Annotated in this window: 46 protein-coding genes (2 of these 46 cut by a window edge); 7 read left to right on the top strand and 39 right to left on the bottom strand. The window is 55.3% G+C overall.

The window, feature by feature from the left end:
• The 25 genes from hisD to dinB form a co-directional block, all read right to left on the bottom strand.
• A protein-coding gene (hisD, locus tag ACN08Y_RS09005) for a histidinol dehydrogenase (protein ID WP_419112458.1) crosses the window boundary here: on the bottom strand, nt 1–159 show its beginning. 1,218 nt of this gene lie to the left of the window's left edge; the window shows 159 of its 1,377 coding nt (coding positions 1–159); it begins with the start codon at nt 157–159; its stop codon lies off the left edge, out of view.
• A gap of 171 nt (nt 160–330) precedes the next feature.
• Nucleotides 331–1,128: an Abi family protein gene (locus tag ACN08Y_RS09010; protein WP_419112459.1), complete on the bottom strand. Its 798-nt coding sequence runs from the start codon at nt 1,126–1,128 to the stop codon at nt 331–333.
• Nucleotides 1,129–1,322: 194 nt separating this feature from the next.
• Nucleotides 1,323–4,865 carry a DNA polymerase III subunit alpha gene (gene dnaE, locus ACN08Y_RS09015; protein ID WP_419112460.1) on the bottom strand — a complete coding sequence of 1,181 codons (3,543 nt, stop codon included), beginning with the start codon at nt 4,863–4,865 and terminating at the stop codon, nt 1,323–1,325.
• A gap of 51 nt (nt 4,866–4,916) precedes the next feature.
• Nucleotides 4,917–5,885 carry an RluA family pseudouridine synthase gene (locus ACN08Y_RS09020; RefSeq protein WP_419112461.1) on the bottom strand — a complete coding sequence of 323 codons (969 nt, stop codon included), beginning with the start codon at nt 5,883–5,885 and terminating at the stop codon, nt 4,917–4,919.
• Nucleotide 5,886: 1 nt separating this feature from the next.
• Complete coding sequence (lspA, locus tag ACN08Y_RS09025; protein ID WP_419112462.1) at nt 5,887–6,459, bottom strand: signal peptidase II; 573 nt, start codon at nt 6,457–6,459, stop codon at nt 5,887–5,889.
• A gap of 148 nt (nt 6,460–6,607) precedes the next feature.
• Nucleotides 6,608–7,318, bottom strand: coding sequence for a DivIVA domain-containing protein (locus ACN08Y_RS09030; RefSeq protein WP_419112463.1), 711 nt, complete (start codon nt 7,316–7,318; stop codon nt 6,608–6,610).
• A gap of 361 nt (nt 7,319–7,679) precedes the next feature.
• Nucleotides 7,680–7,979 carry a YggT family protein gene (locus ACN08Y_RS09035; protein ID WP_419100064.1) on the bottom strand — a complete coding sequence of 100 codons (300 nt, stop codon included), beginning with the start codon at nt 7,977–7,979 and terminating at the stop codon, nt 7,680–7,682.
• 14 nt (nt 7,980–7,993) lie between these two features.
• The gene (locus ACN08Y_RS09040; RefSeq protein ID WP_419100063.1) at nt 7,994–8,677 is read right to left on the bottom strand and encodes a cell division protein SepF; all 684 of its coding nucleotides are present in this window, start codon (nt 8,675–8,677) and stop codon (nt 7,994–7,996) included.
• A gap of 141 nt (nt 8,678–8,818) precedes the next feature.
• Complete coding sequence (locus ACN08Y_RS09045; protein WP_419112464.1) at nt 8,819–9,631, bottom strand: YggS family pyridoxal phosphate enzyme; 813 nt, start codon at nt 9,629–9,631, stop codon at nt 8,819–8,821.
• Nucleotides 9,632–9,656: 25 nt separating this feature from the next.
• Nucleotides 9,657–10,457, bottom strand: coding sequence for a polyphenol oxidase family protein (locus ACN08Y_RS09050; RefSeq protein ID WP_419112465.1), 801 nt, complete (start codon nt 10,455–10,457; stop codon nt 9,657–9,659).
• Between the two features lie 111 nt (nt 10,458–10,568).
• Nucleotides 10,569–11,777 (bottom strand): cell division protein FtsZ, encoded by a 1,209-nt coding sequence (gene ftsZ / locus ACN08Y_RS09055; protein ID WP_419100060.1) that lies wholly within the window; start codon nt 11,775–11,777, stop codon nt 10,569–10,571.
• A 192-nt stretch (nt 11,778–11,969) separates the two neighbouring features.
• Entirely contained in the window at nt 11,970–12,917 is a 948-nt protein-coding gene (locus ACN08Y_RS09060; protein WP_419112466.1) for a cell division protein FtsQ/DivIB, read from the bottom strand.
• A complete protein-coding gene (gene murC, locus ACN08Y_RS09065; RefSeq protein ID WP_419112467.1) occupies nt 12,917–14,407 on the bottom strand; it encodes a UDP-N-acetylmuramate--L-alanine ligase in 1,491 nt (496 codons plus the stop codon). Before murC ends, ACN08Y_RS09060 begins: the two co-directional genes overlap by 1 nt.
• A complete protein-coding gene (murG, locus tag ACN08Y_RS09070) occupies nt 14,404–15,501 on the bottom strand; it encodes an undecaprenyldiphospho-muramoylpentapeptide beta-N-acetylglucosaminyltransferase (RefSeq protein WP_419112468.1) in 1,098 nt (365 codons plus the stop codon). Before murG ends, murC begins: the two co-directional genes overlap by 4 nt.
• A gap of 100 nt (nt 15,502–15,601) precedes the next feature.
• On the bottom strand, nt 15,602–17,452 hold the full coding sequence (locus ACN08Y_RS09075) for an FtsW/RodA/SpoVE family cell cycle protein (protein ID WP_419112469.1): 1,851 nt from the start codon (nt 17,450–17,452) through the stop codon (nt 15,602–15,604).
• A gap of 96 nt (nt 17,453–17,548) precedes the next feature.
• Nucleotides 17,549–19,084, bottom strand: coding sequence for a UDP-N-acetylmuramoyl-L-alanine--D-glutamate ligase (gene murD, locus ACN08Y_RS09080; protein WP_419104245.1), 1,536 nt, complete (start codon nt 19,082–19,084; stop codon nt 17,549–17,551).
• Entirely contained in the window at nt 19,084–20,202 is a 1,119-nt protein-coding gene (gene mraY / locus ACN08Y_RS09085) for a phospho-N-acetylmuramoyl-pentapeptide-transferase (RefSeq protein WP_419112470.1), read from the bottom strand. The genes murD and mraY overlap by 1 nt, the downstream gene beginning before the upstream one ends.
• A 21-nt stretch (nt 20,203–20,223) precedes the next feature.
• On the bottom strand, nt 20,224–21,819 hold the full coding sequence (locus ACN08Y_RS09090; RefSeq protein ID WP_419112471.1) for a UDP-N-acetylmuramoyl-tripeptide--D-alanyl-D-alanine ligase: 1,596 nt from the start codon (nt 21,817–21,819) through the stop codon (nt 20,224–20,226).
• A 14-nt stretch (nt 21,820–21,833) separates the two neighbouring features.
• Nucleotides 21,834–23,528 carry a UDP-N-acetylmuramoyl-L-alanyl-D-glutamate--2,6-diaminopimelate ligase gene (locus tag ACN08Y_RS09095; RefSeq protein ID WP_419112472.1) on the bottom strand — a complete coding sequence of 565 codons (1,695 nt, stop codon included), beginning with the start codon at nt 23,526–23,528 and terminating at the stop codon, nt 21,834–21,836.
• An 82-nt stretch (nt 23,529–23,610) separates the two neighbouring features.
• Entirely contained in the window at nt 23,611–25,482 is a 1,872-nt protein-coding gene (locus ACN08Y_RS09100; RefSeq protein ID WP_419112473.1) for a peptidoglycan D,D-transpeptidase FtsI family protein, read from the bottom strand.
• An 87-nt stretch (nt 25,483–25,569) separates the two neighbouring features.
• On the bottom strand, nt 25,570–26,226 hold the full coding sequence (locus tag ACN08Y_RS09105; protein WP_419112474.1) for a hypothetical protein: 657 nt from the start codon (nt 26,224–26,226) through the stop codon (nt 25,570–25,572).
• Nucleotides 26,223–27,218 (bottom strand): 16S rRNA (cytosine(1402)-N(4))-methyltransferase RsmH, encoded by a 996-nt coding sequence (gene rsmH / locus ACN08Y_RS09110; RefSeq protein WP_419104240.1) that lies wholly within the window; start codon nt 27,216–27,218, stop codon nt 26,223–26,225. Before rsmH ends, ACN08Y_RS09105 begins: the two co-directional genes overlap by 4 nt.
• A 48-nt stretch (nt 27,219–27,266) precedes the next feature.
• Nucleotides 27,267–27,701 (bottom strand): division/cell wall cluster transcriptional repressor MraZ, encoded by a 435-nt coding sequence (gene mraZ, locus ACN08Y_RS09115; RefSeq protein WP_419100048.1) that lies wholly within the window; start codon nt 27,699–27,701, stop codon nt 27,267–27,269.
• 294 nt (nt 27,702–27,995) lie between these two features.
• Nucleotides 27,996–28,388, bottom strand: coding sequence for a DUF3040 domain-containing protein (locus tag ACN08Y_RS09120; protein WP_419112475.1), 393 nt, complete (start codon nt 28,386–28,388; stop codon nt 27,996–27,998).
• A 144-nt stretch (nt 28,389–28,532) separates the two neighbouring features.
• Nucleotides 28,533–29,744, bottom strand: coding sequence for a DNA polymerase IV (dinB, locus tag ACN08Y_RS09125; RefSeq protein WP_419110702.1), 1,212 nt, complete (start codon nt 29,742–29,744; stop codon nt 28,533–28,535).
• A gap of 186 nt (nt 29,745–29,930) precedes the next feature.
• Between dinB and ACN08Y_RS09130 the strand changes: the two genes are divergently transcribed.
• The gene (locus ACN08Y_RS09130) at nt 29,931–31,043 is read left to right on the top strand and encodes a polyprenyl synthetase family protein (RefSeq protein ID WP_419112476.1); all 1,113 of its coding nucleotides are present in this window, start codon (nt 29,931–29,933) and stop codon (nt 31,041–31,043) included.
• Between the two features lie 65 nt (nt 31,044–31,108).
• On the opposite strand, the gene ACN08Y_RS09135 is transcribed toward ACN08Y_RS09130, so the two are convergent.
• Nucleotides 31,109–31,450, bottom strand: a complete 342-nt coding sequence (locus ACN08Y_RS09135; RefSeq protein WP_419100121.1) for an Rv2175c family DNA-binding protein — start codon at nt 31,448–31,450, stop codon at nt 31,109–31,111.
• A gap of 136 nt (nt 31,451–31,586) precedes the next feature.
• On the opposite strand from ACN08Y_RS09135, the gene ACN08Y_RS09140 reads away from it, so the two are divergent.
• The gene (locus ACN08Y_RS09140; RefSeq protein ID WP_419112477.1) at nt 31,587–33,152 is read left to right on the top strand and encodes a serine/threonine protein kinase; all 1,566 of its coding nucleotides are present in this window, start codon (nt 31,587–31,589) and stop codon (nt 33,150–33,152) included.
• Nucleotides 33,153–33,260: 108 nt separating this feature from the next.
• Here the strand turns inward: ACN08Y_RS09140 and ACN08Y_RS09145 are convergent, their stop codons facing one another.
• Both ACN08Y_RS09145 and ACN08Y_RS09150 read right to left on the bottom strand, forming a co-directional pair.
• Complete coding sequence (locus ACN08Y_RS09145) at nt 33,261–34,619, bottom strand: class II 3-deoxy-7-phosphoheptulonate synthase (protein ID WP_419104235.1); 1,359 nt, start codon at nt 34,617–34,619, stop codon at nt 33,261–33,263.
• 165 nt (nt 34,620–34,784) lie between these two features.
• Nucleotides 34,785–35,531, bottom strand: a complete 747-nt coding sequence (locus ACN08Y_RS09150; RefSeq protein ID WP_419112479.1) for a lysophospholipid acyltransferase family protein — start codon at nt 35,529–35,531, stop codon at nt 34,785–34,787.
• A gap of 312 nt (nt 35,532–35,843) precedes the next feature.
• Here ACN08Y_RS09150 and ACN08Y_RS09155 point away from each other — a divergent pair, with 312 nt between their 5' ends.
• On the top strand, nt 35,844–37,928 hold the full coding sequence (locus ACN08Y_RS09155) for an AMP-dependent synthetase/ligase (RefSeq protein WP_419100041.1): 2,085 nt from the start codon (nt 35,844–35,846) through the stop codon (nt 37,926–37,928).
• A 151-nt stretch (nt 37,929–38,079) separates the two neighbouring features.
• On the opposite strand, the gene ACN08Y_RS09160 is transcribed toward ACN08Y_RS09155, so the two are convergent.
• From ACN08Y_RS09160 to ACN08Y_RS09175, 4 genes are all read right to left on the bottom strand, one after another.
• Nucleotides 38,080–39,489 carry a mycothione reductase gene (locus tag ACN08Y_RS09160; protein ID WP_419112509.1) on the bottom strand — a complete coding sequence of 470 codons (1,410 nt, stop codon included), beginning with the start codon at nt 39,487–39,489 and terminating at the stop codon, nt 38,080–38,082.
• Nucleotides 39,490–39,619: 130 nt separating this feature from the next.
• Nucleotides 39,620–39,826, bottom strand: coding sequence for a hypothetical protein (locus ACN08Y_RS09165; protein WP_419100040.1), 207 nt, complete (start codon nt 39,824–39,826; stop codon nt 39,620–39,622).
• A gap of 24 nt (nt 39,827–39,850) precedes the next feature.
• The gene (locus ACN08Y_RS09170) at nt 39,851–40,249 is read right to left on the bottom strand and encodes a hypothetical protein (protein WP_419100039.1); all 399 of its coding nucleotides are present in this window, start codon (nt 40,247–40,249) and stop codon (nt 39,851–39,853) included.
• A 319-nt stretch (nt 40,250–40,568) separates the two neighbouring features.
• Nucleotides 40,569–44,018, bottom strand: a complete 3,450-nt coding sequence (locus tag ACN08Y_RS09175; RefSeq protein WP_419112480.1) for a pyruvate carboxylase — start codon at nt 44,016–44,018, stop codon at nt 40,569–40,571.
• A gap of 287 nt (nt 44,019–44,305) precedes the next feature.
• Between ACN08Y_RS09175 and ACN08Y_RS09180 the strand changes: the two genes are divergently transcribed.
• A complete protein-coding gene (locus tag ACN08Y_RS09180; RefSeq protein WP_419112481.1) occupies nt 44,306–45,124 on the top strand; it encodes a ParA family protein in 819 nt (272 codons plus the stop codon).
• Nucleotides 45,125–45,214: 90 nt separating this feature from the next.
• Here ACN08Y_RS09180 and ACN08Y_RS09185 read toward each other — a convergent pair whose 3' ends face one another.
• The 5 genes from ACN08Y_RS09185 to ACN08Y_RS09205 form a co-directional block, all read right to left on the bottom strand.
• A complete protein-coding gene (locus tag ACN08Y_RS09185) occupies nt 45,215–45,775 on the bottom strand; it encodes a MerR family transcriptional regulator (RefSeq protein ID WP_419100119.1) in 561 nt (186 codons plus the stop codon).
• Nucleotides 45,776–46,036: 261 nt separating this feature from the next.
• Nucleotides 46,037–46,771 carry a MerR family transcriptional regulator gene (locus ACN08Y_RS09190; protein ID WP_419112482.1) on the bottom strand — a complete coding sequence of 245 codons (735 nt, stop codon included), beginning with the start codon at nt 46,769–46,771 and terminating at the stop codon, nt 46,037–46,039.
• Complete coding sequence (locus tag ACN08Y_RS09195; RefSeq protein ID WP_419112483.1) at nt 46,771–47,211, bottom strand: FHA domain-containing protein; 441 nt, start codon at nt 47,209–47,211, stop codon at nt 46,771–46,773. Before ACN08Y_RS09195 ends, ACN08Y_RS09190 begins: the two co-directional genes overlap by 1 nt.
• A gap of 284 nt (nt 47,212–47,495) precedes the next feature.
• Entirely contained in the window at nt 47,496–47,888 is a 393-nt protein-coding gene (gene gcvH / locus ACN08Y_RS09200; RefSeq protein ID WP_419112484.1) for a glycine cleavage system protein GcvH, read from the bottom strand.
• A 216-nt stretch (nt 47,889–48,104) separates the two neighbouring features.
• A complete protein-coding gene (locus tag ACN08Y_RS09205) occupies nt 48,105–51,590 on the bottom strand; it encodes a bifunctional proline dehydrogenase/L-glutamate gamma-semialdehyde dehydrogenase (RefSeq protein ID WP_419112485.1) in 3,486 nt (1,161 codons plus the stop codon).
• A gap of 177 nt (nt 51,591–51,767) precedes the next feature.
• Here ACN08Y_RS09205 and ACN08Y_RS09210 point away from each other — a divergent pair, with 177 nt between their 5' ends.
• Entirely contained in the window at nt 51,768–52,670 is a 903-nt protein-coding gene (locus ACN08Y_RS09210; RefSeq protein ID WP_419112486.1) for a LysR family transcriptional regulator, read from the top strand.
• A 55-nt stretch (nt 52,671–52,725) separates the two neighbouring features.
• Here the strand turns inward: ACN08Y_RS09210 and ACN08Y_RS09215 are convergent, their stop codons facing one another.
• Entirely contained in the window at nt 52,726–53,589 is an 864-nt protein-coding gene (locus ACN08Y_RS09215) for a DUF6318 family protein (RefSeq protein ID WP_419112487.1), read from the bottom strand.
• A gap of 193 nt (nt 53,590–53,782) precedes the next feature.
• Nucleotides 53,783–55,030: an ATP-binding protein gene (locus ACN08Y_RS09220; protein ID WP_419112488.1), complete on the bottom strand. Its 1,248-nt coding sequence runs from the start codon at nt 55,028–55,030 to the stop codon at nt 53,783–53,785.
• Nucleotides 55,031–55,265: 235 nt separating this feature from the next.
• Here ACN08Y_RS09220 and ACN08Y_RS09225 point away from each other — a divergent pair, with 235 nt between their 5' ends.
• Nucleotides 55,266–57,257, top strand: coding sequence for a type I restriction-modification system subunit M (locus ACN08Y_RS09225; protein ID WP_419112489.1), 1,992 nt, complete (start codon nt 55,266–55,268; stop codon nt 57,255–57,257).
• Nucleotides 57,257–57,671, top strand: partial view of a restriction endonuclease subunit S gene (locus tag ACN08Y_RS09230; RefSeq protein ID WP_419112490.1) — the beginning only. The gene runs 773 nt beyond the window's last position; the window shows 415 of its 1,188 coding nt (coding positions 1–415); the start codon lies at nt 57,257–57,259; its stop codon lies beyond the right edge, outside the window. The genes ACN08Y_RS09225 and ACN08Y_RS09230 overlap by 1 nt, the downstream gene beginning before the upstream one ends.

The following is a 57,671-nucleotide window of genomic DNA, read 5'->3' on the forward strand; positions in this document are numbered from 1 at the left end:
CTGGACGGTGGTGAGCGCGTTACCAAGGTATTCGTTAGTCTGGCGGGGAACAAGGCGCCGTAGTTCTGCGTAGCTGTGGGGTGTCCCGCGCAGGTCAATGGTGCGCAGGGTGGGGGCGGGTGTTTCCCCTGAATTCTGGGTATTCTCTGATGTGCTCACAACCCCCATTTTAAGCCACCCGTCAAGCATAGAGGCATCTGTGACGCGGGCAAGCCCCTATGAAGTTTCTGTCTACCGCAATCCCCTTCAAATGCTGATAGATAATGCCCAGATTTTCTGGGCTTTCAAACCCACCACACCTGTTTTCTCTCAAAAATAAATACTCTTAAGCTATCGGTGATTACGGGGAGAAAGAGGTCGGGTATAGCCAGCCCACAAGGAAGGAACACCACAAAATTCCTGATGAAGCTCATTTAGAACAGGTTTACCCAGATCGCAACGCAGGTAGATATCATCCAGTGATGCGACGATATCGGCAATAGATCGGGGATCAAACTGCCCTACCAGCCGTTTTGCCCTACCCCTCACGTTGTTAGGGGTAGCACCAGCATCAATTACAGAGTGATTCCAGAGCCTACTATGGTGTGCACAACGATTTCGCAGATAGACCAGTGCCTTCACTCGGGAAGAAAAGCCCCTTTGAGCAAGACCAATCTCTGATGCAAGCCTCGCATGGAGGTTACCATTTGCACCTCGCTCGATTATTTTAGACAAAGTTCCAAAAGAAAAAGCTTGTACAGCTGACCAGATAGGAAGAGTTGAATACATCTCCCCTGTGGAAGATTGTTCTTCCTTGTATCGAAGAATATAGGGTTCTCGACTCCTACTGATATCCCTTAGACAAGATTCCACGACTCGGTCGCAAGTAGCCAAATAAAAGCTATCTTCCAGGTAGTTTCCATATGGCGAGTACTCTTCAGCTATCACTTTCGCAACTTTTGTTCGTAACATAAGTTCTACCGCAGTCAGTTGCCTGCTGAGCCGATAACGTATAGCTGCATCGGCTTGATAGATGTCTAGGATAGTTTCGAAAGAGGTTCCTTCGCTGAAGCTATCGTTGCCATCATGGGGTGCTTCCTGAAAATAGCGTGCATAGCCTGAAAACCGATAGTAGCTATCGGTTGCCAACAGTTGCCTGCAAGTGGTCTCATCCTCGATTATCAGGCCACGACTTTTGAGTAGTTCAAGCTGTTCTTGGATAGATAGGCTAGGCTTCAGGGTTTTTGCTCCAGATTGTTAAAAGGCCCCTCCCATTTGAGCATCCAAGAGAGGCTTGGGAGGGGGGCTATTACCTAAAGGCTACCACAGCAGTTATGGCTTACCTAGGCATCCAAGCAAGTTGGGCCTAGCAGTACCTTGAGGTCCCCGAAGAGCGCAGGGTTGGGGTTCACGCGCACATCGGCCCCCAGCCGCATCAAGACCCGTTTGGTGCGGGTATTAATCGCAATGCGCACCTCAGATTCACCCCTATGGTTGCGCAGGATATCGCGCAACTGCCCCAGGGTTTCCTCGGTGGCCTTGTACTCAGGAATCACAATGGTAACCGGTCCGCTAGCACCGTCAGCTGAAATCTCAGGGATGTGGAGCTCCTGCGCACTCAAGGTAACTGTCCCATCATCACGGCGTTGCAGACGGCCCTTAATGGTGCAGATAAGATCCTCCGCCAAAATACCGGCAATCGGTTCGTAGGCACGGCCAAAGAACATGACCTCAATCGAACCGGTACGGTCTTCAAGTTCCAGACGGGCGTAGGGGTTACCGGAGTTCTTGGCAATACGCCGGGAAACACTGGTAACCATACCCGCAATGGTCACGATAGCCCCATCCGGCTTTACAGAATCCTCAGATAGCAAGCCCTGAACGGTTGAATCTGAAAGCGCATCCAGTGCATCCTCCAGCCCGCGCAGGGGGTGATCAGAAACGTATAGGCCCAGCATTTCGCGCTCAAAGTTGAGCTTATCGCGTTTCTCCCACTCGGGAACATCAGGAATCTGGACGGTCAGCTCGCTGGCCGGGTCATCGTCGTCCAGGCCCAGGCCACCGAAGAGGTCAAACTGACCTGCGGCCTCCTGACGCTTGACCGAGACGGTAGCGTCAATGGCCTCTTCGTGAATCATGGACAGCGGCCGGCGATCATGCCCCAGCGAGTCAAAGGCACCGGCTTTAATCAGGGAGTCCACGGTGCGCTTATTGCAAACCACCATGGGAACCTTGGACAGGAAGTCATTAAAGTTCTCGTAGCGGCCCTTTTCCTCACGCGCTTGGACCATGGCCGAAACTACGTTCGCACCTACGTTACGAATTGCGCCCATACCAAAACGAATATCATCACCCACAGGTGTGAAGTTCAGGGCAGACTCATTAACATCCGGCGGTAGGACCGTAATCTTCATGTGTCGGCACTCATTGAGATAGACCGCCAGCTTGTCCTTATCGTCGCCAACGCTGGTCAGCAGAGCCGCCATGTATTCCTGCGGATAATGGGCCTTCAAATAGGCAGTCCAGTAGGACACCAAACCGTAAGCCGCAGTATGCGCCTTATTAAAGGCATAATCAGAGAAGGGAAGCAGAATGTCCCACAGGGCCTTGACCGCTCCCTCAGAGTACCCGTTATCGAGCATGCCCTGATGGAAGGTAGCGTACTGCTTATCCAGTTCTTCCTTCTTCTTCTTACCCATAGCACGGCGCAGAATATCCGCCTCACCCAGCGAGTAGTTAGCCACCTTCTGGGCAATGGCCATGACCTGTTCCTGGTAGACAATCAGACCGTAGGTGGTGTCAAGAATCTCTGCCAGAGGCTCTTCCAGCTCTGGGTGAATAGGGGTGACTTCCTGCACACCGTTCTTACGCAGAGCATAGTTAGTGTGCGAGTTGGCACCCATAGGGCCCGGGCGGTACAGCGCCAAAACCGCCGAAATATGCTCAAAGTGATCGGGCTGCATGAGCTTGAGAAGCTGGCGCATAGGGCCACCATCTAACTGGAACACGCCCAGAGTATCGCCACGAGCCAGCAGCTTGTAGGACTCCACATCGTCAAGTTCAAGGGTTTCCAGGTCAAGATCAAGGTCACGGTTGAGTTTAATGTTCTCGATAGCATCAGAAATGATAGTTAGGTTACGCAGACCCAAGAAGTCCATCTTGATGAGCCCCAGGCCCTCGCAGGTGGGGTAATCAAACTGGGTAATTACCTGGCCGTCCTGTTCGCGGCGCATAATCGGGATAACGTCTATCAGGTTGTGGCTGGACATAATAACGCCCGCCGCGTGCACTCCCCACTGGCGTTTAAGCCCCTCAAGACCCTTAGCGGTCTCAAAGACCTTGGAGGCATCAGGGTCGTTCTCAATCAGGTCACGCAGTTCCTGGGCATCGTTATAGCGCTTATCGTCGGGGTTATAGACGTTGGCAAGCGCAATATTCTTACCCATCACATCATCGGGCATGGCCTTGGTGAGGCGCTCGCCGGTGGAGAAGGGGTAGCCCAACACACGGGATGAGTCTTTGAGGGCCTGCTTGGCCTTGATAGTACCGTAGGTGACAATCATAGCCACCTTATCTTCGCCGTACTTCTCGGTCACATAGTGAATCACTTCAGAACGGCGGCGATCATCGAAGTCCACGTCGAAGTCGGGCATGGAGACGCGGTCGGGGTTGAGGAAGCGTTCAAAAATCAGATCGTGTTCCAGCGGATTCAGGTCGGTAATACGCATAGCGTAAGCCACCATGGAACCAGCACCGGAACCACGCCCCGGCCCCACGCGGATACCTTGAGACTTAGCCCAGTTAATAAAGTCAGCAACCACCAGGAAGTAGCCGGGGAAGCCCATCTGGGTAATAATCCCGACCTCGTACTCGGCCTGCTTGCGCACCTCATCGGGGATACCCTTGGGGAAGCGGTAGTGCAGGCCTCGCTCTACCTCTTTGACGAACCAGGACTCCTCGTTTTCCCCCTCGGGAACGGGGAAGTTGGGCATGTAGTTAGCCTTGGTGTTGAACTCAACGTGGCAGCGTTCTGCGATTTCCATGGTGTTATCGCAGGCTTCGGGGAAGTCACGGAAAAGTTCACGCATCTCAGCCGGGGATTTAAGGTAAAAGTTATCGGCGTCGAATTTAAATCGTTTGGGGTCCTGCAGGGTCGAGCCGGACTGCACACAGAGCAGAGCGGCATGGGCTTTAGCGTCCTCTGCGTGGGTGTAGTGCAGGTCGTTGGTGGCAACCAAAGGCAGCTTGAGTTCTTTGGCCAGCTTAATGAGATCGGACATCACGTTCTTCTCAATATCGAGACCGTGGTCCATAATCTCGCAGTAGAAGTTCTCCTTACCGAAGATATCCCTAAAGTCGCTGGCTGCCTGGATCGCTTCCTTGTACTGGCCAAGGCGCAGACGGGTCTGAATCTCGCCGGAGGGGCAGCCGGTGGTTGCAATCAGGCCCTTACCGTAGGTCTGGAGTAGCTCCCGGTCCATACGGGGCTTGTAGAGCTGTCCTTCAAGCGATGCCAGCGAAGAAGCGCGGAACATGTTGTGCATGCCCTCGGTGGTCTCTGCCCACATGGTCATGTGCGTATACGCACCGCCACCGGAGACATCGTCACGACCGGAGTTCTCGTCGCCCCATTTGACGCGGGTCCGGTCCTGGCGGGCGGTGCCGGGAGTCAGATAGGCCTCAACACCGATGATGGGTTTAATCCCGGCCTGGTTGGCCTTGTTCCAAAAGTCGAAAGCACCGAAGAGGAAACCGTGGTCAGTTGTTGCTAGGGAACCCATACCCAGTTGTTTGGAATGCTCGAAGAGATCGGTGAGTCGGGCCGCACCATCGAGCATGGAATACTCGGTATGCACGTGGAGGTGGGTGAAGTCTGTGCTAGCCAAAGCGCTTTTTCCTTACGAGATAGAGTCTCAGGGAGGGATGAGGGATCGGTGTTAGGGGCGGTCAGAGCCAAAGTTGCCCTGACGCAGGGCATCCAATGCGTAAGCGAGGTCTTGCGGGTAGGGGCTCTCAAATTCCACCCTTTCCCCGCTCGTGGGGTGGGTAAAGCCCAGGCGGTGAGCGTGAAGCCACTGGCGGGTAAGCCCCAGGTGGGCGCTCAAAGCGGGGTCAGCTCCGTAGGTGAGGTCACCGGCGCATGGGTGGCGCAGTGCCGAAAAGTGCACACGGATCTGGTGGGTGCGGCCTGTCTCCAGGTGTACCTCAGCTAAGGACGCCGGCCCAAAGGCCTCCACTACCTCGTAGTGAGTCACCGCAGGTTTTCCATCTTCGTTGACGGCAAATTTCCATTCGCTCCCGGGGTGACGGCCAATAGGCGCATCTATTGTGCCTTTGAGCGGATCGGGGAGGCCCTGAACCAAGGTGTGATAGACCTTGGTAACGGTCCGTTCCTTGAAAGCCTTCTTAAGTTCAGAGTAGGCACGCTCATTCTTGGTGACCACCATAAGGCCGGAGGTGCCCACGTCCAGGCGGTGCACAATCCCCTGGCGCTCAGCCGCACCGCTGGTGGCAATCTCAACACCTGCGTGCTTAAGTGCACCAAGGACGGTGGGGCCGTGCCAGCCCATGGAGGGGTGGGCAGCAACACCGGTAGGTTTATCAACCACCACGATGTCATCATCCTGGTAAATCAGGCTCAGTCCTTCCACATGCTCCGGTTCAATTTCAGTTAGGTCACGAGGGGGCGTACCGGCAACAGTGATTGTTGCGCCTGCGGCGACCTTGGAAGATGCTTTAGTTTTGATGCTGCGGCCTTTACTGTCGGTGAGAGTTACTTGGCCATTTTTGAGCCAGTTACTCACTGTGGCCCGGGAATAACCGCTGAGTGTGGCTAGCAAAGAGTCCAGGCGCAGGCCAGCCTGTTCAGCACTGACAATACATTCGATGTTTACAAGCTCACTCATTCTAGGCTTCTTCTTTCTTCCCCTGTACGGTGGTTGCACTGATTTCACGCTGTCCATCGAGCCGGTACCCCAAGAAGGTTAGAAGAACGATGCAGGCCATGGACATGCAGATGGCTGCATCCGCGATATTGAAAATAGCGAAATTGGGCACTGAAATATAGTCGACGACATGCCCCCTACCGAAACCCGGTTCCCGGAAGAGACGGTCGTGGAGGTTACCCACTATGCCCCCCGCTAAGATAGCCAGCAGGATTGTCCAGACAAGAGCACGGGACCTCACAATCAGGACGGAAGTGACGATAGCTCCCACCGTTGATATCACCGTAAAAATCCAGGTGGAGTTCTCCCCCATAGAGAAAGCAGCACCAGAATTTAGGTAGAAGCGCCACCAGAGCAAGCCATCAATCACAGTGATGCTTTCACCGGGCAGCATGGTGCTTTCGACGATATGTTTAACCCACTGGTCAGCGCCGTACACCACAGCAAACAGAAACCAGACAAGAACAGCTTTAGCTACACCAGAGACTGCTCGAACGGGAACCAGTCTTGTATTTTCTTTGAGTGATTGCGCCACTACTGCCTCTCTGCCACCTTGAATGAAACTGCCTTCTTAGCTTATCGTGTTCCCACCATAACCAAGGACAGCACGAATTGTTTTAAACATGACAGGCGGCACCTCACTAAAGTGAGGTAGCCGCCTGTCTGTGAAAGGCTAGGCCTTTCTACTGCTGGTTATTGCTAAAGACTCCGCGCTGGCCGAGGTTATTGTTCCCGCCACCTTGCGAAGGGGTGGGCTGGGCTGCAACGGATGCCTCGGACTTAGGTTCAAGTGCGGGAGTTTCTTCCAGGTTGGCAAGTTGCTTGCTCAGGTAGTCACGCAGTGTTGTGCGGTACTGGTTCTCAAAGGAACGCAGCTTGGCAACGGATACCTCAAGTTCCCCCTTGGCCTTCTCAAGGTTGCCAAGTACAAGGTTTGATTTGTCCTGAGCTGCAGTAACGAGCTGGGTTGCCTCTTCGCGCCCCTCGTTGATGAGGCGGTCACGTTCACGCTTGCCCTCAAATACGTAGTCGTCGTGTACCTTCTGAGCCATAGCCAGCAGGCCGGTAGCACTGCTGGGCGATGCAGAGTGCTCTGCGGGGCTGGCAGCAGCGGGTTCAGCAAGGGCAGCAGCGGGAGCAGGAGTTGCTTTAGTCTCAACAACGGGCTCGGGTTCAGCTGCAAGAGGTGCACTTACCTGCTGGGTAGGAGCAAGCGAAACCTTAGCCTCAGCTTCTTCAAGCTGACGCTTCAGGCTGGCGTTTTCGGCGTTCAGTCGACGGAGCTCGATAACGATCTCGTCTAGGAAATCGTCAACCTCTTCTGGGTTGTAGCCTTCCTTAAACTTTGTCGGCTGAAAGCGCTTATTAATAACTTCCTCAGGCGTAAGTGCCACGGTCGTTCACCTCTATTTTCTAATCTTTTGCTTCGCCCGTAGTGTCCCCGGTGCGCAGGTTCGTATGCTGATATCAAGCTTTTAGGTGATAGCTAGCAGGCTAGCTCATCTTGAGCGCTGTGAAACTTTTTAAAGTTGCTTGGCGCTAACTTAACGAAGCTCGAACTTTCAGAGCGCTGAAAGCTCGGGTAGACCCCTATTTACTACAAGATAAAACTACCTGGCAAATGTAAAAGTCGCAACATTTGTAGCGGGTATTACCTTTATCTGGCCTACAAAGTAGCCGTTTTGCTGGACATTTCTAGGTCTTTGCTCTGGTCTTATATTGAGCTTCACGCAACTAGCTGTCTGACTAGTGGTTTTAAGAAAAGCTTGCTGTCAAAGAGATCAGAAGCTGGTAACCAATAAACAGGGCCATCAACAGAATCATAAAGCCAAGATCCAGGGAAAATGATCCAAGGTTCAGGGGCTTGATGTAGCGCCGGGCCAGGTTCATGGGTGGATCTGTTACTGAGTAGACCAATGATGCCAAAATCAAAGCTAAGCCGCGCGGTCGCCAGTATCTCGCAAACATCTGCACCCAGTCAAAGACTAACCGCACCATAAAGAGCACGATCAGAAGGTAGACCAGGACTGCTAGGACAGCAAAAATGTAACCCATGTAAGGTCTCTTGACTAAATCTGGTTAAAGGGAGTGGCTTCGTCGCTGTCTAGCGCAACAGGTACCTCAACACCTTCAGCGCCCAGAACCTCAAGGTTGGCTGGGGTCAGCAGAAAAACTTTGTCAGTCACACGCTCGATGTGGCCGTTGAGTGCAAAAGCAAGACCTGCTGAAAAGTCGATTAGACGCTTAGCGTCGTTATCCCCCATATCGGTCACGTTCATGATGACCGGAATGTTTTCGCGGAAAGACTCCCCAATAATCTTTGCATCGTTGTAGGACCGAGGGTGAATCGTGGTAATGCGGCTCAATTCTTCACTGCTTTCTTGGTTGGGTAGGGCTACTGCTGTTTGGCCGGAGTGGGAGGATTGAATAGGAAGAGGCTCCCAGGAGTTCCCCTCTTCGCTGGAAAGATCTTCGGGATTTTTTGAGTCAACATAGCCTGCCCGGTCACTTTGGTACCGCGAATTCTCCGGGGAGATTCCCCGCAGAACGTCACGTTCAGCTGTTTCTGCATAGACAGTCTCAGCGGGGCGATCCGACTCGTAGGCATACTGTTCGTATCGGTCATCAGCCTCAAAAACGGTTTCTTCATAGACCGTTTCGGGGTGACGGTGGGCTTGATCGGCCCTGTCGTCATCGTGCTCAACTTGACCCAAGCCTAAATAGGCCATGGCCTGATGTAGTGTGCGAGCCATCTATGCCCTCCCTCTGAACGGCTACATATACCGCTCTCTGCGGTATTTTTGCCTATGTTCCAACAACCTTTTACAGTACCAAAAACTCCGCCTTATTTCGTGCAGGCCAGCCACAGCATTGCCTTCCTATTCGCGGTGAAATTAGGCACTTGGCCGGGACCCCATAATTTGCGATCCCACACGAACTATAGTTGCCCCCCAGTATATAGCCGCCTCCAAATCTTGACTCATACCTGCTGAAATCTCAGTTGCTTCGGGGTGTCGCTCCTGTAGTTTTTGGGCATAGCCGTAGAGCCGTTCAAAGGCTGCATAGGGGTCCTGCCCAAGAGGGGCCACCGCCATCAAGCCACCCAGAGTCAGCCCCGGCGAGTTGCTGATAAGCTCAGCCAGCGACTCAATATGGTCAGGAGCCGCACCGCCCCGATACCCCTGGGCAGCCTGCCCAGCAGTGACAAGACCCGACTCTTCAAGACTTACCTGGATCAGACAGCGCAGGCCACCATGCTTCATGCCTGCGGGCGCTTGACATTCCCCCGCTTCATACCGTGCTAAGCGATTACCGTATGCCTTGGACAAGGCTGTCACAAGCTGTGCTCGGTCTACTGATTGAACCTCCGTAACATACTGTACCGCTGACTTGGCTTTGTTGGTTTGGAGCTGCCCGATAAAAGACCAGTTCAACGGATCCGCGGAGCCAGTATAGGTAGCCAGCTCCTGTGCCTTAGCGGCGGCCTCCTGGTCCCGGTTCTCCCCAACGCGCCGCACTCCCACATCATAGAGTGCCGCCACATCTGAGGCCGGGAAGAACTTTGTGACCACTACCAGCTCAGGAAGTGGGTCAGAGCTCACCCTGGCCCCACCGGCCTGTGCGGCGGCCTGCTCAATAGTTGCCCGGACGCTAGCTAACCTCCCGGCAAGATCAGATGCTCGCTCCGCGCCGTACACCAATCCCATCTCGATACTCCCGATTCCTTGAACTCTAATTCTTCTCAATCCAGACTAGCCCAGCAATGCGCCCGGCAGGCTCACCGTTTAGGGTGTGCCCTCGGTGCGAGAAAACGTCATGGTTTTCAAAGGTACAGGCCCCGAGCTGGCTAGAAACAGCCCCCTCCCCTAAGAGCTTGACAAGGATAGCGCCTGCTCCAGCAGGCAAGTCCAAAGCAGGTGTCCCCCAGCTGGTCAGAGACTCCACCTCGGGCAATAAGTTAGCTGACTCATCACGCATCTGCTGGGGCACTTCGTAACATTTTCCGCAGATTGAGGGGCCCAGCCAGGCCCTTAAACCCACGGCACCTCGAGCTTTGAGGTCATCAACCTCACGCTGAATTACCCCGTCCAGCAGCCCCCTTCGCCCAGCATGGGCTACACCAATGATGGGGCTACCGCTGCGACTATCTTCACCGACAAAAACTATGGGAATACAGTCAGCAACCATGATAGCCAAGGGAACCCCCTGGCTAGAGCTTGCAGCATCCGCCACCGGAGCCAGCTCCAGGAGCTGGTCAGGCTCAGAACCCTTAGACTCGACCCTTGGCCTCGAATCAGCATCGAAGATATCTGTACCGTGCACCTGGTTGAGGTAGATAAAGCCCTGCTCCCTCGCCCCGCCGAGTAGTTCACTTTCCAACTCCCGCCTATTCTCCAGAACTTCTTCAAGGTTCTCCCCCACATGTAGGCCTAAGTTACCGGCCCCTATCGCTGTAAAGCCGATGTGGACCCTCGATCCATCTGAGGTGTGTGCAAGGTGTTCAGAAAATAACCGCGCAGAGGTTTGAGTCATGACTGTCCTTTGTTCACTGACCATCTTTTAAATGCAAAGGAGGGTGAAAGCTGTTTCCAGCTTTCACCCTCACATCTCTTAGTCCTGCACTAAGCTACCGGCTACCGGAGCTTACTTGAGGAAGTCGGGCACATCGAGGGTGTCACGACGAGTTGCCTGAGTATCTTCAACAACGGGGGGAAGATCAACGTCAAAACCTGCGTTGGTGGGGATATCCGCACCGCTGCCGTTCCATGCGTTAGGAGCAGGTGCAGCACCAAAGCCATTGCCGGGAGCCACTGGAGCAGCTGAAGCGTTGCCGAAGCTCTGCTGGGTGCGAGCGGCCTGGGTGTTAGCTGCGCTGTTGTTGTTGGAATTGGTCTCGGGGTTTACCGAATCAAAACCTGCAGCAATAACGGTCACGCGAGCTTCATCGCCCAAGGCATCATCGATAACGGCACCGAAAATGATGTTTGCATCGGGGTGGGCAACCTCCTGAACCAGGCGTGCGGCTTCGTTGATTTCAAAGAGACCCAGGTCAGAACCACCCTGAATCGACAGTAGAACGCCATGCGCACCGTCGATAGAAGCCTCCAGTAGCGGGGAGGCAATAGCCAGCTCAGCTGCCTTAACAGCACGGTCTTCACCCGATGCCGAGCCGATACCCATAAGTGCCGAACCGGCACCTTGCATAACGGACTTAACGTCTGCAAAGTCAAGGTTAATCAGACCGGGGGTGGTGATGAGGTCGGTGATACCCTGTACACCCGAGAGCAGAACCTGGTCAGCCGACTTGAAAGCGTCGAGCATAGAAACGTTGCGGTCTGAGATAGACAGCAGGCGGTCGTTAGGAATGACAATGAGAGTATCAACCTCATCGCGCAGTGCTGCGATACCGGTTTCTGCCTGATTGGAGCGACGACGACCTTCAAAAGTAAAGGGGCGGGTGACAACGCCAATGGTCAGGGCACCAAGAGAGCGAGCAATACGGGCTACAACGGGAGCGCCACCAGTACCGGTGCCACCGCCTTCACCAGCGGTGACGAAAACCATGTCGGCACCCTTGAGGACCTCTTCGATTTCCTGTTCGTGATCCTCAGCTGCCTGACGACCAACATCGGGGTTAGCGCCTGCACCAAGACCGCGAGTCAGCTCACGGCCTACATCAAGCTTGACATCGGCATCTGACATCAGGAGCGCCTGAGCGTCGGTGTTGATGGCGATAAACTCAACGCCTCGCAGACCAACCTCAATCATGCGGTTGACGGCGTTGACACCGCCGCCACCAATACCGACGACCTTAATAACTGCCAGGTAGTTCTGGGGAGTTGTTGTATCCATGGATTCCCTACTATGTTTACTGTTTTCAGAGCAAATCAACCTTAGATTTAAGGTTGAATTTGGCACAAAACTATTGATTCAATCAATGAAAGATTATCAACTTCACCCAACAATGTCGCCCTAGTTTTACCTCAGGCCTTATTTTTCTCAGAAAATCTCTAGGTAAAGAACAACCTTAGGTAAAAGTTGAAACTATTTGACGGTGGGGACAAGGGGACTTGAGACGTCATAGGTTTGGACCGCAGTTTCTGCACCCACAGATGTCATCAGCTGAACTAAAACCTTAGCTTTAAGTTCACTTTCGTCTGGAGTGCCCCATACGACCTTCGTTCCGTCTACCATCTCCAGGGTGATAGTCGAAGCGGAATCGGCCTTAGCTTCCGATACCTGCGACAGGATAGAGGTCGGCAGAGCGGCCAGCACTGTTGTTACGGTATGGAAGGCCCCGCTCCCCAGAATCTCGAGCCCGCCACTGACCAGAGGAACCCCAGCAGCTTCAACAGAAGGAGCTGTACCAAGCTGTACACCCTCGTTATCGACGAGAACAAAAATCCCCTCATTATCAACAACTGCAACCGGAACTCGTTCACGAAGCTGGACAACTAGCTCATGAGGAGGTTTAGCTTGCAAGGTAAGGCCGTAAAGTACATTCTCATTACCAATAAGCGAAGCTACCTCAGACTCTGTAATTTGGGTCATCGGCACACCCTCAAGTTGCTTGAGTTGCTCTTGGATAGTTGCTTCATCAAGCAGAGAGGCTCCCTCCACCTTGATAGTGCGGGTTGCCAACAAAGGTGAAAAGAAGACAAGGCCAATAAATAGAGCTACAAGAGCCAGCAAGGCCAAACTTGCATACAGCCAGTTCTTCCAATTCCAGCGATTCTTTCGCCGTGAGTTGAGGGAAATAGGGGCAGGTTGGTTGCCCCCATCCTCTGCGATGACAGGATCAGGAGAAATCTTGCTATGGTTTTGACGCCATTGAGCAAATTTGCTGTTCTCTGAGAGATCAACCAAATTGTCATTCGACTCTTCGAGCTGTGCAACCTTGGAAGAGTTCAGCCTAATACGCGGTTTACCTGCCTTACCTGTTGCCGAAGAAGTAGCTTCATCAGCTTGTGGGCCCTGATTGCGCTCCTCCACTAGCCCCGCACACTTTCACGATCAGAGAGCTTGTGCACGAGAACCTGACCAAGGTTCGTTACATCCCCTGCTCCCACCGTCATAATGATGTCGCCCGGTAAGGCCGCGGCGACAAGGGCATCAAGTGCCTCATCGACGTTAGCAGCATAATGGACCTCAGAGAACCCCGCATCGGTGATCAAATGGCTGGTAACACCCTCAATGGGCTGTTCGCGCGCCGGGTAGATATCTACAACGTATGACCGATCAGCTTGAGCTAAAGATTCCGCAAATTCACGAGCAAATTCTTTGGTCCGCGAGAAGAGGTGGGGCTGGAAAATAACATAGAGGTTATGCCCCTCAGCTACTGTCCGCCCGGTTTCTAGGGCCCTATGCACTTCGGTGGGATGGTGGGCATAATCGTCAAAGACCTTCACACCGGCCGCCTCACCGCGTAGCGTAAAGCGACGGTCAGTGCCCGAAAATTGGCTGAGCGCACCAACCGCGGCTTCAGGGCTCGCACCTGCTATCAGAGCGCACACAAATGCAGCTGTAGCGTTAAGCTGGTTATGAATCCCCGGGACGGGAAGGGTCAGAGTAATATGCCCGCTGTGAGCTTTATGGGCTACTGTAAAATCCCACACAAGGTTTGATGAGCATTCGGTGCCTTCAGAGGTGATACCTGTAATCCGTACCATGGCGTCTTCACTCTCACCGTAAGTCACAACATGCACTCCAGCTGCAAGTGCGCGCGAGGCAAGCAAGGCAGAACCACGGTCATCGGCGCAGGTCACAAAGACTCCACCGGGAGCCATAGAGGAAATAAAGCGGTGGAAAGCCTCAAATACCCGTTCATCTGTGCCGTAAAAGTCGAGGTGGTCGGGTTCTGCGTTAGTAATCACCGCAATCTCAGGGCGGTAGCGCACGAAAGAACCGTCAGATTCATCGGCCTCTGCCACAAACCAGGAGCCCGGCCCTGCCGCCCCCAGGTGGGCGTTGGTGTTAAACCCGGCAATAGTTGACCCAACAGCAAACGAGGGTGCCAGCCCCAGACCGTCGAACATCACAGACATCATAGAGCTGGTCGTAGTCTTGCCGTGGGTGCCCGCCACAGCGATAACCTGTGAATCACGCATGGTGGCCGCAAGTGCCTCTGAACGATGAAGGATACGCAGGCCCCGAGCGCGGGCCTCCGCCAGTTCCGGGTTAGTTTCCTGGATAGCGGTTGAGATGACCACGGTATCAGCGCCAGCGATGTTCTCAGCAGACTGCGGGACCGAAACTTTGGCCCCCAGTTCCCTCAAGGAGGCAAGAGCCGGGCTTTCTGCCTGGTCTGAACCGCTCACGGCCATACCGGCACTCAGCATCAAACGGGCAACAGCAGACATGCCAGCACCGCCGATACCCACAAAATGTACTGCCCCTAGCTCAGAGAGCACAGGCCGTTCCGGGAAAGGAGGGTTAAGAGGTGCCGGAAGATCAATCGAAAGATCCAGCAATGAGTCAGTCATACGCGAGCCGCCTTCAATACTTCTTCTGCCATCACCTGCGAGGCATCACGGATGCCGTGCCGGTAGGACTTTTCTGCCATGTCGCTAAGTTTAGCCTTATCTGCAAGAAGCGCCGGGACATTAGCCCGGAACCAGCTAGCAGTGAAATCTGAGTCCTTGACCAGGATGCTGGCACCCGCAGATACCAAAGACTGCGCATTTAGGGCCTGCTCGCCATTACCGATAGGCAGAGGCACAAAAATTGCGGGCAAACCGACAGCTGCAATCTCGCTGACGGTTGCCGCGCCGGATCGCACAATCATCAAATCCGCTGCAGCATAAACGTCTTCCATAGATGTCACGAACTCCACCTGACGGTACCCGGGTGCCTGCCTAAGCTCACCGGCAGCATCTTTAAGCGCCTTATCGCGCCCGGTGATATGAAGCAGCTGGTAACCGGCAGGCTGAACCTCATCGATAATCTCAGAGATAGCACGGTTGAGGTTCAAAGCGCCGAGCGATCCACCCGTGACAACCAGAGTTGGTCTATCGGGGTCAAGCCCCAGACGTTCACGTGAGCCTTTTTGAGCCTCTGGCCGGTTAAGAGAGGCAATGTTCTGGCGCATCGGCATACCCACAGTTCGCGCCCCGGCAATGGGGGTATCGGGGAATGCAGTGGCCACCAGGGCAGCTTTCCTAGCACCGGCTTTGTTGGCCAACCCGGGCTTAGCATTTGCCTCATGAATAACCACAGGAATATTTAGCTTGTGGGCAGCAAGGTACATGGGTGTGCAGACATATCCACCGACACCGACCAGGACGTCCGCTTTGGTATCGCGCAGGATGCTCTCCGCCTGCTTTAGGGAACCGCGAAAGCGCAGGGGGAATTTCAGAGCTTCGAGGCTGGGACGGCGGGGGAAAGGAACCTTAGGGATAAAGCTAATCTCAAATCCAGCTTCGGGAACCAGGGTAGCCTCCATGCTGTTTTCGGTACCTACCGTAAGAATCCTTGCCTCCGGCTCACGGTCTTGGATAGCCCGAGCGATAGCAAGCATAGGGTTAATATGCCCGGCAGTTCCGCCACCGGCAAGCACGACAGTAGGTGCATGGGTCATAGGATATTTCACTCCCTTAGGGTTCAGTTTCGCCCCTTAAGTTTACGCGTCATGGGCTCTTGGCACACTTTGAGCGCAAAGGGTTCAGTGTAACCTGCCCTTATTTTTTGTGATTAGGTAAATCTCGTGCCTTGCGGATGGTACGCAGGCCTTGAGGAACTTTCCGCTCTTGTGGGGCTAGGCGCTGAACATGGGCGCTCCCCTCAGCAGGAGCCTGTTTTACCTGATGCTGGGGTTTAGGAGCTGGTGCAGTGGTGCCTTCAGCGTTTGCTGGAGACCGTGTGGCTGAGCCAGAAGCCTGAACTGAGCCAGAAGCCTGAACTGAGCCACTCTGGTATGAAGCCGGCGGCTTCTGCTGAGTCCGCTGAGGATGAAGGGGTTCACCGGTGTTTAAGCGCGGTGCAGTAGTCGCTAGCTTTTGGCCTCCAGGCACAGGAGCCTGCCCCGGCCTTCTTGTCTGCTGTCGCGGTACCGAAGCCTGGCTCTCACCCAGAGCTGACGCCTTTCCTTGCGAGCGGTTATGACTTTTACCATTGGGGCGAGCCTTGCCTCCATCAACGAGGGCGTTCCACCGGTCCAGGAACTTTTCAAGGGTCCACCCGGCACCATCGGGGTCCTTGGCTAGTGCAATCTGTTCTCGAGCAACCACACGCCCAAGAGCCACGCGACGGGCATCGTCCTTTTGCTTCTTGGCGTTTACCAGGCCGGTACGTTCCCCCACAATCGGGTTAAGTGGGGTCTGCCGGGCGAAGGCAATCAGCACGCCCACACCAAATAGCACGGAGACCAGAGAAGAACCACCGGCAGAAATGAAAGGCAAGGGCACACCAATAACGGGCATGATGCCAACGACCATGCTGATGTTTAGCAAAGCCTGACCGGCTATCCAGGTGATGATGCCAATGGTCGCGTAACGGATAAACAAATCTGAAGAACGCAAAAGAATACGCATGGAGCAGTAGATGAGGGCAGCGTACAAGAGAATCAGAGCTACCGCACCCACCATCCCCAGCTCTTCACCGATCACAGCAAAGATGTAGTCGTTGTGGGCCTCGGGAAGGTAATTATATTTCTGACGAGACTGGCCTAAGCCAACCCCCCAGAACCCACCGGTTGCCAGCGCTGCCAAGCCTGAGTTTGCCTGATCACAGGTCGCTTCCTGGCATTCGCTCCAGAAAGAAAAGGTGTTAAGGATACGCTCGATACGGTTAGGGCTGGTTACTACCAGAGCAAGAGCCCCAATCAAGAGTGCTACAATGCCGATGCGAACCGTTGAAGGCGACGGGCGCGCAGCCATGAAGATAGCTCCGAAGAACATAACGTAAATCAGAACCGTCCCAGCGTCGTGACCGGCCAAAATGAGAGCCACGACCAAGCCAAACCCCAGGATCGCGGGAAAGAGCGCTTTATAGAGCGCCTGGCCAGTTGTCCCCCGGTCAATTCTGCCCTGGCGGGAGTATACGGAGGCTAACCACAAAATCATCACGGGCTTGGCAAACTCAGAAGGCTGCATACTGAAGCCAAAAACATTCAGCCAGTTGCGATTACCGTTAACCACACTTCCAAAAAACATCACGGCAACGAGAAGGGCAACAACAACCAGCATCGCGAGGTTAAGCGCGAGGGGGGGCCTATAAAACCTAACAGGTACCAGGAACCCCACAATCAGCATGAGCAGGATGCCAACCGCAGCGAATACCCCCTGGGTGCTGGCCTGCCCATAGGGAGTGTGCCCCACGGAAATCTGCTCCACACTTGATGCCGAAAGAACCATCATCACACCAAAGATAGATAGAACAAACGCAGCAACAGACAGGACGATGGGCACATCGGTCAGCACCATCGAGCCCAATCGTGTTTGGGCCTGCTCCCAGATATCCCGGACCTTGGTGATCAAACCGCCCAGCCGGCTCTGCTGATTCTTCGATGATGGGGAGGCTGTAAGGTTCATGCTCCGGTTCTCTTCTCTTCAGTCAGGTGGCACTCACCCGGCGGGTTAGATGCTGGAAGAAGAGCACCGAGACGTATCGGTGCTCCCCTGTTAGTACTAAGAATTAATCTGGTTCACAAGATCTGCTACCGCGTCGATGAAGGCATTGCCTCTATCGGCGTAAGAAACGAACTGGTCCATAGAAGCCGCTGCGGGGGCCATAAGAACCGTGTCATTCTGGGCTGAGAGTTCGTGGGCTTTAGCCACAGCAAGTCCCATGACGGCTCTTCCGTCACGAGCATCAGCTAGGAGCGGGCTCTCAGTCATGTTATAGACGGGCACTGCCGGTGCCTGCTTAGCCAAAGCTGAAATCAGGGCAGCGGTATCGGTTCCGATGACGACAACGGCTTTGAGCCTGTCCTTATGTTCGGCTACCAACTCATCGTAGGTAACTCCCTTGGAAAGCCCCCCGGCAACCCAAATCACGGGCGTGAAAGAACTCAAAGACGCGTTGGCTGCGTGCGGGTTGGTGGCTTTGGAGTCATTGACCCAGAGCACCCCGTGAGTATTAGCCACAAGCTGGATACGGTGAGCACCCGGCTGATAGTTCAGTAGGCCCGCTTTGACCTCCTCGGGAGAGATCCCGGCAGCTCGTGCCAGGGCAGCGGCGGCCAGCGCGTTCTCCACCGTGTGTCTGGTGGGGAGCTGTCCGGTATCGGCAACCTCTGCCAGCTCTAAAGCCTGGTTGCGGCGGTCTTCGAGGAAAGCACGATCAACGAGTAAACCGTCAATAACACCGACCATAGAAAGCCCGGGGGTATCAGCCCAAAAACCGATAGCTCGTGCGCCCTCAACTACGTCAGCTTCTTCAACCATCTGAACAATTTCTTGCTGGTTGGCGTTAAAGATGCAGGCAACCTGAGTGTTCTCGTAAATGCGTGCCTTATCGGCCAGATAGTTGGCGTAGCCTTGGTGCCAGTCCACGTGGTCCTCCGCCACATTCAGCACAACTGAAGCGAGCGGTGACATGGAGTAGGTCCAGTGGAGCTGGAAACTAGAGAGTTCAACGGTGAAGAAGTCGTAATCAACCGGGTCACGCAGGGCATCGAGGATAGGTGTACCCACGTTGCCCACCGCGATAGCCTTGTGACCTGCCGTTTGCAGAATTGATTCAGTCATGCCAACGGTGGTGGTTTTGCCATTGGTACCGGTGATACAGAGCCAGGGTGCTAGGGTTCGTCCCTCCCTCTCACGCAGTCGCCAGGCAAGTTCAACATCTCCCCAGATTTGGATTTTCTGGCCTACAGCATCGGCCAGGATGCCGATGGTAGGGGCAAGCCCGGGTGAGGTCACGACGAGCTCTGCTGGCTGACCGTCTACCAGGGGAAGCGCTTCCATAGCGTCGGGCCCCAGTACAGACCCGGCAGAACCAACAATCGCCAGGGTGTCTGCTTTGCCACGGGTGACCTCGTTATCATTCCCATCGACGACAACAACACGAGCTCCCAGTTCAATCAGGGTATCTGCTGCTGAGAAACCGCTGATACCAAGACCCGCCACTACAACACGCAACCCAGCCCAGTCAGATTCCCAACGGGTTAGCGATTCAAGTCGCTCGTAGCCGTACACGGGATTAGCGTTTGTTGCCTGCATTAGAAGGCACCTCCGTTGATAATAAGCCAGTCGCCGTAGAAAATACCGAGGGCTACCGCTACAAAGAGGCCCGCCAGAATCCAGAAGCGGATAACGACGTTGACCTCGGCCCAGCCCTTCAATTCAAAGTGGTGCTGGAGGGGAGCCATACGGAAGATGCGCTTACCACCACTGAGCTTGAAGTAACCCACCTGCAGAATAACGGAGATAGCAATCGTCACGAAGAGCCCCGCGATGATGGGCAGGAGCATCTGGGTGCGGGTAATAATGGCGAAAGCAGCCAGTGCGCCACCCAGGCCCAATGATCCGGTATCTCCCATGAAGATGGTTGCCGGTGAGGTGTTCCACCAGAGAAAGCCGATGAGGGCACCAATCAGTGAAGCGGCAAGAACCGCCATTTGGCCGGAATCAGGAACCTCATAGCAGACCCCGTCCAAGGAGCCGGGAACGCACAGGTGCTGAGCCTGCCACATAGAAATCAAAAGGTAGCCGCTGAAGACCATAATGGCTGCGCCGGTTGCCAGGCCGTCTAGACCATCGGTCAAGTTAACCGCGTTAGTGGTTGCCGTGGCAATCAGATTAGCCCAGATAATGAAGAGAATCATGCCAATAAGAGGGCCAGCAAAAGCCAGGTTCAGCCAAGAGATATCACGGGTGAAGGATAGGTGGTAGCTGGCAGGTGACCAGCCCCGGTCATCCTTGATCAGGAGAACACCTACCGCAAAAAGCGTGCCGATGAGCCCCTGCAGAATAATCTTGCCCTTAGGTGTCAGGCCTTCGCTTTGCTTCTTCCAAATCTTTGAGAAATCGTCAATGAAACCCACACCGGCCATGCCCAGCATAAGGAACATGGTCAGTAAGACCGAAGCGGAAGGGGCCTGCCCCACGCCTGTCAGCAAGGGGGTCAAGGCCATGGAAAGGAAGAAACCGAGTACGGTGGCTACCATCATCACCACACCACCCATAGTGGGGGTGCCGCGTTTAACCTGGTGTGATGTGGGCCCGTCTTCGCGGATGAACTGTCCGAATTGCTGCTTGACCAGCCATTGGGTATAGACCGGAGTCGCTGCAATCGAAATGATCAGGCCCAAAGCCGCAGCCAACAAGATAGAAATCATGTGGTGTCTTTGCCTTCCCAGTTATAAGTTGTCTGAAGTGTTGGTGGCAGAAGCAGTTTCTGCACCACTGAAAGAGTTTAGCGGTTGTGCAAAGTCACCGGCGCTCTTCCAGGGCTGATTTGAGCCTTTTGAGCTCACCGGTACGGTGAGGTTGCCCTCAAAGTCTGCAACCTGTTGGCCTAGAATGCCCAGGCCAGCTCCATTTGAGGACTTGAAAAGTACAATGTCGCCTGGTTCAAGCTGGCCTTGCAAGAGTTCAAAGGCCTCTTCGCCGGTAGCAACCCAGGTTGCCTCATTCCCCCAGGAACCTTCCAAATGGGCGGTGTTATATATCGGTTTAGCGATCTCGCCCACTGCAATTAGTTTGGAGATGTTGAGTCGTACAGCGAGCTGGCCGATTCGGTCGTGCTCGGTGAGGCTCTGCTCCCCCAGCTCCAGCATGGCTCCCAAAACCGCCCATGTTCTGTTGGTGCCGGGTTGCCGGCCCAAAGAAGCAAGAGTTTGCAAGGCTGCTGTCATGGATTCGGGGTTAGCGTTGTAGGCATCGTTAATGACGGTTACGCCATCGGCCCGGTCAGTGCGTTGCATTCTCCATTTAGAAGCTGCGGCAGAGGAGATAAGGTTCTGCGCAATGACGTCGGTTGGGATACCAGCTTGGTATGCAAGGGTAGCTGCCGCTAGCAGGTTGTAGACGTGGTGCTCACCGATGAGCTGGGATGACACCTCATACCTCTGCCCATCAGGGAAAATAAGCGTAAATTCAGGTTTGCCTTGGGAGTTCGTGCTCAGGTTTTCCGCAATCACACGTTCCTCGGTTACCCCGGGGTTGGACGTGGTGGTCAGCTCAGCTTCTCGACCCGCCACACCAAAGTAAGTCACGGGTGTACTTGCACGGTTAATCATGCGTCGTACCCTGTAATCGTCAATGTTGAGTCCCAACCCATGACGAACACCTTCAGCCATTTCGCCCTTGGTTGCTTCGATCTTATCGACGCCCCCAAATTCACCGGCGTGAGCGGTACCAACCTTGAGGATAATTCCGTAGTCAGGCTGAATCATGTCAGTCAGGTAGCGAATGTTGCCGACCCGGTCTGCCCCCATTTCAATGACCAGATAACGGGTATCTTCCTCCGCACGGAACACGGTCAGTGGAACCCCCACCTCACCGTTGAATGAGCCGACTGGTGCCACGGTCTTGCCCACTGCTCCAAAGATAGCGGCCAGGAGGTCCTTGGTCGTAGTTTTACCCGCTGAACCGGTAATACCCACCACGGTTACCTCACCACGTTCACGCAGACGAGCAAGGATGAAGGCGGCCAGCTGCCCCATCGCCAGGACAACGTCATCTACGAGTACTGAAGGGTAGGGAACCCCAGCTTCGTCCTTGACCTCGCGCTCCACCAGAGCCAGCCGTGAGCCCGCAGCAAAAGCCTGGGGTAGGAAATTGTGGCCGTCAGTCACTTGACCCGGCTTAGCTAGGAAAAGGCAACCGGCAGTGACTTGGCGGGAGTCGGTTGCAGCTGAGGTACACGAAATAGCAGCCGCCTCCGCTTCGGATAGGCCCAATAGGGTTCCTCCCACAGCGGCGGTAATCTCAAGGGCAGACAGTTCAATCATGGGTTTACCTTAAGCTACTTCTGTTCGTTCTGATAAGCGGGTAGGACGCTGTAACCAGCGGCCAGGAGCGCACATGCTGTTTCAACTCGGTCATCGAGTTCAAGGTCTGTTCCAGCTACGTCCTGAGCCACCTCGTGCCCTCTACCAGCAATAAGGATAGAGTCTTCGGGACCGGCCAGTTCAATAGCCCGGGTGATAGCGGCTGAACGAGGCTCGATATTGAACACCTGCTGAGCTCGGGCCCCGCCTTCAACGGCGGCCAAGGCACCTGATTCAACGGCCTCACGGATCGGGCCAGGAGCTTCATGGTGCGGATCATCGTCGGTCACGATTACGATGTCGGCGTAGGATGCGGCAATCTGCCCCATGAGAGGCCGTTTGGTCTGATCCCGTTCACCGGTGGCGCCGAAGACGATAATAATCTTGCCCTTAGGATTAGCTGGTTCGATTGCTTCAAGAGCCCGTTTAAGGGCATCGGGATTATGGGCAAAATCGACCAGTGCAGTCGGAGCGGTAGAAATGAGCTGCATCCGCCCAGGGACCACGGGTGCCAGAGTTTCAGGGCGAGAGAGCTTCTCTGCCACCTGGCTCCGCTCCCCTTCATGCTGGACAGACTCAAAGACCATCAGGGCAGCTAGAGCAGCATTTGAGACGTTGAAGTCCGCAGGGAGCTGAGTCGAGCTTGCCAGTTGCAGGCCGTCCCCGCGTTCCAGCACAAAGCTGTGTCCGATTCCGCTCCGCTGAACCCGAATCAGCTTCCAGTCGGAAGGCCCTAGCGTAGACAGCTCCGACCCGGCTTCAAAGCCAGCACCCCTCTTGGTCGCCAAGCGAACGACGGCGCGGCTCCCCAGATTCTTGATAGCACGGTCAGCCATCTTCTGACCCCACTCATCGTCAACGGTAATCACCGCACGGCGGGTACGTTGGGGGGTGAAAAGCTCGGCCTTGGACTCAAAATATTTCTCCATGGTGCCGTGCAAATCTAGGTGGTCTTGGGTCAGGTTGGTAAAACCAGCAACATCGTATCGAATGCCATCAACACGCCGGTAGTCCAGAGCGTGTGAGGAAACCTCCATAGCTGCGCTGCTGATACCCTGCTCACGCATGAGCGCAATCAAAGAATGGACGTGGGGCGACTCCGGGGTTGTTAGCTTGGAAGGAATTGCCTGGCCACCAGCCAAAATCTCAATGGTGCCGATCAAGCCCGTGGTGTGGCCCAGAGCCTGCATAGCTGAGTTAATCATGTAGGTGGTAGTTGTCTTGCCGTTGGTTCCAGTCACGGCAAAGAGTCGGGGTGCTCCCCCGTTTGCAGGCTGAGAACCGTAGATACGAGCAGAAAGTGGCCCAACCGCTGCTCGTACGTCGGCGGTCACAATCACGCCCAGTCCCTGCGGCAAAGCCCCGTCCTGCTTTATAAGTTCAAGGCCATCAGCATCAGTCAAAACTGCGGAAGCCCCACGCTCTAAGGCCGCAGCAATAAAGGTAGCACCGTGAGTCTTTGCCCCCGACAGAGCAACATACAGGTCACCTTTCTGAATCTCACGCGAGTCCAGGGTGATACCGCTAATAGGCGCAGCGGCTTCCTGCACATGTCGTGCCTCCTGCCCCAGATCGATCAGCCACTCAGCAACCTGCACACAGCTGGTGCGGTTAACCTGACGGGGGCGCAGAGTCTGTGCGCTACCGTTGAGCAGTCTTTGATTGTTCACGGGGTTTCCCTCCAGGTATAGCAAGTGAAATTAAAACTTTATCTGGCGCTCTGGGCAGCGCCCCTTATTCGTAGCCTCTACTTTAGCCGGTTTCATCGTGACCCTCGGCAAATTTGGGGGTCAGCTGAGGCTCCGTTGAAGAACGCGGCACGTTATAGGTGTGCAAGGTCTTCTCCATAATCTCAGCGAACTGCTCGGTTGTGTTAGCTAGGCCTACAGCGGCGGCTGTTGTTTGAGGGCGATGGATCGTGACAGAGACCAAAAAGCGCGGATCTTCCGAAGGCGCAACCCCCACGAAGGAGGTAGTCCAACCGTCATAGGTCGATGAGTTCTTTCCTACGTTTTCAGCGGTGCCGGTTTTACCGGCAACCCTGTACCCCTCAACCTGGGCACCCTTGGCACCGCCCTCGTATACAACGGCTTCCATAATGCTCAGGGTCTTGCGGGCAGTTTCCTCGCTAACAATTCGGGTGCCCTCCTCAACAGGGCGTTTTTCCTCGGTCCCCTGATTATCGAGAACAGCATCGATGATGCGGGGCTTGAGCATGACGCCCTTGTTAGCAATGGCCTGATAAATCATGGCGGTCTGGAGGGCCGTCTGAGCGATACCCTGGCCAAAGAGCACGGTGTACTGCTGGCGGATATCCCAATCCCGCCAATCACTAACCAGTCCCTGAGACTCACCGGTCAGCTCAACCCCTGTGAAGTCTCCCAGGCCAAATTTCTTGAGCCAGTTATAGCGCTGTTCTTTGGTCAGTTTGCTCCCCATCATCACGGTACCCGTGTTCATGGAGTCTGCGATAATTCCAGTTACGGTTCGCTTCTGGGCAGGGTGAACGAAAGCATCGGTAATGGTCTGCTGATCAATCACTAGCTCGGCGGGCACGTCAAAAACCGTCTCGGGAGTCACTAGCCCCTCATCAAGAACCGCAGCGGTGGTCAGGATCTTCTCCGTCGAACCCGGCTCAAAAACCTGAGAGATAGCACGGGGATTCATATCTGCAATCTCGAATTTATCAGAGCCAGGATCCATGGTAGAAGAATCCGCGAGCGCAAGGATAGAACCATCACGGACATCCATGACAATGGCAGTGCCCCACTCAGCTTTGAGCTCATCAGCACGCGCCTTGACAACCTGCTGAGCAAAATACTGAACGTCTTGGTTGATAGTAAGGCGAATGTTTTTACCGTCTTCAGCGGGTGTGTTCTGTTCATCTCCGATAGGGATACGGATACCGTCAGCTGAGATTTCATAGACTCGCAGTCCGTCCTTACCCGCCAGATGCTCTCCCATGGTTCGTTCAATACCCACAGAGTTATTGGCGGTTCGGGTTTGGTTACTGGTCCCGTCGACGGCTTCCTCAACGATGCTGTAGCGACCTACTACTGACCCAGCAACCTGCCCGTTGGGGTACTTACGTTCGCTCAGAATCTCACCGTATATATAGGGAGCACCCAGTGCTTGAACCTTGTTATAGATAGCAGGAGTGACATTATCTTTAACTACCTTGTATCGCAGGTTGCCGTCCAAGGCGTTTTTGACATCCTCATCTTTCATCTCAAGGATATCGGCTAGCTCGTAGACAAGCTCGGTGGCAGTTACCTCAACTGGCTTGTTGCTCCCCTCCTCGTACCTTTTGAAGGGGCCAACTGCGGACTGATCAACGGTGATGTTATACCTTTGGACGCTTCGGGCCAGGACGTTACCGTTGATATCGAGAATTTCCCCTCTCAGGGCGGGGATGACCTGCTCGCGGGTTCTTTTCTTCTTTGCAGCATCGGCTAAGCCGTCGGGGTCAAGCCCCTGTAGGTAGGCAAGACGAGCACCCACAAGACCAAAACCAGCGGCCGCGATAGTGCCGGTTAAGAATCCACGGCGCCCTACAGTCTGTTTTATCCCCTGAACGGGATCTTCATACTGCGAGCCCTTCATGGTTCCACCTGGTTCTGTCACGGTATCTGTCTTCCTGGTTGTTGCGCTGATGCTGATGCGCTGAGGTGCCTGCCTTCTTAGGCAAGCACCTGAGCGTATAAGCCATGGTTACCGGTTGGCGGGTGCGCTGGAGGGAGCGGAAGGCTGAGGCGAAGCCTTGGATGATGCTCTAGCCGATGCTTTAGCTTTAGCCTTTGCCTTAGCTTCTTCTTGCTTCTTGCGTTCCTCCTTCTTGCGCTCTTCCTCGGCCTGGGCCTGAGCTTTCTCATAGGCTTGGGTATCGGACAGGGCCGGAGGGGCAATACGGTTTTTGCTTTCTGCCTGACCCTTCTCAGCAGCCATAGGAATACCGGTAATCTCTCCCGTATTTAGATTCAGCGTAGCTTGGCTTGAACCTGCTACCAAGCCAAGCTGGCTGGCGCGGATGGCCAGATCCTGGGGTGCCTGGTAGTACTCAATCTCCTGAACAAGCGCTTCATTTTCCTGGCTGAGAGCCTGCTCTTGCGAACGAAGCTCCACCAGCTTGTACTGACGAGATGCCATGACGATGCTAAGTACAAGTACAGTGAGCAAAGCAACCAGCATTGCACCCAGGGCAATGAAAACACGCCAGCGGTTTGACTGCGCTTTCAAAGACCGAGAACGAGACAGGGGACGACGTGCCGGGCTGGGAGTCCCAGCCTCAGCAGGGACCACAGTCAGGCGCGGTTTAGCATCCGCTGTACCAGAGTCAGCTGCAATAGGGAATCGGGGTTCCGCGCTCATGGTTTTACCTTAGTGGTCTTGATTTTTTCTGCTGCTCTTAGTTTTGCTGAGGCCGCCCGCGGGTTTTCTTGAATTTCTTGCTCTGTGGGAGGCTCAGCACCCCGAGTTATAATCTTAAGTTCGGGTTTGTGTTCCTCAAGCTCCACGGGGAAACCCTTGGGTGCACTCGATGTTGAACGTGCGGTGAAGCTCCGCTTAACAATTTTGTCTTCCAGGCTGTGATAGCTCATGGCAACACACCGACCACCCATATTCAAGGCATCAATTGCGGCGGGGATAGCTCGTTCGAGCGCATCAAGTTCATGGTTAACTTCAATACGGAGCGCCTGGAAGGAGCGCTTAGCGGGGTGACCGCCTTTACGTTGTGCGGCAAGAGGAACAGCCTGCTGAATAACCTTAACCAACTCACCCGTCGTTTCAAAAGGCCGTTCAGCGCGGGCCGCCACGATTCTCTGAGCGATGCGGGCAGCAAACTTTTCCTCGCCCCACTGGCGAATAATACGCCGCAGTTCAGTCTCTTCGTAAGTGTTCACTACGATTGCTGCGGTGAGTTCTTCCGTGCCGTCCATGCGCATGTCCAAAGGTGCGTCGTAGGAGTAGGCAAAACCGCGTTCACGTTCATCGAGTTGCATGGATGAAACACCCAGATCAAAGAGAACACCATCGACCTCGCTGACACCGGCTTCCTCCATAGCCCGGGGAATCTCATCGTAGACGGCGTGTACCGGGATAAAGCGCTTACCAAAACGAGCAAGGCGCTCACCTGCCAACCGGTGAGCCATGAGATCACGATCGATACCGATCAGGGTCAGCCCCTCAAATCGTTCCAGCATAGCCTCTGAATGCCCACCCATACCGAGTGTTCCATCAATAACCACAGCACCTGGGCGGGAGATTGCGGGCGCAAGAAGGTCCAGGCAACGGTCGAGCATGACCGGAACGTGCCTGTCTTTGGCAGCCTTGCCGGGTGAGATGTTCTCTACCTGAGTCAAGGTTTTAGCTCCTTGCAGTGGTGGTTGGTTGTCAGCTAGTGAAAGTCTTTAGAGCATGAGCCCCGGAAGAATGTCCTCGTCTGTTTCTGCAAAGCTTTCCTCTTGTTCCCGGAGGTAGGTTTCCCAAGCCTCCGTACTCCAGATTTCAGCCCTTGAACCTGCGCCGATGACCGTGAGCTCCTTTTCAAGCCCGGCGTAGTCCCGCAGATTCTGAGGAATAGTAATTCGTCCCTGTTTATCGGGGACCTCATCTGAGGCTCCCGATAGAAAAACTCTAATGTAGTCTCTTGCCTGCTTTGAAGACAGCGGGGCCGCACGCAACTGCTCATGAATACGTTCAAACTCAGAGACAGTAAAAACGTAGAGGCAACGCTCCTGACCGCGCGTTAGGACAAGCCCAGGCTCAAGCTGTTCGCGGAACTTAGCCGGCAAAATGAGCCTGCCTTTAGCGTCAAGACGGGGAGTGTGCGTCCCTAGAAACATCACACCACCACCTCTTGCTCTCGTTTTTCGTGTGCTTCCGAACCCAACGGGAAACTACACCAGTATTGTTCTACCCCTCCACTTTACTCCACAATGCCCCACTGCATATACCAAAACTAGAATTTTCAATAAGTTTTTGAGCGTTTTCACACTCAAGCCACCGCTGAGGTTTATGCAGGTTCGTGCATTAAACAGGAATTCCTTTTTGCCTCTTAATTCGTTTAAAAACAGCAAATCTCTTTAAGGCACAAAAAACCGCCCGGTAGCTACCGGGCGGTCCAAAGAACTGCCTGCCTAAAAGCGTGTACCGCCTTGGCGTTTATCCCATTTCTCCTCTAGTCCCCTCATAAAGGATGAGGACCCTTTAGAGGGCCTGGGGGCAGATGCTCCCTTTCCTGCCTTCGGGGAGGAGTTCCGGGGAGCGGTAGTTGCAAAATATAGGCCAGCACTAGCAAGGAGGAACCCGAGGACACCCACAATAATGAGCTTGCTGGCTACACCGGCGATGATCACACCCAAACCCAGGACAGCCCCCAGGGCACCTAGAACCAGGTGGCGAGGTGATGCAGTCAAAGCGGGAGCCACGACATCCTGCGGCCCAGTCATAGTAGATGCGAAAGCAGGATCGTCATTGAGCTGCTTCTCAAGCTGAGCAAGAAGTTCTTTCTCGCGTTCCGATAGCGCCATGGCATCTCCTAGAGCTTGTGGAAAGGACTGGAAAGTTACCGAGAACCGCGCTCAAACGCAGGCCAGGTACCGAACCATTTCAGTCTAACCATCTTACATTTTGTCAGGCTAAAGACCCAAGAAAAAGCCGCAAGGGTTTGAATTTTATTCCAGGGGCCCTTTTCTTTGGTCGGCCATCAGCAACCGTGCAGGTATCAAACCTCTAGCCCCGAACTTTGCCTGGATGAGGTCCATGGTAGATTCAGCGCCCTGCCAATGCTGGTGGCGGTCAAAGTCACCCACATCGAGGTCATCCTGAAGCAGGGCGAGTTGCACCCCTGCACTCTGAGCCTCCAGCTTGTCAGCGCGTACCCCCAGCAGACGGATCGGCCGGTGAGAATTCCCGCGAGAGTCGAGAATTCCATTCCGACTGAGATAGGCCTGAACCGCTTCGAAGATCTGCCGCCCTGAGCTTGTTGCCCCCAGAAGAGGGCAGGATCGGGTCAGCGTCTCAAAGTTGGAATAACGAATTTTGATGCTCAGGCTACGGGTTTGCTTACCCGAAGCACGCAGACGCCGCGCGACAGTCAGGCACAGGCCATAGAGCTCAGTAGCCAGGACTGTGGCTTCTTGTTGGTCCTCAAGAAATGTATGCTCGGCTCCTATGGATTTTTCAACCCGGTGGTTTTCTACCGCACGACGATCAATGCCCCTCGACATCTCAAACAGATGAGTCCCGGCAGACAGCCCAAAGCGACTTTGGAGCCACCCTAGCTCGTACCCCCGAAGTTGCTTGACTGTATGTATCCCCAGTCCCTCAAGATGGGCAGAGGTCTTGGCCCCAACACCCCAGAGCCGCCCCACCGGCATAGGGTCCAAAAAATCCTGTATTTTGTGGGGCGGAATGACCCAGAGGCCCTTGGGCTTAGAAGCAGAGGAGGCCATTTTGGCAATAAATTTCGTAGAAGAAATGCCCGCTGATGATGGGAGCCCCAGTTCATCAGCTATCTGTCGCCGCGCCTTCTGAGCAATCTGTACAGGGTTGCCCTGGGCGCGGATAGCCGAGGTGAGATCGACAAAAGCCTCGTCTACGCTGACCTGCTCCACCCGGTCTGTAATCCGGTGCAGAATAGCCATGACCTTACGGGAGTAGTCACGATAGTTAGAGGATGGCTCAACCACAACAGCATTAGGGCACAGTTGCAAGGCCCTAGCTAAAGGCATGGCTGAGCCCACACCATACTTTCGAGCCTCATAGGAAGCAGAAGTGACCACAGAACGCGGAGTGTTCCTGGCGACAATGATGCTGCGCCCCTTGAGTTCTGGCCGGAAAAGCAATTCCACGTTCACGAAGAAGGCATCCATGTCAAGGTGCATGATAACGGGCGCTGGCTTCCTCAGCTGATAGCGCTCCCGACTCTCCCACCCCACCTGGCACCGACCTTTACAGCAATTAGAATATATGTTCTAACAATCTAGGTTAGTCGAGATAACCAAACTTTGCCAGACCAATCATTCAATCCACTAGACTGGTTACACCTGCTCATACCACCCAAGGACGCCATGACCCCCCAGCAAGCATCCGATCCCGCCTCTCTGGAAACCTCCCGCTATCTTGAGGCCTTGGAGCTTGAAAGACAGCGTTTCTTTGCGCGGCAAAGAGAAATTATGCTGGCTGTTTCCAAGGAGACTCTCCCTTTGCTTGACTCCATAGAATCTCTTTCCTCCGGAGGCAAACGACTACGGGCGCTTCTTGCCTACTGGGGATATCGCGGTTCAGGCGGTGCCGGTCTGACTCCATCTATCGTTAAAGCCGGGCTTGCTATTGAGCTCTTCCAGACTGCTGCGCTGATTCACGATGACATTATTGACGCTTCCGATACCCGCCGTGGTGCCCCCAGCCTACACCGCCGCTTTGAAGCCATGCACACTGACCTTAGCTACAAAACCAGCGCCGAAACTTTCGGCGTTTCTAGTGCAATCCTGGCGGGTGATCTGTGCCTTTCGTGGTCAGAGATGGTGTTCTCTTCTATTCCTGAGCTGACAGCACAGAGCGAAGCCCGTTTTATTTTTGACCTGATGAGAACCGAGGTTATGGCCGGGCAGTACCTCGATATTGTGGGGGAAGTTGTCCCAGAAGAAGAACCCGAGCTGGCCCTTGAACGCGCTCTCAACGTAATTCGTTTTAAGTCAGCAAAGTACTCCTGTGAACACCCTCTGGCCTTAGGCGGTGCTCTTGGGCAGGACCTGAAACATGGGGAGCCGTCCTCCCTGCTCCATGGGTACCGGACTTTTGCCCTCCCCCTGGGAGAAGGTTTCCAGCTCAGGGACGATGTGCTAGGTGTCTTTGGGGAGCCTGAGACAACCGGGAAACCTGCCGGAGATGATCTCCGAGAAGGCAAGCGGACCGTGCTTACGGCGTTTACCGCCATGAAAGTTTCAGCCCAAGAACGAGCTTTCCTGGAGGAATCCTTGGGTTCCCCCCAGCTGGATCCCGCAACTATCACGGCCCTCCAGGACCTCATGCGAAATAGCGGCGCGCTAGAGGCCACCGAGGCAATGATTAGCGAAAAGAGCGAGCAGGCACTGACCCAGCTGGCAGAGCTGAGCATCGATACAGATGTGATGCAGGCCCTCCGAGAAATTGCAGCTAAGGCTCTGAACCGTAGCTCATAAAAAGACCGGGGTGCCAGTAGCTGTATTCAGCACACCAGCACCCCGGTCCAGAGCATCCATCTGATTTACCAGGCCAGAGCGGATGCCCTTCGGCGGATCTCAGTCTTTCGGCCTTCAAGGAGAGCATCGATAGGTCGACCGGGCAAGGAGTCATCCTCGGTGTAGAGCCACACGATAGCTTCTTCGGCGGTAAACCCTGCGTCCTTAAGAACAATAAGGGTACCCTTCAAAGATTCCAGGACACGGTCCTGACGGATAAAGAGCGCGGGAACTTTCCTAACCCCGCTCTCGGGGTCACGAACGGCAAGCAGAGTGCCATCGGAAAGTAGGTTATGAACGCGGGTTACTTTGAGGTCAAGGGCTTCGGCAATATCCGGAATCGTTAGCCAGTTACCTACCAGGCTCATTACTTGGGGTGTAGTTTTATCATCAGTCACCTAACCATTGTGCCCTAGAACCGGGGTAAGCGGTAGCATGACGTGTTCTTACCCTCATCACTTCTTGCACTACCGCCCGCTAGCTGGCGCACGTAAGATGGTAAAGATGTCTGAACAGAACGCTGCTGCCCCCTGGCTGACCGGGGTAATTTTTGACGGTCATTTCGAGGTCGGCCACCTGATAGCCCGCGGAGGCATGGCAGAGGTCTACCACGCGGTTGATTTGTGGTCCAATAACCCCGTTGCGGTCAAGGTGCTTTTACCGCACCTTTCTGCGGATCCAACTCAGCAACAGAAGTTTTTCCGGGAGGGTGCGGCGCTCAGCAAAATCAAGCACCCTAATGTGGTAGGGGTTATAGCCTCAGGCACTGAGAAGGTCCATGGACAGCAGGTGATGTTCCTGGTTCTGGAATACGTCCACGGGTGCACCCTTTCTCAGCTACTGAAGGTAAGGCCTGTGCTCTCGGTCGGGGAGCTTCTCTCCATTATGATTCCTGCCGTCGAGGGACTGTCAGAAGTCCACGCTCACCGGCTCATTCACCGCGACATCAAACCCGCCAATATTTTGCTTGAAGATGAGCACCAGACCATCAAGCTTTCCGATTTTGGCCTGACCCGCCGCGCTGACCAGAATGCGACCGGCCAGCTCATGGGCACGCCCTCCTTTGTGGCCCCGGAGATTCTCGATGTTCGTGCTTCTGTCGGGCCCGCCAGCGACATTTTCTCAGCCGGTGTCATGATGTACCGTATGCTCACCGGCCGTATGCCGTTCGCGGTAACAGAAAATGACCAGCAGGTGCTCTACCATAACACCAACACCGATATCCCCTCCGTCACTCAACTGGCCCCCGGAATTTCCTCGGATATTGCGGGTGTAGTCAGCTGGTCTACGCGTCGCAACCCTGCAGATCGGCCCCAAGATGCCACCGAGCTCTACCGCGCTCTTCAAGACTGTCTGAGCCGTTCCACCGCTGATGAGAGGGCTTTCCGTGCACCTCTAGTAACCGATCTGCCTCTCACAAGGATGTGGGAGGACGTTACCGAAATCGCTGACCGATCCGGCATGACCCGTGTGTATCGGAACACCCCTATCTCTGCTTTTGGACAGGCCGATGACCTCATTGATGTAGAAGCTGATACGTCAGCGCCACTGACTGCGCACGAGAAAGCGGTGCGTTCAGCCGCTTCAGCGCCGGTTCAGGTCTATGCCCCCACCCAGATAGCCGGTGTGGGCCCCATGACCAAGCCTCAGGCGACACAAAAGGCGAGCGCGTCAGCTACCCCAGAGTCTGACAGATCAGGACATGAAACTCTCTACTGGGACGTGGCTCAGGACCCCAACACCACCGTGGCCTTTTCTGGACTAAGCCCTGCCACGGAAGCGGCAAATGCACCGGCCTCTGCGCCATCGGCAACCAGCATCTCCGCCAGTTATACCCCACGTCGGGCAGGGCAAACCCAGCAAGCAGGTGATGCTTTCATTCCCGCACGTTCTGCTCACCAGAGTCCAGGCATCGTCACAGCTAAGAGCCAGGCAGAACGCCGCTCCCCTGCTGAACCCTGGCGAGCAGCACCTCAGCCGGTAGCCCTGCTAGCTTTCTCGGCCTTCTTACTCCTTGGTCTGGTTGGTGCCGGATTCATCGGTTGGTGGCTAGCTACCCTACTGTTTTAGCTCTCTGCTTCGACCAAAACTAAAAGCCATCTGCCCTATCTGGTGCCAGATAGGGCAGATGGCTTTTCAGTAAGTAACTAGAAAGCTAACGGATTGAGACTGTCCCTTTTAGCGGCGGGCCAGGTACTCAGCAACCTGGAAAGCGATTTCCAGCGACTGCTGGTGGTTCAAGCGGGGATCACATAGAGTCTCGTAGCGGTCAGCAAAGGCCGCTTCCTCAATCGGATCAGAGCCGCCCAGGCACTCAGCGACATCGTCGCCGGTCATTTCAACATGGATTCCACCGGGGAAGGTGCCCAGGGCTTCGTGGACCTCAAAGAAACCCTGAACTTCATCGGCCACATCATCGAAGCGGCGAGTCTTGTAGCCCGAGGGAACAGAGATGGTGTTGCCGTGCATGGGGTCGGTAACCCAAACGACCTTGGCACCTGTTTTCTGCACCCCTTCGACAATCGCCGGTAGCTTCTTACGAATAGTAGCGGCGCCCATGCGGATAATGAAGGTCAGACGGCCAGGATCGCGTTCCGGGTCAAGCTTGTCAATCAGGGCAAGCGCATCGTCAGCGGTGGTAGTGGGGCCGAGCTTCACACCGATGGGGTTGCGGACCTTGGATAGGAAGTTGACGTGGGCATCGTCCAGGCCGCGGGTTCGCTCACCGATCCAGAGGAAGTGGGCTGAAGTATCGTAGGGGAGGTTGGTCCGTGAATCAATGCGGGTGAGTGCACGCTCAAAGTCAAGGAGCAGAGCTTCATGTCCAGTGTAAACATCGGTGGTTTTGAGCGGTCCAAAGTCAGTGCCGCAGGCCTCCATGAATTTGACGGCTCGGTCAATTTCGGCCGCGATAGACTCGTAGCGAGAGTGAGCGGGGTTAGAGGTGAATCCCTTATTCCAGGAGTTCACCAGTCGTAAATCGGCAAAGCCACCCTGGGTGAAAGCACGAATCAGATTCAAGGTGGATGCGCTGGTGTGGTAGCCGCGAAGCATACGGCGAGGGTCGTGGACTCGGGATTCTTCGGTGAAGTCAAAGCCATTGACCATCTCGCCGCGGAAGGAAGGCAGTGTCACCCCGTTGCGGGTTTCGTCGTTGGAGGACCGGGGTTTTGAGAACTGCCCGGCCATACGCCCCATCTTTACAACGGGCATAGACGCACCGTAGGTCAGGACTACCGCCATCTGAAGCAGGGTACGAATACGGCCCGATATCTTATCTGCGGTTGCACCGGCAAAGGTTTCGGCGCAGTCACCGCCTTGCAGGAGGAAAGCTTCACCGTTTGCCACCCGCGCTAAATCAGCACGCATCTGATCAACTTCACCGGCGAATACAAGCGGAGGTACGGTGCTCAGCTCACGCATGACTTGGGCAAAATCTGGGTGATTAACCCACTGAGGGTGCTGGTCAATCTTGAGGGAACGCCACTCGTCGAGTTCAGATAAATTCTTGGTGCTGGGGCTGATATCGGAGGTCATGACGCGATAAATCCTTAGTATAGTGGTCGTTCTCTGCCTCGTGGGGAAAGGCTTTCTTGATAAAGTATGGTCTTGGTTGGGGTGCCCTACAATGCGGAGTCCATCATATGACACCCCTAACCGGTCTAGGCCTCCATGATGAGCCGGGGCACATACCCTCCTCGCTTAGGGGGTGTAATCAGGGTGCAACCTGCGCAGTGCTTCATCTGCGCTGATGTTCTCAGAGGCCATAAGCTTCTTAATATCGCCAGCATAGGCTGGGATAATCTTTCTGCCGGTGAGTTCACTAATTTTCTGCATAACTAAATCAGCAAGTTCCCGTTGAGCGGCCCACTGGTCTTCCCGGTGAGCGTAGGGGGTCGTATCAATCGGCTCACCAATAACGGTTCGCACGCGGATGGCTTTCCCCTGGTGGCGCACATGCAACCTATTAGATCCCGGCCTCTGAACATACTCATTGCCCAGTTGCGCAACCGGGATAATAGGAACTCCAGCTTCAAGTGCTAGGCGGGCAACACCAATTTTTGCCCGGTAGAGGCGGGCATCGGGGCTGCGGGTACCCTCTGGGTAAATGCCCACCAGTTTCCCCTCTCGCAAGGCTGATACTGCCGCAGCAAGAGACTGGGCTGATTTAGCTCCACCAGAACGATCGATGGGAAGCTGCCCCACCGAGGTAAAAAACCATTTCATCAACCTACCTTTGAGGCCTGGGGTAGTGAAATAGTCTGATTTGGCCAGGAAAAAGACCTGACGAGGTACGGCAAGTGGCAAGAAAAGAGAATCCACAAAGGACACATGGTTACTTGCCAATATGGCACCTTGGTCACCAGGGATGTGTTCAGCACCCACCACATCGTGATGGTATACCCGTTGCAGGAGGGGTTTGAGCACGAAACGAAGCTGCATATACATGCGAAGTCACTCCTTGGGGCAGTACGCTGTTTTCCTAACAAACATTGTAAGCACGGGCCCTACTCTGCTAAAAAGAGAAGCGCACTCTTCCGGACTGCTTTTGTCTGTTTTTCAGGCTAAATATAACCGCTAGTTTAAGTAAGCTCATCGTGTAGATCAGTAGATTAAGAAAACAGCTCTCTAAGAGCGCTAATCGTGCAGTCCGATTAATTTTGCCCTGTAAAATTGCTCAGGATAAGATGCCCATGCGTGGTGCCGAAGCCACAGCCCGTTCCATCCCCAACGGTGGGGTGAGATTGCAAAGGTAGCAAGGTGAAAGAAATACACTCCCCGCAACTTGTCAGCGTTGACCCATCTATCAACGTGACTGAAATGGTGGAACGTCGCGCGCAGGACAGCAGGGACCCTGTTGTCTACCGAGTACAAAAGTCGCCAGGCAACTGGGTGAACGTAACCGCCAAAGAGTTCCGTCGTCAGGTCATTGACCTCGCCAAGGGGCTCATTGCATCGGGCATCGAAGCCGGAGACGTCATTGGCATTATGAGTCGTACCCGCTACGAGTGGACCCTGATTGACTTTGCGATTTGGTATTCAGGCGGCATCTCTGTACCTGTCTACGAGACATCTTCCCCCGCCCAGGCAGCATGGGCGCTTTCCCACTCGAAGGCTAAGGCCGTATTCGTTGAAAACACTAAGCTGGCCGGTGTTATTGAGAAGGCCCGTGACCTCACCGAGGAGGAGCTCTCTCTTGAGCGCCTCAAGGATGTGTGGGTCATTGAGGACGCAGCTATTTCCACACTGGTTCAGGCAGGTTCCGGGGTAACCGATGAAGCTGTCTTAGAGCGGCGTGCCCTAGCAAACCTCGATTCGCTTGCTACCATCGTCTACACTTCGGGAACTACTGGCCGCCCCAAGGCCTGCCCCATTACCCACGGTAACTTTGTACGGCTCTGCGTTAATTCCAAGCTCACCATTCCTGAGATCGCCAACGAAACAAACTCAACGCTCCTCTTTTTGCCACTAGCGCATGTGCTGGGTCGTATCATCGAAATCCTTGCTTTTGAGGCCGGGCTGACCGTGGGGCATGCCCCCGATATCAAAAATCTCTCCACAGATCTAAGCTCCTTCCGGCCAACTATGCTCCTGGTTGTCCCCCGAGTCTTTGAAAAAGTCTATGAGGGCGCAATTAAGAAATCAGAGAAGGGCGGCAAGATCAACGCTAAGCTCTTCCACCGTTCCGTTGAGGTTGCCATTAGGTGGTCAGAGGCTCAAATTGCGGGGAAGATGACCCACAAGCTAGCACTCCAGCACAAGTTTTACGACAAGCTGGTGTACTCAAAGCTCCGTGAGGCAATGGGGGGAAAGGTTCGTTTCGCTGTTTCTGGTGGAGGCCGCCTTGCCCCGCACTACGGCCACTTCTACCATGCTGTAGGTATCCAGGTTGTTGAAGGCTACGGTCTGACGGAGACTACTGCACCGCTGGCGGTGGGCCGTATTCGCGGATTCGATATCGGCAACGTCGGTACTCTAATTCCGGGCGGTTCAGCCCGAATCGCAGAAGATGGTGAACTTGAATACCGCGGTGTCGGTCTGATTTCTGGTTACTTGGATAACCCCGAAGAGAACGCAGCAGCCTTTACCGAGGACGGTTGGTTCCGGACCGGTGACCTGGCCCATATTGATGAGGACGGTAAAATCTATATCACCGGCCGTAAAAAGGAAATCATTGTGACCGCTGGCGGTAAAAACGTCATGCCGGTACCCGCCGAGGACCGCCTGCGTCAGGCCCCTATGGTTTCTCAGGCCATGCTGGTAGGCGATGAGAAGCCCTTTATCGCAGCACTTATCACCCTTGATCCCGACGTCCTTCCCGATGAGCTGGAACGTATCGGCCTTCCGCCCACCCTTACTCCCAAGGAGGCCGCCAACCACCCGAGCGTCCGAGCAGCCATCCAGAAATTTGTGGACGACGCGAATGCCCTGGTGTCCAAGGCTGAGTCGATCCGCGAGTTCCGTATCGTTGACAAGGACTTCACCGAAGCTGAGGGACATCTGACCCCCTCCATGAAGGTAAGGCGCAAGCAGGTTCTTGCCGATTTCAACTCCTATATTGAAGATATCTACAACCGTACCAAGACTTCAGTGACCGAAACGGCGGCGCAGACTGCCGAACGTGTTCAGGAGATTAGGGCAGAGCAGACTGAGAAGTGGGAAGAGTTCAAGTCAGTGCAGGGCCAGAAGTTCCAGGACTTTACCGGTCACCAGGCTGGGCGGTTCCAGGAGCTGGCCGAAAAAATTCAGCAGGCATCTCCCCTCTCAGCTTCAAAGAATACAGCAGATCAAGGCCGTGAAGGATCTGCTGAGGGCGGTGCTAGTTCGGATTCGACCAAGCCCTAGCTTCTGAGGGTAGGTCAATCCAATAGAGTCAAGCCCCGAACCCTTATGAGGGTTCGGGGCTTGACTCTCGTTAGTTCTGAGCCGAAGGCAGAGAGAGCAACTAGAAAACTCTAGCCTCCGGTGCACGGTACCTCTATCTCAGAGTGACTTGCTAGGAGTCCAGCTCCAGGCCCAGAAGCGCGTTCTCTACAACTTCAGTCAGGGCCGGGTGGATCCAGTACTGGCCACGAGCCATATCCCGAGCAGAAAGGCCAAAGCTCATAGCCTGGATGAGGGGTTGAATCAGGGTTGGTGATTCTTCACCAATCAGGTGTGCTCCCAGTAATTGACCGGTATCCTTGCGGGCAATCAGTTTGCAGAGCCCCTCAGAGTCCTCCATGGCCCAACCGTAGGCAACGTCGCCGAACTTTTGCTCTTTGACGGTTATCTCAAAGCCCTCGCGGTCAGCCTCTTGCTGGGCTTCTTCCTCGGTCAGGCCCACCGAAGCAATCGGAGGGTAGGTGAAAACAGCGGAAGGGACAAAGCGGTGGTCTGTGGCTTTGAGGTGCTCAGGGTTGAGCAGATTCCACTGCACAGTGCGCATCTCAGCGTTGGCAACGTGCTTGAGCTGGAAAGGTGACGACACATCACCCAGCGCCCATAGGCCCTTGACCGGAAGGCCACCTGAGAGAACACGCTGGTACTCATCGACCTGCAGCAGGCCTCGCTCATCAACGTCAAAGAAAGTGGCGGCCGAGATTGTATCCGAGTTCGGGGTGCGCCCTGTGGCTACCAGTACGGTATCGGCTTCAACCGTGACATCCTGCCCATGGACCTCAAAGTGAACCGTCACTTTTCCACCCTGACTTGGTTCTATAGAGCGCAGGGCGTGGTTAAGGCGAAGGTCCCACTGATGCTGAGCGGCAGTGGTGAAAGTCTCTGCGATACTGCGGTCATGGCTCCTGAGCAGACGGTCGGAACGAACAGCCTGGGTTACACGAGCCCCAAGCCCGTTAAAGACATGCGCGAACTCAGCGGCGATAAAGCCACCGCCCACCACCACGATGTGTTGGGGTAGGTCCTCCAAGCGCATGATGGTGTCGGATGTGTGCACCTGGGGCAGGTCGATACCGGGAACCTGAGGCAGTGAAACGCGGGAACCGGTCGCTACAACAATCTGAGGGGCGGTCAGCTCAATACCTGAATCGGTACGTAGAGTGTGGGTGTCAATGAACTGGACGAACTCTTGGTAGACATCCACATTGTCCAGGGACTTACGCCACTGCAAACCGCCCTGGCTGATAGCATCGATACGCCCAAAAATGCGGTCACGGATATCGCGCCAGGCAGTACTGCGGTGTTCTAGCTCAACCCCCAGCCGAGCGGCCTCCTTGCTCCGGGTAACAACCGAGGCAGGGTAAACGTACATCTTGGTAGGGATACACCCCACGTTCAGGCAGGTTCCGCCGAACCGTCCGCCGTCAATAATGGCAATTTTCTTGCCTTCCATTGCTGCGTTCGGTAGAGAGTTACCGGAACCTGATCCGATGATAATGATGTCGTATTCGCGTACTGCGCTCAACACGGTACCTTTCGCTGTAGCTTTTGTGGGCACTGATTCGGTGTGCCCGTGTAAGGTTCAACATCGAACGCTGACAGGCTATTCCCGCCCACTGCCCCAGACTGAAATCCTCCCGATCAGCCTAGTGTGCTTATTCGTTGGTTGCCTTGTCTTGGGGAGTTTGCTTGGTCTGCTGAAGGTTCTGTTTCATCTGACGGAAAACAAGGACGTTACCTACTACCACGTGCAGACCGCCCAGAATCATTACCGGCAGGTTCCACCCAGCTTGAGGAGCAAGCGCCCCCACCAGCAAGAGAAGAGCACCAAAACCAATAACCATAATGTGAGTAATATTCATGCTACCTAGCTTATCTGGGCCCATTCACCAATCAAATAAAGGCGCTTCCGGGGGAACATATTCTCCAGCCTGCCAATGTGAGTAGTTGATTTCCCGGTCTCGAATCATCAGGCCAGGAGCAACTCTTTTGTACTGATAGTAGGTGCTGTAATCGATGTTGTCTTTACTAACCAAAATATATGTCTGGGCGCTTTCGCTCTGTATATATTTGTAATCCTGCATACTATATGTAATAAACGCCATTAATAGACCGAGCAGAAAGAAAATGAGGAAGATGGGCGTCCCGAGAACCCAAAGAACTGCGGTCAGAACTCCTGCAGTACTTTCCCTTTGCCCGGGAATGGCAGTTCTATGTTTCCAATTATTGATGCTCAAACTCAAGTAGATAGCACCCAAAATTGCGCTTACCCAGAGTGTAACCATAGCAACCACTACTACCCAACGGTCCACGATAGGCGTGAAAGTAAGGCCTCCTGCCCCCAGGGGATTCACATCACTGAACCTAGCTTGAAAGACGGTGTATCCAATCGAACACATGTAAAAGAGAGCAGTGCTCAGGAGCCAGGAAATCAACAGTCCACGAGTCTTTATCATGCCTAAAAAACTAGCACTGGAAAGCTGACCTGACTAGATTAAAGAAAGAAATACCCGCAAACTTACCCCTGCCTTAGGCCATCGGTGGGGGCAAAAGAAAGCAGCGGCCCCCGTTGCCCGGGAACCGCCGCCTTCTTACTCAGGTTCTCTACTGAACATTGACCACAATCAGCAGGTCACCACCAGCTACCTGCGAGATGTCCTTATAGACGATACGTTCGACGGTACCTGAGACGGTGGAAGTAATTGAAGCCTCCATCTTCATAGCCTCAATGGTGGCTACCTGGTCACCCGCCGCAATGACATCGCCGGGCTTGACCGTAATAGTCACACCACCGGCGAAAGGAGCCGCTATATGACCGGTATTGGAGGCATCAGCCTTCTCAGCTTCCTTGACGTTGGACTCAACCGAGTTATCGCGAACATAGACACTACGCTGCTGACCATTCAAGGTGCAGATGACCTCACGGATACCCTTATCATCTGGCTCTGAGATAGCCTGCAGGGTAGCAATCAAACGCACACCCTTACCCAGGGAGATGACGTGTTCGCGCTTGAAGACCATGCCGTAGAGGAAGTCACGGGTGTGCAGGATTGAAACATCGCCGAACTCCTCCCGGGCCTTCTCATAATCCTGGGTGGGGCCGGCAAAGAGCAGGCGGTTGAGGGTAGCGCGGCGGGTTGCCGAGTCCCCAGCCAAAGCCGCAAGATCCTCCGCAGAAAGTTCCTTAAGACTAGGCTTCGCCAGCTTGCGGCCCTCAAGTGCCCGGGTGCGGAAGGGCTCAGGCCAACCAGCAGGCGGGGTACCCAGTTCACCGTTGAGGAAGCCGATAACGGAGTCGGGGATATCAAAGTTCTGAGGATCTTTCTCAAAGTCCTCGGGTGAGACACCCATACCGACTAACTGGAGAGCCAGGTCGCCCACAACCTTGGAGGACGGGGTGACCTTGACGATATGGCCCAGCATGCGATCAGCTGCCGCGTACATATCTTCGATGTCCTCGAACCGCTCCCCCAGCCCCAGAGCCTTAGCCTGGGCGCGGAGGTTGGAGAGCTGACCGCCGGGAATCTCGTGGGTGTAGACACGCCCGGTTGGGGCAGACAGGCCCATCTCAAAGGGCTTGTAGATGGTACGAACAGCTTCCCAGTAGGGTTCCAGAGCACAGGCGGCCTCAAGGGTGATAGAGGGCTGACGCTCGGTATGCTGGAGAGCACCCACAAGAGCTGAGAAAGAGGGCTGTGAGGTGGTGCCAGCCATGGAGGCTGAGGCCACGTCCACAACGTCAACACCGGCTTCAACCGCCGCAAGCAGAGTACCCACCTGGCCACCGGCAGTGTCGTGGGTGTGCAGGTGCACTGGCAGGTCAAAGCGCTCCCGCAGAGCGGTCACCAGTCGGCGGGCCGCCTCGGGGCGCAGCAGACCTGCCATGTCCTTAATGGCTAGGATGTGAGCACCGGCCTCAACCACCTGATCGGCAAGGTTGAGGTAGTAGTCCAGTGAGTAGGTCTTCTCGTTGGGGTCGAGCATATCGCCGGTGTAGCAGATTGCCACCTCAGCTACCGCTGTGCCCGTTGCACGAACGGCCTTGATAGCCGGTGTCATTTGGGAGACATCGTTCAGCGAATCAAAAATGCGGAAGATATCAACACCGGTGGCTGCTGCCTCCTGCACGAAAGCATCGGTTACTTCGGTGGGGTAGGGTGTGTAGCCCACAGTGTTCCTACCCCGCAGTAGCATCTGGATAGGCAGGTTAGGCATGGCCGCACGCAGGTGGGCAAGGCGTTCCCAGGGGTCCTCAGTCAGGAACCGCAGAGCAACGTCGTAGGTAGCACCGCCCCAAGCTTCAACCGAGAAAAGCTCCGGGGTGACGTGAGCTACAGCTGGTGCTGCTGCCAAGAGGTCACGGGTACGCACACGGGTTGCCAGCAGTGACTGGTGAGCATCTCGGAAGGTTGTGTCTGTGATCAGCACTTCCTTGGTCTCACGAACTGCCTTGGCAAAGCCCTCCGGCCCCAGTTCTAGCAGGCGTTGCCGCCAACCAGTTGGAGGCTGATGGGACGAAGCGTCAAAGGGTGAGCGGAAAGGCTCTGAGACCTTATCCCCGGGGAAACGTGGGAGCTTAGTGCGCGGGTCAATACCGTCAATGCGGGGGCCGTGAGGCTTATTGACGGTTACGTTCGCCAGGTACTGAAGAGCCTTGGTTCCACGGTCAGCGGAGGGCTTCTTGATCAAGAGCTCGGGGTGCTCATCGATGAAGGGGGTGGAGACATCGCCCGCGCGGAAGGTGGGGTCCTCCAGCACCGCCTGGATAAAGGGGATATTGGTGGCAACACCACGAATACGGAACTCCGCCAGCGCACGGGAGGCGCGCTGAACAGCTGATTCAAAGGTACGACCCCGGCAGGTCAGTTTGACCAGCATGGAGTCAAAGTGCGGTGAAATCTGTGCCCCGGTGTAGACGGTGCCACCGTCCAGTCGGATGCCGGAGCCACCGGCCGAACGGTAGTAGGTTACCTTGCCAACGTCCGGGCGGAAACCGTTGGCGGGGTCTTCGGTAGTGATGCGGGACTGAAGGGCGTAGCCACGTACTTTCAGGTCCTCCTGGTGGATTCCCAAATCATCCAGGGTTTCACCGGCAGCAATACGCATCTGTGACTGAACCAGGTCAACATCGGTCACCTCTTCGGTGACGGTGTGCTCCACCTGAATACGGGGGTTCATCTCGATAAAGACATGCTGGCCAGCGCGCTCACCTGCGGTATCGACCAGGAACTCCACGGTACCGGCGTTGACGTAGCCTAGCTCCCGGGCGAACTTCACAGCATCGCGGAAGAGGGCCTGGCGGATCTTATCGTCCAGATTGGGGGCAGGAGCGATTTCAACGACCTTCTGGTGACGGCGCTGGAGCGAGCAGTCACGCTCAAAGAGGTGAACGATGTTGCCCTCTGCATCGGCAAGAATCTGCACCTCGATGTGGCGGGGGCGCAAGACAGCCTGTTCCAGGAAGACAGTGGGGTCACCAAACGCGGTTTCAGCTTCACGCATCGCCGCTTCGATGGAGCCTTTAAGAGCTTGGCGGTTTTCGACCCGGCGCATGCCACGGCCACCGCCGCCGGCAACAGCTTTCACGAAAATGGGGAAGCCGATTTCTTCCGCCTGGCTCAGGAGGTAGTCGATGTCTGAGCTGGGTTCGGTTGATTTGAGCACCGGGATACCTGCGCGGCGGGCGGCACGCAGTGCCTCTACCTTATTTCCCGCTAACTCCAGTACCTCCGGGGGCGGGCCAATGAAGGTGATACCAGCGTCAGCTGCAGCCCGCGCCAAATCAGGATTTTCGGAGAGGAAACCGTAACCGGGGTAGATGGCATCGGCGCCGGCTTCTTTGGCGACGCGGATGATCTCATCAATGTCCAGGTAAGCCCGAACGGGGTGTCCCTCTTCACCGATGGGGTAAGCTTCATCAGCCTGCTGGCGGTGAATGGAGTGGCGGTCTTCGTAGGGGAAGACACCGACTGTCTTTGCACCAAGCTCATAGGCCGCTCGGTAGGCGCGAATCGCGATTTCGCCACGGTTGGCGACCAAGATTTTTGAAAACATTTCTTTCCGTTCCGCTCCGTCGAAACCTAGACAGGCAGGCGGAGCTAAGCCACAAGAGTGTGTGAACACCTCAAATATAGCTTTTTTTGACGGCCCAGACTCCCTTTTGAGGCCATGTTGTGTGATGAGGACCGTAATCTATGGATTTTATGGTCACTAGCACTACACTTGGTATTTTCTCCTGCTAGCCCCTTCCCAGGCGTGGGTATAGGCAAACTCATCGTCCCCAGCTTTTTAGGTAGCATAGTAAAGGCAGTGTGTTCCCAGTAATCGAGAGGCTTCCCAGTATGACCAGCATTGTAAGCATCAGTAGCCTTAAAGGCGGCGTGGGTAAAACCTCTGTTACTCTAGGGCTTGCTTCTGCTGCCCAGGCCTGCGGATTACGTGTTCTGGTCATTGACTTGGATCCGCACGGGGATGCTTCAACGGGTCTGGGCTCACCTACCGATGGTGCCGATATGGGTGCCATGCTCTCAGCGCCCGACAATTATTGGCTCAAGGACGAGATTCGTCCCTCCTCATGGACCGCTCTGGGCAGTTTGGGGCAGGCTTCCCGAACTGGCTTAGAAGCCGGGGTGTGGGTTGGGCGCGCGTCAGCCCGGCTGACAGCCCTGGAACGGTCTGAGCCTACAGACATTCTGTTGCCTCATCTAGCACGATTGCTAGAACCCGTGAGCGACGATTTCGACCTCATCCTCATCGACTGCCCGCCAACCCTTGGTCGCCTGACCGAGATGGCCTGGGCGGCTTCCGAGCGGGTTCTCTCTGTTGCCGAGCCTTCCCTCTTCTCTGTTGCCGGCTCTGAACGCACTATGCGAGCTATCGCCCGCTTTGAGTCAAACACTGAGTACGCTGTCGGATCAGCATCCATCATTATGAATAAGGTCAGGGACAATGACCCTGAGCACGAATACCGCACCGAAGAAATGCGGGTCCTCTTTGGTGATCTGGTAGCAGAAATCCCGATTCCTGAGACTCCCCTGCTTCAACGAATTCAAGGCTCCGCCTACCCCGTCCACTACTGGCCTGAAGCAGAAGCCCAGCCTCTGGCAGATGCTTTTACAGCCCTCTTAGCTGGGCTGGTAGAGCTTGAGAAAGCCAAGTAAGGCGCCTAGTAATACAAAAGGGGAAGGAAACCCTTGAAGGGTTTCCTTCCCTTATGTGCTGTGTTTACACAGAACGAAACTAATAGCTGATTAGGCGCCAGCTTTACGCGCCCGGCGGGCAGAGAGCTCATCGTGAATTTCGGGGCCCTGAGCGACTTCTTGTGCGGTGTTCTCGCCGGGTAGCTCACTGAGCGAAACTTCGAGTTCACGCCAGACCCGGCCAATGGCAATGCCGAAGACCCCCTGGCCAGCCTGTACCAAATCGATTACCTCGGCAGCTGAGGTGCATTCATAGACCGATGCACCGTCAGACATGAGAGTGATACCGGCCAAATCTTCGACACCCCGAGCACGCAGGTGCTCCACCGAAGTGCGGATCTGTTGCAGGGAAACCCCGGTGTCCAAAAGGCTCTTAACGATTTTAAGAACCAGGACATCGCGAAAAGAATATAGACGCTGGGAACCTGACCCCTGAGCGGAACGCACGGTGGGTTCGACCAGGTGAGTTCGGGCCCAGTAATCAAGCTGGCGGTAGGTAATGCCAGCAGCTTTACAGGCCGTAGGCCCACGGTAGCCCAGATTTTCATCGACCAGGGAAAGCGGATCGTCAAACAGAACGCCCTGCTCGCCTACCGGGGCACTGCGAGGCATGACGTCGTCAATACCCAGCAAGGGCTGATCCAGAGGGGCAGATACGCCTTGTAGCGCATCAGTTGCGCTCTTGTAACCGTTATCGTTATTCACGGTGATAGCGATTCCTTCCCTCATGTGGATCATGGACTCTCTTATCCTACCTGCCCCAAACCGATTGACTGTTATTTAGGTCAGCCAGACACCCGGCGTTTTAAGGTGGTCTAAGTCATTAAAATACCGCCACCAGAAAGCTAGCCAGAGACCCAGCCCTCAAAGAGCCTAATCAAAGCTTGGCATTGCGCCTGCGACAAGGGCCATGTGTAGGCGGAGCATCAACTGGGCAATTTCACCAGCAAGCTCAGCCGCCCTGGCCTGAGATTTTTCGTCCTTACGCAAGGCCAGCGGGCCGACAGCGGTCTCCACCAGGTCTACTTCCCGGTCAGCCGCCGCCCGGAAAGCCCTCAGGTGGCGCGGGTGTAGGCCGTGGACAGTGAGCTGGTTACAGACCTCGGTGACAGCCAGATCATACTGATCGTAGGCTTCTTTCCCCTCTTCTAGCAGCCCGTAGTTGAGGAGTTCACGGAGCAGGGGCATATCAACGCCAGCCGCCTGGCCCAACTCTCGCAGAGTATAGACCTGCCCAGGTTCAGCAGGAAGAGCTGGGCGCTGGCCCGGAGCAACAGCAGGAACGGTTTTCTCTTCCTGAGACTGGACGGCCTCGGGCGCAAGCCCAGCATCTAACTCAGCTAGACGCTGCCTGATAACTTTGAGCGGTAGGTACTGGTCTCGCTGAAGCTGGAGGACATAGCGTAGGCGCTCAATATCCTGCTCAGAGTACTTACGGTAACCGGTATTAGTGCGCTGCGGGCTCACCAGCCCCTTGTCTTCAAGGAAGCGAATTTTAGAGGCGCTAATACCCTCAAACTCACTTTCGAGGGCGCCGAGTACCTGGCCGATCGTCTTATTCTTGGCCCCGGCACCGCTAGCGTCAGCAGATTGTGCCTGGGGTTTCATTACTTGCCTTGACCCTGGTAGAAAGCGAAGTGAAACTTGCCGATGTGGATTTCATCGCCGTTCTTGAGGTAAGCCTCATCGACGCGATCACCATTAACATAGGTACCGTTCAAGGAATCAGCGTCGGTCAGGATGAAGCTGCCTGCGTTCGGAATAAAGAGTGCGTGGCGACGCGAAACGGTGACGTCGTCTAAGTAGATGTCAGACTCAGGGCTACGGCCGGCAATAGTGGGTAGAACCCCACCGTCATCTGTCGCATCGGGAGTCAGCAGGAAACGAGCACCCTTGAACTGACCATCAATACCAATAAGAACAGCTGAGCCAACAGGAAGAGTTGCCAGCAGGGCGGTTTCCTCAGCAGTAGGAGTGTGAGCCTGAGAAATCCCCAGGGCGGTGAGGCTAATGGTGTTTGTCTGTGGGTGGGCTTCGGCGGGGGCCATACAATCTAGTCCTTTGTGGGATGGTGCGACAGAAGAATCTTGGGGTCTGGAACCCGGGGAAGATGACTACGTCATGGGATATGTTGTGTTGTGGTATGAACCGGCACAAGGTCACGAAATGGTAAACAGTGAACCGCTTGTTTAATCTTAGCCATTAGGAACGATTTATGGCTATTTCAGGCCGTGTTCCACCCGGTATTTTTCGTGATTTTCGCTCAGCAGAAGGGCACCGCCCTCCCCGGTAGGGAAAAGGCGGTGCACAAGCTCTACGAAAAGTGGGAAAGCTACTGGGCTTCAATCTCAGCTAGGTAGCCCTCAGCAGAAAGCAGGGAATCAATGTCAGCTTTGTTCGCCGGGCGGAGTTCAATTAGCCAGCCCTCACCGTAAGGATCAGAGTTCACAGTTTCGGGCGAGCTTTCCAAGGCATCGTTGACAGCTACAACTTGGCCAGAAAGCGGAACGAAGAGGTCAGAGACGCTCTTGGTGGATTCAATCTCACCGAATGTTGCCTCAGCTTCGAGGGTGTCCCCCACTTCGGGCAAGTCAACGTACACAACGTCGCCCAGTTCGCCCTGGGCGTGGTCTGTTACCCCAATACGAACTGTTCCGTCTGCGGTGAGTTGACCAACCCACTCGTGTTCTTTGGTGTATTTGAGTTCTGCGGGAACATTGCTCATCGGAGGTGTCCTTTTCTAGTGATCAAAGATGCCGATCGAGGTGCGTGAAGCTCGAACTAACTGCGCATGATTCCAGTGAGGGAAAAGGAATCAGCCTAGGCACGATTATATGACACAGAAAACAGTGATGCGTGTTTGGCGCCACCTCTTTTACTGTCTTCTTACCATAAAAGGCCCGCCCCTCATGGTGAAGGGCGGGCTGGTCTTTACCGTGGATTAGATAAGGCCCTCAGAGAATTTGTAGGGGTTACCGAAACGGTGGGCAGTAATCGAAACGGCCTGCTCCCGGATAAAGGGCAGAATCTCGATTCGACCGGCTTCTGTCACAGGCTGGAAGTAAACCGCAATGTCGGGTCGGCCATTCAAGGCCTGGTAGATACTCGTGACGTCCTGGCCAATGTAGCGGATACGGGCACCCTCAAAGGCGGTTCCCTCAAGCTTCTTGGAGGGGGTGTGAGCAATTTTGGCAAGAGCCGAGCGGTACTGAGCATCGTCCTGAGAGACAAGGCTGATACCTGCGGCGCCCAGAGCTGCGGTCAGAGCAGTGGGTAGCTCCTGGGCGGTGGAGAACTCAACCCGTGCCCCGGCAACCAGCCCCGCCAGCAGAACGCGCAAGGCAGCGACAAGCTCCCCATCTTGGTCTAGACGAACCTGAACCGTAGTTGGCAGGTAACGCAGGATATTGCGTTCTACACCCAGCTTACTGGGGTCGTGCCCCTGCCCGAATTCAGTTGCCCAGGCATCAGCATCAGAGCTTGCGGCGCGAGCCAGCATATCCAGCTCTTCTGGTGGGAAGCCATCCAGGCCGCGAACAGCGGTCAGCACAGAGAGCACCTTCTGGTCGGAGGGGGCGGTGGTCGCAGTTGCGGGTGCGCTTTCCCAGTCGCTGAGGGCCACCAGGTAGTTGGGGCCGCCAGCCTTGGTGCCCGAACCTACGGTGGACTTCTTCCAGCCGCCGAAGGGCTGACGCTGAACAATCGCGCCGGTGATGCCTCGGTTGACGTAGAGGTTACCCGCCTGAACCTTGCTGAGCCAGAGTTCAAGTTCACCGGAATCCAGTGAATGAAGGCCAGCGGTCAGGCCGTAGTCGGTTGCGTTCTGAAGCTCAATGGCTTCTTCTAAAGTTGCGGCCTTCATGACACCCAGAATGGGGCCAAAGTACTCGGTCAGGTGGTACTCGGAGCCGGGTTTGACACCTGCGCGGACGCCGGGTGACCAGAGCCTGCCGGTCTCATCGAGCTGCTGGGGTTTGAGTACCCAGGTCTCGCCCTCGCCCAGCTCGGTCAGGCCGCGCTTGAGCTTGCCCTCGGGAACCTCAATGACCGGGCCCATCTCGGCTTCAATGTCCTGGGGGTGGGCAACGTGCAGGGACTTTACCGCATCGACCAGCTGGTTGTAGAAGCGTTTAGACTCCCCTACCGAGCCAACAAGAATAACCGTTGAAGCCGCTGAACACTTCTGCCCGGCATGACCGAAGGCCGAGTAGACCACGTCTTTAACCGCCAGATCAAGGTCAGCATTGGGGGTCACAATAATAGAGTTCTTACCGGAGGTCTCACCGAATAGCGGCAGGTCCTTACGCCAGGACCGGAACATCTCGGCGGTCTCGTAACCGCCGGTCAGAATAAGGCGGTCAACGCTGGGGTGGGCAATCATAGTGGAACCGGCCTGGCGGTCGGTGACCTTGACCAGGCGCAGGACCTCCTCGGGCACTCCAGCCTGCCACAGCACCTCAGCAATCAGTGCACCCACCCGGGCGGTGTTGCTTGCGGGCTTGAAAATCACGGCGGAGCCAGCGGCCAGGGCAGAAAGCACACCACCGACGGGGATCGCTGTGGGGAAGTTCCAGGGCGGAACGACCAGGGTCAGCTTAACCGGGTGGTGCTTGGCACCGTCCACAGAATCAAGGCGCTCAGCCAGCAGAGCGTAGTAGTAGGCAAAGTCGATAGCCTCAGAGACTTCAACATCTCCCTGGTCCAGGGTCTTGCCGGCCTCAGCAGCCATAATCTCCATGAACTCGCCACGGCGGACCGCCAGGTTGACGGCTACCTTACGCAGGATTTCGGCGCGTTCGGAGGCGGGGCGGGCACCCCAGGCGCGGCCAGCTTCCACGGTCTGGGCGACCAGGGCCTCAGCCTCTTCTGATGAACCCAGCTCGTTAGCCTCCAGAGCATCCAGACCAATCTGGGTGGTCTTGGAGCGCTCCAAGATAGCGCGGCCCCATTCACGGTTACCCGCCAGGGCTGGGTCGGTATCGGGAGTGTTCTCAAAGGTCCCGGGGGCAGGCTTGAAAACAGTATCAGCAGTCTCCTCCAGCCTGTTCTGGGTGCGCTGGGGCGGCTGAACTTCATCGGTCACAGCCTCCAGGGAGCGCAAGAATCGATTCTTTTCGCGTTCAAAGAGCTGGGGGGAAGAATCCAGGTCAAAGACTGCGCTCATGAAGTTCTCGCTCGACGCGTTCTCTTCAAGGCGGCGCACCAGGTAGGAGATAGCGACGTCGAACTCTTCGGGGCGGACCACGGGGGTGTAAAGCAGCAGGTGGCCCACACGCTGGCGGATAACCTCCGCCTGCTGGGAGGCCATGCCGATGAGCATCTCAAATTCGATATCTTTTTCGACCCCTCGGTCTTCGGCGAGAAGCAGTGCAAAAGCGACGTCAAAGAGGTTGTGGCCGGCAACGCCCAGGCGGATGTTGCGGGTGCGTTCGGGGGTCAGTGCATAGTTGAGGATGCGCTTGTAGTTGGTGTCAGAGTCCTGCTTGGAGTCGCAGGTAGTCAGGGGCCAGCCATGAACGGCGGCTTCTACCCTTTCCATGGACAGGTTTGCGCCCTTGACCAGTCGAACCTTGATGCGAGCGCCACCGGCGGCAACGCGCTGAGCAGCCCACTCCTGAAGGTGCTGCATGGCGGCCAGGGTGTCGGGCAGGTAGGCCTGGAGCACGATGCCGGCCTCCAGGTTCTTAAGCTGGGGCTGGTCAAGGATCTTGGTGAAGACCGCGATGGTCATGTCCAGGTCCTTGTACTCTTCCATGTCCAGGTTGATGAACTTGGGGGTCGGTGATGCCGCCGCCTGCTCGTAGAGGGGGGTTAGGCGTTCAACGGCATCGGCAACGACCTCTTCGAAGGCCCAGTGCGAGTGGGGGCCAGATACGGAGGACACCTTAATGGAAACGTAGTCAACGTCGTCGCGGGCCAGCAGTCGCTTGGTTTCACTCAGGCGGCGTTCTGCCTCGCGGTCGCCTAGGACGGCTTCACCCAGCAGGTTGATGTTGAGCTTGTTGCCTGTTGAGGTCAGGTGTTTGATGGCGGGGCCCAGCTTCTGGTCGCGGGCATCGACAATCAGGTGGCCCACCATCTGGCGCAGGACGGTGCGGGCAAGGGGTACGGTGGGCCAGGAAGCCTTGACGGCCAGCTTGCCGCCCACCCCTACAGCGCTCTTCATGTACCAGGGCAAGAAGGAGGGCACGATCGGGGCGATTCGGCTCAGGTTTTTACCGGCGACTTGCTGGTCTTCGGGGCGGATGACGCCGTCCACAAAGCCCACGGTGAAGTCTAGGCCGTTGGGGTCTTTGAGAACTCCGGCCAGTTTTTCTGCGGAAGGGTCAGAGGGAATCTGCTGGGCTGCCTGAACCCAGTCGGCAACCAGCTGGACGGCCTGTTCTGCTAGTTTCTGGTGGTGGGTGTCGGTGAAGGGTTGTGCCATGGGGTGACCTCCTTGTTGGCCCGCTCTTGGCGGGGCGAAAACCTGCTTCTTGTTATCCATTTCACCATCTTTAGGTTCTGGTTACACTATTAGTAAAAGTGAATATTTTTTACCCTGTATATTTAGTAGCACTAATGTTTATTGATCTGAGTGCTCTACCCCTAGTGAGGTTCCCCCATGTACGACCTGCGCCGCCTTGCCATGCTGCTAGAAATCCACGAACGCGGCACCCTTGCCGCCGCAGCCAAAGCACTGCACCTGACCTCCTCCGCCATCTCCCAGCAAATCACCACACTGGAAAAAGAGGTGGGCGCTCCCCTGCTCCGCAAGGTCGGCAGGGGGGTTGAACTCACCACAGAAGCACTCATCTTGGCCGATAGTACCCGGAACATACTCAGAGAAATGGATGCTGCCCGCACCCGCATCACACTGCTGGATGGAGTGCCCACCGGCCAGGTCAAGCTGGCCATCTTTCAGTCAGCCGCGCACGCCCTGCTCACCGGTGTGCTTGAGCACCTGGCGCACCAGGCACCTCAGGTACAACTACACGTGGTACAGATTGACCCGGAAACCGGCCTGTCGCTAACCCGCAGCCGGGAATTCGATGTGGTCATTGCTGAGTCCTACCCCCACCACTACATTCCCGAATACCCGGACCTCACCTATGACCTGTTGGCCCTTGACACTTTGCAGTTGGTTGTTGCTCAGGACAGCCCCGTGGAAAAGCTGGCCGATGCTAGCGCGCTCCCCTGGGTTTTTGAAGGCGAGCACAACACCTCCCGCATCTGGGGTATTAACCAGTGCCGGGCGGCAGGTTTTGAACCGCACATCCGTTACGTGATTGATGACCTCAACGCCCACCTGCAACTGGCCGCAACCGGGGCGGCAGCCATCATGCCCAGCTTTGCGCTGCCTGCCCAGGGCAAAGAACTAGAGGAAGCTTACGGTGTTAAAGCCCTACCCCTGCCCCATGCGCCCTCCCGGAAAATCTTCATGGCAACCCGCGCCGAAAGCTCCAACCAGCCAGCAATCCAGGCGGTCAAAGAAGCCCTCCAAGACGCAGTTGCCCGCCTACCCTAAGGGGCAGACGGGCCTAAGGGGTAGACGGGCTCAAGACCTCACGAAACCGGCAGTCTTACTTATCTGCTGGCACCGCCATGGTATCTGAGTAGTCCATAGCCTGCAGAGTCAGCACCCAGGCCCCGTCCTCATAGTCAGCCGCCAGCCCAAAGAAGTAGGGATCTTCCGTGACCGGAACCCATTCGGTCCGCGGAGGGTTAGCCTCAGGGTTCAGGAGCACGGTCCCGTTTTCTACCAGGTAGGTATTGAGTACATACTCACCAAACTCATTGCCCTTGCCCACAAGGTAGAAGTCGGTCACTGCCTTGCGGTGGCCCCGCACAACCCACCCGCCGTTTTTGTAGGCGGCATCGACCTTGTCCAGGAAGTCGAGCTCAGCCTGCTGAGAGGGGTTAGGCTTGCCCGCTGGTGTTACCAGCTCCCGCCAGCGGGCGGTGTCGCCGCTGGTGATCGCGTAGTTACGCTCAGCCAGGTAGTATTCAAAGAATTTGACGAAACCCTCTTGGGTGTGCTCATTCATACCCTCAGGTTCAATGGGCCTGGGGACCTTCTGGGCGGGGGCTTCTTCTGTGGCAGGCACGTAGTCATCAAAGCTCCCATCATATTTAAGCCCGATAGCTGGAACCCTGTTCTGGGTGGACAGAGCTTCTGAACTTGCTGCTGTAGCGGAGGCTGATGATGACGCAGTGGCCCCAGCCGATGCTGAGGGGGAGCCTGTTGTTGTGGAGAAACCGGCTTCACCGGAAGGTGCTGAGCTACTAGAGCTAGGCTCGGGCCTTGCCGTTGACCGGTCAGCAGACGGGGAACCGGAGGCCCCCAAACCGCAACCGGTTAGGGCAAGGACCGAGAGAGCCAGCGTGGCCCCTAGACGAGACGCAGGCCGGGCAGAAGAGGCTAGAGATGGGGCGGAAAAACGCATGAAGGTACTCCTGAACATGTGGTGTTTGGGTAGTTACACCCTACCTGCTCAGCAAACGATCAGCATGTTTTTATCCACAGGGCAGGTGGAGGACATAACGTAGGGCCCCAGTGAACAGGCGGTCACGGCAAACCAACTGTATATAGCAGAAATGTATTATGCGGCTGGAACCTACTGACTGAGGCAGATATATTTACCCTAGAAGAGCCAACGGAATAACATACACGCCATCGGGGCGGCGGTAGGCCACGTCACCGGCGGTAATAACAACCAGGCTCGCAACGCGCTGAGGCAGCTGTTCCTTCAACCAAAGAAGATGACGCACGTCCCGGTCAGTAGGAACCGCTTTCAATTTCACTTCTATGGCAACTAGTTGCCCGTCATGCCCTTCTACAAGGAGGTCGATTTCTCTGGCACCTGAATTCATCCTGAGGTGAGAAACTGTGGCCTCCAGCGACTGCGCCATAACACGTACCGTGAGAGTTACTAAAGATTCAAAAAGGGGGCCTGCCATGTGGCTCCCCCGGTCAGAGAGCAAAGCAGAGGCATCCAACCCTAGAAGATGAGCCGCCAACGCGGGGTCTGCTAGATGGTGTTTGGGGGATTGTTGTAAGCGCGTGAAAGCGTTTAAGGCCGGTACCCAACCGGGCACCGGGTCGAGTAACCACAATTTAGCCAAATGCTCACGATAGGTGCGGGTGGTTTTTTCAGATGGCTGTGTTCCGTCACCACCGGTCGTTGCGTCAAGCAGTTTTGAGTATGCAGTTGTGCTTGATTCAGCAGCCGCGTATGCCGCCAGCCATTTTCTAAGAGCCAAGGGGTGGCGAACCTCGGCACCAAGTTCTGGGATATCACGGTCGATCACACGCATGAGGTACCCTTCCAGCTGTGCACGCAAGGCACGGGGGTTGAACCCCGCCAACCCGGGAAATCCGCTCGCGACAATCGCTTCCATATAGTCTGCCAGCTTATACTCTGACCGATAGGTTGATATATCGGCTTCACCTGCCAGCAGGTCAGAAAGGAATACGGTTGGGGTTGTTTGGCCGCGCTCATGCAACCCCATGGGGCGCATACGCAGGGAAACTACCCGACCAGCTCCGCTGTGGCTTCCAGCCATATCGTAGGGGCTAGCTGAGCCAGTGAGCAGGAATGACCCAGCCGGTGCTCCCTGGTCAACGGCCCTGCGCACCATGTCCCAGACCTTCGGGTAGTACTGCCACTCATCAAGCAGGAGCTTCTTGCCCCGAAAACTATCAAAATCAAAGTCGCTTTCTAAGAGGGCCACATTACTTGTTCGGTCGAGAGATAGAACAGTATCTGCGCGACGTTGGGCGGTGGCGGTTTTACCGACACCTTTTGGGCCATCAATAGCTACAGCAGAAAGGTGGGGTAAAAGGTCATCAAGTTCCCGGTCCAACGATCTTGGAAGGTATTTCATAACTAGATATTATCACTTGTCAGACAACTCTATTACCGCATTTTCATATACTCTATTACCTGAATTTCATGAACGGTATGACCTGATTTTCACTCAATGTATTACGGCTTCTTCAAGATTGACGGGGAAGCGGACCCCCTTTGAACCGCAGCGAGACTCCCCCTAGAAGGCACCGCTCCCTTAGAATTATCTGTAAGGCCCCTGACCGGGGCTGACCGTTTGTGAAGGGTAGCGTGTGTCGTCTTTGAATCATTCTCAGTTTATTTGGAACGTAGCCGATGTCTTGCGCGGCACCTATAAGCAACACCAGTATGGCCAGATCATTCTGCCCTTTACCGTGCTCTTCCGCCTGGATGCCACCCTAGCCCCGACCAAAGAGGCCGTTGTGAAAGCAGCCGAGGGCTACCAGCTGGACGATGTCCCGTTGGCCATGCTCGCTTCCCAGGCGGAGCACCACTACAGTTTCTATAACCTGTCGCGCCACAACCTGAAAACCATCACGAACGACCCCGATACCCTGGCCATTAACCTGCGCGACTATATCAACAGGTTCTCCGCGAATGTGCGCGATATCTTCGAGAAGTACAAGTTTGAGGATACGGTTGCCGAGCTTGAATCGCATGACCTGCTCTTTCAGGTCATGCAGCACTTTGCCAGGGTTGATTTGCACCCGGATAGGGTCAGCAATGAGCAGATGGGCAATATCTTTGAGGAGCTGATTCGCAAGTTCGCGGAGGCCTCTAATGAGACTGCCGGTGAGCACTTCACCCCGCGTGAGGTCATTGAGCTGATGGTGACCCTGCTCTTGGCTGATGATGAGGACCTGCGCACCGACTATATTGTGCGTGAGGTCTATGACCCCACAGCAGGTACCGGCGGTATGCTCTCGGTAGCGGAGGAAAAGATTAAGGCCATTAACCCCAACGCCGATGTGATTCTGCTGGGCCAGGAACTCAACCCCGAGTCCTACGCAATTTGTAAGGCGGACATGGTGGTTAAGGGCCAGGAGGTGGATAGCATCGTCCTGGGTAATACTCTCACTGCCCCGGCCTTTGAGGGGCGCACCTTCCACTTTGGGCTGTCCAACCCACCTTTCGGTGTGGATTGGAAGACCGCTAAGGCTTTTGTGGAGGACGAGCATAAGAGCATGGGCTTCCACGGCCGCTTTGGTGCTGGCCTGCCCCGCGTTTCTGACGGTTCTCTGCTCTTTCTACAGCACCTGATTGCTAAGTTACGTGAGCCGGGCTGGGGCAGTGACGGTGTGCCCCAGGTGGGTGGCCGCGCCGCGATTGTTCTGAATGGTTCGCCTCTGTTTACGGGTGGGGCTGGCTCGGGTGAGAGCAATATCCGTAAGTGGGTGCTGGACCATGACTATTTGGAGGCCATTATTGGCCTGCCAACTGACATGTTCTATAACACCGGTATCAGCACCTACATTTGGGTTTTGAATAAGCAGAAGAAGGCTGAGCGTAAGGGCAAGATTCAGCTGATTGATGCCACGGATATGTTTGAGAAGATGCGTAAGTCGGTGGGTTCTAAGCGTAAGCGCCTGTCGGCTGAGCATATTGCGGAGATTACCCGGCTCTTTGCCGCTTTTGATGCTGCGGATGATAAGCGTTCTAAGGTGTTTGACCGTGAGGAGTTTATGTACCGCACGATTACGGTGGAGCGCCCTCTGCGCTTGAATTGGGGTTTTACTGCTGAGCGGGTGGAGCGTTTGTTGGCTTCTAAGGAGTTTGGCAAGCTCAAGTTGGCTGAGGGTGAGGACGCCGCTGTGCGGGTTTCTCTTGCTTCTTTGGTTGAGAGCACAGCGGGTGCCGTTGGCGGTGATATGGCAGGGGTGAAGGCTGAGCTCTTGCAGGTGTTTGCGGACGCCGGTGCCTTGGTGAAGCCTGCGGCTTTGGCTAAGTTGGTGGATGAGTTAGCTGAGCGCGATGAAACCGCCGAGGTGGTGATGAAGGCTAAGAAGCCGGTGGCTGATACTGCCCTGCGTGATACTGAGAATGTGCCCTGGGGCGAGGATATTCACGAGTACCTGGAACGTGAAGTCAAGCCTTTTGTGCCGGATGCTTGGATTGATGAGTCTAAGACTAAGGAGGGCGCTGAGATTCCTTTTACCCGCCACTTCTACGAGTACGTGCCGCCCCGCTCCCTGGAGGAGATTGACCGGGACCTCAACGAGGCGCTGGGCCGCATTAAGAAGAGGCTGGAAGAGGTGCAGGCGTAGTGAACGCACGGCTTGTCAAACTTAAATATCTTGCGGACTTCAATCCACCAGTTCCCGCAAATGTCAGAAGTTCAAATGATAAATTTCCGATTTACCCGATGGATAAGATCGAATCATTTGGCAAGCTCTCAAGCAGCGTAGAGTCCAGACCGATTTCTGAGCTGCTCAACGGGTATAGCTATTTAGAACCCACAGATGTCGCGTATGCAAAAGTAACACCCTGCTTTGAGAATGGTAAGGGAATCCTTGGCAGGGATCTACCTGGCCCTAGTTTTGCTACAACTGAGCTGACTGTTCTTCGCCCAAAGCCTGGTGTAGATCAGAGGTACTTGGCATATTTACTTCAGACGCCAGATTTTATGAATCCAGCGATTTCTTCAATGACTGGTGCCGGTGGTCTAAAACGAGTAGCTG

This window comes from Rothia sp. P5764 (genome assembly GCF_048512965.1).
Lineage (GTDB): Bacteria > Actinomycetota > Actinomycetes > Actinomycetales > Micrococcaceae > Rothia.

Coding starts and splice junctions, on each gene's coding strand:
- ACN08Y_RS09020 (WP_419112461.1), bottom strand. CDS start 5,885: ATGAGTGAGCTTGTAAACATCGAATGTATTGTCAGTGCTGAACAGGCT.
- ACN08Y_RS09035 (WP_419100064.1), bottom strand. CDS start 7,979: ATGGGTTACATTTTTGCTGTCCTAGCAGTCCTGGTCTACCTTCTGATC.
- ACN08Y_RS09040 (WP_419100063.1), bottom strand. CDS start 8,677: ATGGCTCGCACACTACATCAGGCCATGGCCTATTTAGGCTTGGGTCAA.
- ACN08Y_RS09045 (WP_419112464.1), bottom strand. CDS start 9,631: ATGGGATTGGTGTACGGCGCGGAGCGAGCATCTGATCTTGCCGGGAGG.
- ACN08Y_RS09050 (WP_419112465.1), bottom strand. CDS start 10,457: ATGACTCAAACCTCTGCGCGGTTATTTTCTGAACACCTTGCACACACC.
- ftsZ (WP_419100060.1), bottom strand. CDS start 11,777: ATGGATACAACAACTCCCCAGAACTACCTGGCAGTTATTAAGGTCGTC.
- murC (WP_419112467.1), bottom strand. CDS start 14,407: ATGACTGACTCATTGCTGGATCTTTCGATTGATCTTCCGGCACCTCTT.
- murG (WP_419112468.1), bottom strand. CDS start 15,501: ATGACCCATGCACCTACTGTCGTGCTTGCCGGTGGCGGAACTGCCGGG.
- ACN08Y_RS09075 (WP_419112469.1), bottom strand. CDS start 17,452: ATGAACCTTACAGCCTCCCCATCATCGAAGAATCAGCAGAGCCGGCTG.
- murD (WP_419104245.1), bottom strand. CDS start 19,084: ATGCAGGCAACAAACGCTAATCCCGTGTACGGCTACGAGCGACTTGAA.
- mraY (WP_419112470.1), bottom strand. CDS start 20,202: ATGATTTCTATCTTGTTGGCTGCGGCTTTGGGCCTGATCATTTCGATT.
- ACN08Y_RS09090 (WP_419112471.1), bottom strand. CDS start 21,819: ATGATTGAACTGTCTGCCCTTGAGATTACCGCCGCTGTGGGAGGAACC.
- ACN08Y_RS09105 (WP_419112474.1), bottom strand. CDS start 26,226: ATGAGCGCGGAACCCCGATTCCCTATTGCAGCTGACTCTGGTACAGCG.
- mraZ (WP_419100048.1), bottom strand. CDS start 27,701: ATGTTTCTAGGGACGCACACTCCCCGTCTTGACGCTAAAGGCAGGCTC.
- ACN08Y_RS09120 (WP_419112475.1), bottom strand. CDS start 28,388: ATGGCGCTATCGGAACGCGAGAAAGAACTTCTTGCTCAGCTTGAGAAG.
- dinB (WP_419110702.1), bottom strand. CDS start 29,744: ATGCACCTTGACATGGATGCCTTCTTCGTGAACGTGGAATTGCTTTTC.
- ACN08Y_RS09130 (WP_419112476.1), top strand. CDS start 29,931: ATGACCCCCCAGCAAGCATCCGATCCCGCCTCTCTGGAAACCTCCCGC.
- ACN08Y_RS09135 (WP_419100121.1), bottom strand. CDS start 31,450: ATGAGCCTGGTAGGTAACTGGCTAACGATTCCGGATATTGCCGAAGCC.
- ACN08Y_RS09140 (WP_419112477.1), top strand. CDS start 31,587: ATGTCTGAACAGAACGCTGCTGCCCCCTGGCTGACCGGGGTAATTTTT.
- ACN08Y_RS09145 (WP_419104235.1), bottom strand. CDS start 34,619: ATGACCTCCGATATCAGCCCCAGCACCAAGAATTTATCTGAACTCGAC.
- ACN08Y_RS09150 (WP_419112479.1), bottom strand. CDS start 35,531: ATGTATATGCAGCTTCGTTTCGTGCTCAAACCCCTCCTGCAACGGGTA.
- ACN08Y_RS09165 (WP_419100040.1), bottom strand. CDS start 39,826: ATGAATATTACTCACATTATGGTTATTGGTTTTGGTGCTCTTCTCTTG.
- ACN08Y_RS09170 (WP_419100039.1), bottom strand. CDS start 40,249: ATGGTTACACTCTGGGTAAGCGCAATTTTGGGTGCTATCTACTTGAGT.
- ACN08Y_RS09175 (WP_419112480.1), bottom strand. CDS start 44,018: ATGTTTTCAAAAATCTTGGTCGCCAACCGTGGCGAAATCGCGATTCGC.
- ACN08Y_RS09180 (WP_419112481.1), top strand. CDS start 44,306: ATGACCAGCATTGTAAGCATCAGTAGCCTTAAAGGCGGCGTGGGTAAA.
- ACN08Y_RS09185 (WP_419100119.1), bottom strand. CDS start 45,775: ATGCCTCGCAGTGCCCCGGTAGGCGAGCAGGGCGTTCTGTTTGACGAT.
- ACN08Y_RS09190 (WP_419112482.1), bottom strand. CDS start 46,771: ATGAAACCCCAGGCACAATCTGCTGACGCTAGCGGTGCCGGGGCCAAG.
- ACN08Y_RS09195 (WP_419112483.1), bottom strand. CDS start 47,211: ATGGCCCCCGCCGAAGCCCACCCACAGACAAACACCATTAGCCTCACC.
- gcvH (WP_419112484.1), bottom strand. CDS start 47,888: ATGAGCAATGTTCCCGCAGAACTCAAATACACCAAAGAACACGAGTGG.
- ACN08Y_RS09205 (WP_419112485.1), bottom strand. CDS start 51,590: ATGGCACAACCCTTCACCGACACCCACCACCAGAAACTAGCAGAACAG.
- ACN08Y_RS09210 (WP_419112486.1), top strand. CDS start 51,768: ATGTACGACCTGCGCCGCCTTGCCATGCTGCTAGAAATCCACGAACGC.
- ACN08Y_RS09215 (WP_419112487.1), bottom strand. CDS start 53,589: ATGCGTTTTTCCGCCCCATCTCTAGCCTCTTCTGCCCGGCCTGCGTCT.
- ACN08Y_RS09220 (WP_419112488.1), bottom strand. CDS start 55,030: ATGAAATACCTTCCAAGATCGTTGGACCGGGAACTTGATGACCTTTTA.